Source organism: Corynebacterium sp. CCUG 69979, assembly GCF_024454095.1.
GTDB lineage: Bacteria > Actinomycetota > Actinomycetes > Mycobacteriales > Mycobacteriaceae > Corynebacterium > Corynebacterium genitalium.
The window spans coordinates 1-56,080 of the sequence record NZ_JAGPZA010000001.1; the positions used below are offsets into that span (position 1 = coordinate 1).

At 64.4% G+C, this 56,080-nt stretch carries 58 protein-coding genes (1 of these 58 cut by a window edge); 40 read left to right on the forward strand and 18 right to left on the reverse strand.

What is annotated here, in order from left to right; translation table 11 throughout:
* Positions 1 to 145: 145 nt before the first annotated feature.
* Positions 146 to 628: an SRPBCC family protein gene (locus KBX18_RS00005; protein WP_255994349.1), complete on the reverse strand. Its 483-nt coding sequence runs from the start codon at positions 626 to 628 to the stop codon at positions 146 to 148.
* Positions 629 to 1,088: 460 nt separating this feature from the next.
* Between KBX18_RS00005 and KBX18_RS00010 the strand changes: the two genes are divergently transcribed.
* From KBX18_RS00010 to KBX18_RS00045, 8 genes are all read left to right on the forward strand, one after another.
* Complete coding sequence (locus tag KBX18_RS00010) at positions 1,089 to 1,847, forward strand: succinate dehydrogenase cytochrome b subunit (protein ID WP_255994350.1); 759 nt, start codon at positions 1,089 to 1,091, stop codon at positions 1,845 to 1,847.
* Between the two features lie 21 nt (positions 1,848 to 1,868).
* Positions 1,869 to 4,046 carry a fumarate reductase/succinate dehydrogenase flavoprotein subunit gene (locus KBX18_RS00015; protein ID WP_255994351.1) on the forward strand — a complete coding sequence of 726 codons (2,178 nt, stop codon included), beginning with the start codon at positions 1,869 to 1,871 and terminating at the stop codon, positions 4,044 to 4,046.
* Entirely contained in the window at positions 4,046 to 4,795 is a 750-nt protein-coding gene (locus KBX18_RS00020; RefSeq protein WP_005287042.1) for a succinate dehydrogenase/fumarate reductase iron-sulfur subunit, read from the forward strand. Before KBX18_RS00015 ends, KBX18_RS00020 begins: the two co-directional genes overlap by 1 nt.
* A 35-nt stretch (positions 4,796 to 4,830) precedes the next feature.
* Positions 4,831 to 5,208, forward strand: a complete 378-nt coding sequence (locus KBX18_RS00025) for a hypothetical protein (RefSeq protein ID WP_255994352.1) — start codon at positions 4,831 to 4,833, stop codon at positions 5,206 to 5,208.
* A 67-nt stretch (positions 5,209 to 5,275) separates the two neighbouring features.
* Positions 5,276 to 6,589 (forward strand): DUF445 domain-containing protein, encoded by a 1,314-nt coding sequence (locus KBX18_RS00030; RefSeq protein ID WP_255994353.1) that lies wholly within the window; start codon positions 5,276 to 5,278, stop codon positions 6,587 to 6,589.
* Between the two features lie 84 nt (positions 6,590 to 6,673).
* Positions 6,674 to 7,318, forward strand: a complete 645-nt coding sequence (locus tag KBX18_RS00035; protein WP_255994354.1) for a CGLAU_01105 family protein — start codon at positions 6,674 to 6,676, stop codon at positions 7,316 to 7,318.
* 20 nt (positions 7,319 to 7,338) lie between these two features.
* A complete protein-coding gene (locus tag KBX18_RS00040; RefSeq protein WP_005287032.1) occupies positions 7,339 to 7,662 on the forward strand; it encodes a DUF2516 family protein in 324 nt (107 codons plus the stop codon).
* A complete protein-coding gene (locus tag KBX18_RS00045; protein WP_255994355.1) occupies positions 7,659 to 8,276 on the forward strand; it encodes a hypothetical protein in 618 nt (205 codons plus the stop codon). Before KBX18_RS00040 ends, KBX18_RS00045 begins: the two co-directional genes overlap by 4 nt.
* Before the next feature lie 16 nt (positions 8,277 to 8,292).
* On the opposite strand, the gene KBX18_RS00050 is transcribed toward KBX18_RS00045, so the two are convergent.
* The 3 genes from KBX18_RS00050 to KBX18_RS00060 form a co-directional block, all read right to left on the reverse strand.
* Positions 8,293 to 9,099: an LmeA family phospholipid-binding protein gene (locus KBX18_RS00050; RefSeq protein ID WP_255994356.1), complete on the reverse strand. Its 807-nt coding sequence runs from the start codon at positions 9,097 to 9,099 to the stop codon at positions 8,293 to 8,295.
* An 84-nt stretch (positions 9,100 to 9,183) separates the two neighbouring features.
* The gene (locus KBX18_RS00055) at positions 9,184 to 9,999 is read right to left on the reverse strand and encodes a class I SAM-dependent methyltransferase (RefSeq protein WP_005287023.1); all 816 of its coding nucleotides are present in this window, start codon (positions 9,997 to 9,999) and stop codon (positions 9,184 to 9,186) included.
* Positions 10,000 to 10,032: 33 nt separating this feature from the next.
* Positions 10,033 to 10,524, reverse strand: coding sequence for a DUF2505 domain-containing protein (locus tag KBX18_RS00060; protein WP_255994357.1), 492 nt, complete (start codon positions 10,522 to 10,524; stop codon positions 10,033 to 10,035).
* Here KBX18_RS00060 and KBX18_RS00065 point away from each other — a divergent pair.
* The gene (locus KBX18_RS00065; RefSeq protein WP_255994358.1) at positions 10,513 to 11,625 is read left to right on the forward strand and encodes a UDP-N-acetylmuramate dehydrogenase; all 1,113 of its coding nucleotides are present in this window, start codon (positions 10,513 to 10,515) and stop codon (positions 11,623 to 11,625) included. The two genes, KBX18_RS00060 and KBX18_RS00065, sit on opposite strands and share 12 nt — an antisense overlap.
* A gap of 234 nt (positions 11,626 to 11,859) precedes the next feature.
* Here the strand turns inward: KBX18_RS00065 and KBX18_RS00070 are convergent, their stop codons facing one another.
* The gene (locus tag KBX18_RS00070) at positions 11,860 to 13,782 is read right to left on the reverse strand and encodes a long-chain-fatty-acid--CoA ligase (RefSeq protein ID WP_255994359.1); all 1,923 of its coding nucleotides are present in this window, start codon (positions 13,780 to 13,782) and stop codon (positions 11,860 to 11,862) included.
* 258 nt (positions 13,783 to 14,040) lie between these two features.
* Here KBX18_RS00070 and KBX18_RS00075 point away from each other — a divergent pair, with 258 nt between their 5' ends.
* Together KBX18_RS00075 and mshA are read left to right on the forward strand one after the other, a co-directional pair.
* Positions 14,041 to 15,102, forward strand: coding sequence for a MinD/ParA family protein (locus KBX18_RS00075; RefSeq protein WP_005287012.1), 1,062 nt, complete (start codon positions 14,041 to 14,043; stop codon positions 15,100 to 15,102).
* Between the two features lie 10 nt (positions 15,103 to 15,112).
* Entirely contained in the window at positions 15,113 to 16,384 is a 1,272-nt protein-coding gene (mshA, locus tag KBX18_RS00080; protein ID WP_255994360.1) for a D-inositol-3-phosphate glycosyltransferase, read from the forward strand.
* Positions 16,385 to 16,388: 4 nt separating this feature from the next.
* Here mshA and KBX18_RS00085 read toward each other — a convergent pair whose 3' ends face one another.
* Entirely contained in the window at positions 16,389 to 17,648 is a 1,260-nt protein-coding gene (locus KBX18_RS00085; RefSeq protein WP_050748768.1) for a hypothetical protein, read from the reverse strand.
* A 96-nt stretch (positions 17,649 to 17,744) separates the two neighbouring features.
* Between KBX18_RS00085 and KBX18_RS00090 the strand changes: the two genes are divergently transcribed.
* The 3 genes from KBX18_RS00090 to KBX18_RS00100 are packed head-to-tail and all read left to right on the forward strand — an operon-like array spanning position 17,745 to position 20,423.
* On the forward strand, positions 17,745 to 18,491 hold the full coding sequence (locus KBX18_RS00090) for a phosphoglyceromutase (RefSeq protein ID WP_255994361.1): 747 nt from the start codon (positions 17,745 to 17,747) through the stop codon (positions 18,489 to 18,491).
* A gap of 31 nt (positions 18,492 to 18,522) precedes the next feature.
* Positions 18,523 to 19,725, forward strand: coding sequence for an ATP-binding protein (locus KBX18_RS00095; protein WP_255994362.1), 1,203 nt, complete (start codon positions 18,523 to 18,525; stop codon positions 19,723 to 19,725).
* On the forward strand, positions 19,722 to 20,423 hold the full coding sequence (locus tag KBX18_RS00100) for a response regulator (protein ID WP_005286999.1): 702 nt from the start codon (positions 19,722 to 19,724) through the stop codon (positions 20,421 to 20,423). The genes KBX18_RS00095 and KBX18_RS00100 overlap by 4 nt, the downstream gene beginning before the upstream one ends.
* Before the next feature lie 19 nt (positions 20,424 to 20,442).
* On the opposite strand, the gene KBX18_RS00105 is transcribed toward KBX18_RS00100, so the two are convergent.
* Positions 20,443 to 21,315, reverse strand: a complete 873-nt coding sequence (locus KBX18_RS00105) for a hypothetical protein (RefSeq protein WP_255994363.1) — start codon at positions 21,313 to 21,315, stop codon at positions 20,443 to 20,445.
* A 34-nt stretch (positions 21,316 to 21,349) separates the two neighbouring features.
* On the opposite strand from KBX18_RS00105, the gene KBX18_RS00110 reads away from it, so the two are divergent.
* The 5 genes from KBX18_RS00110 to KBX18_RS00130 all read left to right on the forward strand — a co-directional run bounded on the left by KBX18_RS00110 (position 21,350) and on the right by KBX18_RS00130 (position 25,096).
* Positions 21,350 to 22,291, forward strand: coding sequence for a Ppx/GppA phosphatase family protein (locus KBX18_RS00110; protein ID WP_083770225.1), 942 nt, complete (start codon positions 21,350 to 21,352; stop codon positions 22,289 to 22,291).
* Positions 22,292 to 23,518 carry a hypothetical protein gene (locus KBX18_RS00115; RefSeq protein WP_255994364.1) on the forward strand — a complete coding sequence of 409 codons (1,227 nt, stop codon included), beginning with the start codon at positions 22,292 to 22,294 and terminating at the stop codon, positions 23,516 to 23,518. It abuts the gene before it with no gap.
* Positions 23,519 to 23,637: 119 nt separating this feature from the next.
* A complete protein-coding gene (gene proC, locus KBX18_RS00120) occupies positions 23,638 to 24,450 on the forward strand; it encodes a pyrroline-5-carboxylate reductase (protein ID WP_005286988.1) in 813 nt (270 codons plus the stop codon).
* 178 nt (positions 24,451 to 24,628) lie between these two features.
* Positions 24,629 to 24,832, forward strand: coding sequence for a helix-turn-helix domain-containing protein (locus tag KBX18_RS00125; protein ID WP_005286986.1), 204 nt, complete (start codon positions 24,629 to 24,631; stop codon positions 24,830 to 24,832).
* Positions 24,833 to 24,994: 162 nt separating this feature from the next.
* A complete protein-coding gene (locus tag KBX18_RS00130) occupies positions 24,995 to 25,096 on the forward strand; it encodes a 30S ribosomal protein bS22 (RefSeq protein WP_003855542.1) in 102 nt (33 codons plus the stop codon).
* An 83-nt stretch (positions 25,097 to 25,179) separates the two neighbouring features.
* Here the strand turns inward: KBX18_RS00130 and KBX18_RS00135 are convergent, their stop codons facing one another.
* Complete coding sequence (locus KBX18_RS00135) at positions 25,180 to 26,100, reverse strand: HAD family hydrolase (protein WP_370687210.1); 921 nt, start codon at positions 26,098 to 26,100, stop codon at positions 25,180 to 25,182.
* Positions 26,101 to 26,153: 53 nt separating this feature from the next.
* Here KBX18_RS00135 and KBX18_RS00140 point away from each other — a divergent pair, with 53 nt between their 5' ends.
* The 11 genes from KBX18_RS00140 (at position 26,154) to KBX18_RS00190 (ending at position 38,618) form a co-directional block, all read left to right on the forward strand.
* The gene (locus KBX18_RS00140) at positions 26,154 to 26,420 is read left to right on the forward strand and encodes a glutaredoxin family protein (RefSeq protein WP_005286979.1); all 267 of its coding nucleotides are present in this window, start codon (positions 26,154 to 26,156) and stop codon (positions 26,418 to 26,420) included.
* A gap of 88 nt (positions 26,421 to 26,508) precedes the next feature.
* The gene (locus KBX18_RS00145; protein WP_255994366.1) at positions 26,509 to 27,882 is read left to right on the forward strand and encodes a glutamyl-tRNA reductase; all 1,374 of its coding nucleotides are present in this window, start codon (positions 26,509 to 26,511) and stop codon (positions 27,880 to 27,882) included.
* Complete coding sequence (hemC, locus tag KBX18_RS00150) at positions 27,879 to 28,766, forward strand: hydroxymethylbilane synthase (protein ID WP_255994367.1); 888 nt, start codon at positions 27,879 to 27,881, stop codon at positions 28,764 to 28,766. The genes KBX18_RS00145 and hemC overlap by 4 nt, the downstream gene beginning before the upstream one ends.
* Before the next feature lie 172 nt (positions 28,767 to 28,938).
* Positions 28,939 to 30,639 carry a uroporphyrinogen-III synthase gene (locus tag KBX18_RS00155; RefSeq protein WP_005286973.1) on the forward strand — a complete coding sequence of 567 codons (1,701 nt, stop codon included), beginning with the start codon at positions 28,939 to 28,941 and terminating at the stop codon, positions 30,637 to 30,639.
* Between the two features lie 89 nt (positions 30,640 to 30,728).
* A complete protein-coding gene (gene hemB, locus KBX18_RS00160; RefSeq protein ID WP_040423959.1) occupies positions 30,729 to 31,748 on the forward strand; it encodes a porphobilinogen synthase in 1,020 nt (339 codons plus the stop codon).
* The gene (locus KBX18_RS00165) at positions 31,745 to 32,350 is read left to right on the forward strand and encodes a hypothetical protein (protein ID WP_255994368.1); all 606 of its coding nucleotides are present in this window, start codon (positions 31,745 to 31,747) and stop codon (positions 32,348 to 32,350) included. The genes hemB and KBX18_RS00165 overlap by 4 nt, the downstream gene beginning before the upstream one ends.
* Before the next feature lie 32 nt (positions 32,351 to 32,382).
* On the forward strand, positions 32,383 to 32,865 hold the full coding sequence (locus tag KBX18_RS00170; protein ID WP_255994369.1) for a hypothetical protein: 483 nt from the start codon (positions 32,383 to 32,385) through the stop codon (positions 32,863 to 32,865).
* A 13-nt stretch (positions 32,866 to 32,878) separates the two neighbouring features.
* Positions 32,879 to 35,362 (forward strand): cation-translocating P-type ATPase, encoded by a 2,484-nt coding sequence (locus KBX18_RS00175; RefSeq protein ID WP_255994370.1) that lies wholly within the window; start codon positions 32,879 to 32,881, stop codon positions 35,360 to 35,362.
* A 10-nt stretch (positions 35,363 to 35,372) separates the two neighbouring features.
* Positions 35,373 to 36,422: a uroporphyrinogen decarboxylase gene (gene hemE, locus KBX18_RS00180; RefSeq protein WP_255994371.1), complete on the forward strand. Its 1,050-nt coding sequence runs from the start codon at positions 35,373 to 35,375 to the stop codon at positions 36,420 to 36,422.
* The gene (locus tag KBX18_RS00185) at positions 36,423 to 37,880 is read left to right on the forward strand and encodes a protoporphyrinogen oxidase (protein WP_255994372.1); all 1,458 of its coding nucleotides are present in this window, start codon (positions 36,423 to 36,425) and stop codon (positions 37,878 to 37,880) included.
* 6 nt (positions 37,881 to 37,886) lie between these two features.
* Positions 37,887 to 38,618, forward strand: coding sequence for a DedA family protein (locus KBX18_RS00190; protein ID WP_255994373.1), 732 nt, complete (start codon positions 37,887 to 37,889; stop codon positions 38,616 to 38,618).
* Here KBX18_RS00190 and KBX18_RS00195 read toward each other — a convergent pair.
* The 6 genes from KBX18_RS00195 to KBX18_RS00220 form a co-directional block, all read right to left on the reverse strand.
* Positions 38,615 to 39,427 carry a TRIC cation channel family protein gene (locus KBX18_RS00195; RefSeq protein ID WP_255994374.1) on the reverse strand — a complete coding sequence of 271 codons (813 nt, stop codon included), beginning with the start codon at positions 39,425 to 39,427 and terminating at the stop codon, positions 38,615 to 38,617. The two genes, KBX18_RS00190 and KBX18_RS00195, sit on opposite strands and share 4 nt — an antisense overlap.
* Positions 39,428 to 39,452: 25 nt before the next feature.
* Positions 39,453 to 40,655 carry a galactokinase gene (galK, locus tag KBX18_RS00200; RefSeq protein WP_255994375.1) on the reverse strand — a complete coding sequence of 401 codons (1,203 nt, stop codon included), beginning with the start codon at positions 40,653 to 40,655 and terminating at the stop codon, positions 39,453 to 39,455.
* The gene (galT, locus tag KBX18_RS00205; RefSeq protein WP_255994376.1) at positions 40,655 to 41,587 is read right to left on the reverse strand and encodes a galactose-1-phosphate uridylyltransferase; all 933 of its coding nucleotides are present in this window, start codon (positions 41,585 to 41,587) and stop codon (positions 40,655 to 40,657) included. Before galT ends, galK begins: the two co-directional genes overlap by 1 nt.
* A 148-nt stretch (positions 41,588 to 41,735) precedes the next feature.
* Positions 41,736 to 42,017: a hypothetical protein gene (locus KBX18_RS00210; protein WP_255994377.1), complete on the reverse strand. Its 282-nt coding sequence runs from the start codon at positions 42,015 to 42,017 to the stop codon at positions 41,736 to 41,738.
* An 8-nt stretch (positions 42,018 to 42,025) separates the two neighbouring features.
* The gene (locus KBX18_RS00215) at positions 42,026 to 43,669 is read right to left on the reverse strand and encodes a sodium:solute symporter family protein (protein WP_255994378.1); all 1,644 of its coding nucleotides are present in this window, start codon (positions 43,667 to 43,669) and stop codon (positions 42,026 to 42,028) included.
* A gap of 15 nt (positions 43,670 to 43,684) precedes the next feature.
* Positions 43,685 to 44,617: a hypothetical protein gene (locus tag KBX18_RS00220; RefSeq protein ID WP_255994379.1), complete on the reverse strand. Its 933-nt coding sequence runs from the start codon at positions 44,615 to 44,617 to the stop codon at positions 43,685 to 43,687.
* Between the two features lie 206 nt (positions 44,618 to 44,823).
* On the opposite strand from KBX18_RS00220, the gene KBX18_RS00225 reads away from it, so the two are divergent.
* The 8 genes from KBX18_RS00225 to KBX18_RS00260 are packed head-to-tail and all read left to right on the forward strand — an operon-like array spanning position 44,824 to position 52,282.
* Entirely contained in the window at positions 44,824 to 45,888 is a 1,065-nt protein-coding gene (locus KBX18_RS00225; RefSeq protein WP_255994380.1) for an HNH endonuclease signature motif containing protein, read from the forward strand.
* Between the two features lie 29 nt (positions 45,889 to 45,917).
* On the forward strand, positions 45,918 to 47,243 hold the full coding sequence (hemL, locus tag KBX18_RS00230) for a glutamate-1-semialdehyde 2,1-aminomutase (protein WP_255994381.1): 1,326 nt from the start codon (positions 45,918 to 45,920) through the stop codon (positions 47,241 to 47,243).
* 19 nt (positions 47,244 to 47,262) lie between these two features.
* The gene (locus KBX18_RS00235; protein ID WP_255994382.1) at positions 47,263 to 47,880 is read left to right on the forward strand and encodes a histidine phosphatase family protein; all 618 of its coding nucleotides are present in this window, start codon (positions 47,263 to 47,265) and stop codon (positions 47,878 to 47,880) included.
* A complete protein-coding gene (locus tag KBX18_RS00240) occupies positions 47,881 to 48,456 on the forward strand; it encodes a TlpA disulfide reductase family protein (protein ID WP_255994383.1) in 576 nt (191 codons plus the stop codon). It begins immediately after the preceding gene.
* Complete coding sequence (locus KBX18_RS00245) at positions 48,457 to 49,239, forward strand: cytochrome c biogenesis CcdA family protein (protein ID WP_255994384.1); 783 nt, start codon at positions 48,457 to 48,459, stop codon at positions 49,237 to 49,239.
* Positions 49,236 to 50,885, forward strand: coding sequence for a cytochrome c biogenesis protein ResB (locus KBX18_RS00250; protein ID WP_255994385.1), 1,650 nt, complete (start codon positions 49,236 to 49,238; stop codon positions 50,883 to 50,885). The genes KBX18_RS00245 and KBX18_RS00250 overlap by 4 nt, the downstream gene beginning before the upstream one ends.
* Positions 50,886 to 50,938: 53 nt before the next feature.
* A complete protein-coding gene (ccsB, locus tag KBX18_RS00255) occupies positions 50,939 to 51,967 on the forward strand; it encodes a c-type cytochrome biogenesis protein CcsB (RefSeq protein ID WP_255994564.1) in 1,029 nt (342 codons plus the stop codon).
* A 60-nt stretch (positions 51,968 to 52,027) separates the two neighbouring features.
* A complete protein-coding gene (locus KBX18_RS00260; protein WP_005286901.1) occupies positions 52,028 to 52,282 on the forward strand; it encodes a helix-turn-helix domain-containing protein in 255 nt (84 codons plus the stop codon).
* Here KBX18_RS00260 and KBX18_RS00265 read toward each other — a convergent pair.
* Complete coding sequence (locus KBX18_RS00265) at positions 52,275 to 52,556, reverse strand: hypothetical protein (RefSeq protein WP_255994386.1); 282 nt, start codon at positions 52,554 to 52,556, stop codon at positions 52,275 to 52,277. The genes KBX18_RS00260 and KBX18_RS00265 overlap by 8 nt on opposite strands.
* A 19-nt stretch (positions 52,557 to 52,575) precedes the next feature.
* Here KBX18_RS00265 and KBX18_RS00270 point away from each other — a divergent pair, with 19 nt between their 5' ends.
* Positions 52,576 to 52,881, forward strand: coding sequence for a DUF4229 domain-containing protein (locus tag KBX18_RS00270; RefSeq protein ID WP_255994387.1), 306 nt, complete (start codon positions 52,576 to 52,578; stop codon positions 52,879 to 52,881).
* Here KBX18_RS00270 and KBX18_RS00275 read toward each other — a convergent pair.
* Both KBX18_RS00275 and KBX18_RS00280 read right to left on the reverse strand, forming a co-directional pair.
* Positions 52,878 to 53,819, reverse strand: coding sequence for an AEC family transporter (locus tag KBX18_RS00275; RefSeq protein WP_255994388.1), 942 nt, complete (start codon positions 53,817 to 53,819; stop codon positions 52,878 to 52,880). The genes KBX18_RS00270 and KBX18_RS00275 overlap by 4 nt on opposite strands.
* A 2-nt stretch (positions 53,820 to 53,821) precedes the next feature.
* Entirely contained in the window at positions 53,822 to 54,766 is a 945-nt protein-coding gene (locus KBX18_RS00280) for a 1,4-dihydroxy-2-naphthoate polyprenyltransferase (RefSeq protein ID WP_370687211.1), read from the reverse strand.
* 47 nt (positions 54,767 to 54,813) lie between these two features.
* Between KBX18_RS00280 and KBX18_RS00285 the strand changes: the two genes are divergently transcribed.
* Positions 54,814 to 55,680, forward strand: coding sequence for a glycosyltransferase (locus tag KBX18_RS00285; protein WP_255994389.1), 867 nt, complete (start codon positions 54,814 to 54,816; stop codon positions 55,678 to 55,680).
* 5 nt (positions 55,681 to 55,685) lie between these two features.
* On the opposite strand, the gene menE is transcribed toward KBX18_RS00285, so the two are convergent.
* Positions 55,686 to 56,080 carry the end of an o-succinylbenzoate--CoA ligase gene (menE, locus tag KBX18_RS00290; RefSeq protein ID WP_305082859.1) on the reverse strand. The gene runs 682 nt beyond the window's last position, so the window shows 395 of its 1,077 coding nt (coding positions 683-1,077); its start codon lies beyond the right edge, outside the window; its stop codon occupies positions 55,686 to 55,688.

A 56,080-nucleotide genomic window follows, 5' to 3' on the forward strand; every position in this document is an offset into this window, starting at 1 on the left:
AAAAGGGCCCCTCAAATAACAGAAAGTGTGCCCAACCCGCGACACGCCGACCAGACACACATTTTGCTACTTAACCCTGCCCGGGTAATGCTCTACCTGGGCACTTTTGCTGCCGGTGCTAAATAGCGGTGGAGCTGGCTAGGTCCTAGGAAGACTTCTGAGTCGGGTTATCGGTGCCATCGACTGCAGCTGCAAGGGCAGAGAGGGACTCCTCCATGACGTCGTCGGTGAAGTTCTCCTCGGACATCTTGCGGACATTGTCCAGCTCGATTTCGGAGCGATCGTACGTAAGGGTAACGCGGGTGGAGTCGGAGCCCTCGGGTTCGAGCTCGTAGAGCCACTTGGCGCCCACCTTGACCTCGGCGGTGGTGTTTTCCACGTTCTGCCAGCCGATGACCTTGTTCTCCTGGAAGGCGAAGACCTCGTTACGGGTCTGGTAGTCGCCGTCCTCCTTGGTCATGTTCATGGTGAAGGTGTCGCCCACAGCCTGGATACGGTCGCCCTGGTCGAGGGAGACCACCATGCCGGAGTTATCGGTCTCTGGGTGGCGTGCGGGATTGGAGAGGATGTCGAAGATCTCGCTTGCGGAAGCGTCAATAACGCGTGTTGCGGAATTCGTCTCAGTCATGGCACCCACGGTACCGAAAACATTCGGGGGTGGGGTTGTGCTGGGATTGAGGCCCCGGCGGGGCCGGGTGACCGTGGGCTATCGCGGAATCTGCCAGCAAGGGAACAATTAGGGCCAAGCAACCAACGAAAGGATGACACCCTTCGGGGTGGACCCAGTGGGGGTAATCGCTTATCCCTGCCTTGAGTGTCACACGTCACAACTTAAGGGTGGATTGGAACGTTGGTAAAGAGGCACATGTAACGGTTGCGTGCCCGGGATGGCGAAACCACTGTGTATCGCGGTGACGTGGTGGGGTCGCCGGGCGGGGAGGGGGAGACGTCGATAAGCGAATGTGCTCAGGCCCACATGCAGCGACCGCGACTGCGATCGCGGGCGGGGGTGACTGAAGATCTAAGAAACCACTAAGTAGTGAGAAGGCTGCAGGGAACCGTAAAGTTAAATCGACACTGGAGGTGCCATGACTGTTCAAAATGCAGACCGCGACGCAATTCGTCACGGCAAAATTACCGAAGAGCCGCTGCGTGAGCGGCCAGGAGTGCCTACCTGGGCACTCAAGCTCATCATGGCCGTGACCGGCCTGATTTTCTTCTTGTTCGTCATCGGCCACATGGTCGGTAACCTCAAGATCTTCATGCCGGACCACGGCGATGTGCCGGCTATCGATGAATACGGCCACTTCTTGCGCACAATCGGAAACCCGCTCTTCCCGGGCGAGTCCTTCCTGTGGATTATTCGCATTGTGCTTCTGGCCTGCTTGTTCCTGCACATTTGGGGTGCGTTCGCGCTGAACGCCCGCTCGCGCCAATCTCGCGGTAAGTTCCGCCGCACGAATCTGATGGGCGGAATCCAGTCCACCGCTGCGCGCTGGATGCTGATCACCGGTGTGATTCTTCTGCTGTTCATCATTTTCCACCTGTTGGACATGACGTTCGGTGAGGTCGTTGCGTCGGACGCGTTCGAATACGGCGCTGTGAAGAACAACATGCTGGCCACATTCGCGCCCGCACGCTGGCCGGTCACTTTGTTCTACGTTGTGGCCATGCTCGCGCTGTTCATGCACCTCACCCACGGTGTGTACCTGGCTGTGTCTGACCTGGGCTGGCTGGGTAAGCGCGGCCACGCGATCATGATCGTCCTGGCTTACTGGATCCCGGCGATTGTGGTGCTTGCCAACATCGCTATGCCGCTGTCCATTGCATTTGGAATCGTGCACTAGGAAACGCTGGAGGAATCTGAAATGACTACTGCACACAACGCGGCGGGCGCCGACAAGCCCAAAGACCCGCAAGCGGAGCCCCACAACACGGGTAAGGGCCTTGGCGAACAGGGCGAGAAGATCGTCAAGCCCGCCAGCGCGCAGGCAACCGTCGACCGCCCGGCTGAGGCTGAGGGCGCTGACACCACCACCCCGGCTGCGGAGAAGGACGCGAACAAGGACTTCACCAACCCGCAGTCCAAGGCTGCAGGCGTGACCCCGGGCAACATTCTGGAGAACAACGAGCCCAAGGGCGTGCCGATGCGCGATATGTGGGCTTACCAGAAGGACCACATGGAGATGGTCTCTCCGCTCAACCGCCGCAAGTTCACCGTCATCGTGGTGGGCACCGGCCTGTCCGGCGGTGCAGCTGCAGCTGCACTGGGTGAGCTGGGCTACAACGTGAAGAACTTCACGTACCACGACGCACCGCGCCGCGCGCACTCCATCGCTGCACAGGGTGGTGTGAACTCTGCCCGCGGTAAGAAGATGGATAACGACGGCGCGTACCGCCACACCAAGGACACCGTCAAGGGCGGCGACTACCGCTGCCGCGAGTCCGACTGCTGGCGCCTGGCGGTTGAGTCCGTCCGCGTCATCGACCACATGAACGCCATCGGTGCTCCGTTCGCCCGCGAGTACGGCGGCGCCCTGGCGACTCGTTCCTTCGGTGGTGTCCAGGTGTCCCGCACCTACTACACCCGTGGCCAAACAGGTCAGCAGCTTCAGCTGTCCACGGCATCTGCCCTGCAGCGTCAGATCCACCTGGGCAACGTGGAAATCTTCACCCACAACGACCTGCTCGACTACATCATCACGGAGAAGGACGGAAAGAAGCGCTGCGAGGGCATTGTCACCCGCAACCTGATCACGGGTGAGATTGTCCCGTTCACCGGCCACGCCGTCATTCTGGCTACCGGTGGTTACGGCAACGTGTACCACAAGACCACGCTGGCGAAGAACTCCAACGCTTCCGCCATCATGCGTGCCTACGAGCACGGCGCTTACATGGCGTCGCCGGCGTTCGTGCAGTTCCACCCGACGGGCCTTCCGGTCAACGCGAAGTGGCAGGCGAAGACGACTCTGATGTCCGAGTCGCTGCGTAACGACGGCCGCATCTGGGTCCCGAAGGAAGAAGACGACGACCGCGACCCGAAGGACATCCCGGAGGAGGAGCGCGACTACTTCCTGGAGCGCCGCTACCCGGCCTTCGGTAACCTTGTGCCCCGCGACGTCGCATCGCGTGCCATCTCCCAGGAGATCAACGCTGGCCGCGGTGTCGGTGCGCTGAACAACGCTGCGTACCTTGACTTCACCGACGCCATCGAGCGCCTGGGTAAGGACACCATCAAGGAGCGTTACTCGAACCTGTTCGAGATGTACTACGACTCCGTCGGTGATGACCCGTACGAGTCCCCGATGCTCATCGCCCCGACCGTTCACTTCACCATGGGCGGCCTGTGGACCGACTTCAACGAAATGACCTCCATCGACGGTCTCTTCGCTGCCGGCGAGTGCTCCTGGACATACCACGGTGCTAACCGCCTGGGTGCGAACTCGCTTCTGTCCGCATCCGTGGACGGCTGGTTCACCCTCCCGTTCTGCATCCCGAACTTCCTGGCCGGCCACCTCAACGAGCCGGTTCTGGAACTCGAGGCTGAGGAGGTCACCGCAGCTGTGACCCGCGCCCAGGACCTGGTCAACCGTCTGATGACCGTCGAGGGTGAGGAGCCGCACGGCCCGGACTTCTACCACGAGCAGCTCGGCGCTATTCTCTACGAGTCTTGCGGTGTTGCCCGCAACGTGGAGAACATGGAGAAGGGCCTGGAGCGCGTGCGCGAGCTGCGTCGCGAGTTCTGGGCGAACGTGAACATCCCGGGTGACGCGATGGACATGAACCAGACGCTGGAGAACGCCATCCGTGTGGCGGACTACATCAACCTGGGTGAGCTGATGATCATCGACGCTCTCGACCGCGATGAGTCCTGTGGTGCCCACTACCGCGAGGACCACCTCTCCGAGGACGGCGAGGCAGAGCGCGACGATGAGAACTGGTGCTTCGTCTCCGCCTGGGAGCCCGCCGGCGATGAGCAGTTCATCCGCCACGCAGAACCCCTGTACTTCGACTCGATCCCGCTGATGACAAGGAACTACAAGTAATGAAACTGACACTTGAGATCTGGCGTCAGGCCGGACCCGACACCGAGGGAAACTTCGAGACCGTCCAGGTCGACGACGCTGTGGAGCAGATGTCCATCCTGGAGCTGCTGGACCACGTCAACAACGCCCGCGTCGAGGCCGGTGAAGAACCCTTCACCTTCGCCTCCGATTGCCGCGAGGGCATTTGCGGCACCTGTGGCCTGTCGGTCAATGGCCGCCCCCACGGTGCCGGCCAGAACACCACGGCTTGCCTGCAGCGCCTGTGGAACTACAAGGACGGCGACACCCTGAAGATCGAGCCGTTCCGCTCGGCTGCTTTCCCGGTGATCAAGGACCTCACCGTGGACCGCTCCGCGCTGGACCGCGTGATGGAGCAGGGCGGCTACGTGTCCATCCAGGCTGGTACTGCACCGGACGCTGACACGTTGCACGTCAACCACCAGACCGCTGAGAAGGCGCTCGACTTCGCCGCCTGCATCGGTTGCGGCGCATGTGTGGCTGCCTGCCCGAACGGTGCTGCGCACCTGTTCACCGGCGCGAAGCTGAACCACCTCAAGCTCCTGCCGCTGGGCAAGGAGGAGCGTGGCAAGCGCGCCCGCCAGATGGTGGACGAGCTGGAGACCAACTTCGGCCACTGCACCCTCTTCGGCGAGTGCGCGGACGTCTGCCCGGCAGGCATCCCGCTCGAGGCTGTCGGTGCCATCAACAAGGAGCGCGCACGCGCCGCCTTCCGCGGCAAGGACGACTAAAGTAGAAGTCACCTTCTAGAAAGAGAGACGAAACGATGAGCGGACACGCAGGTCCCGCACCCGTTGCGGACATCGCCTCCGAGAGTTTCCCGGAGTACGGCCAATCCCTTCATTCGGGCTACCTGGACGGGTATGAGCCGGTTTCCCTCGGTGCGCCGCACTCCTCCCTGATGAAGACCCGCACCTGGGTGGGCATGGGGCTGATGCTGGCTTCTCTGGCTGGCATTGGCACCCTGATCTACGGTGCTGGAACGCACCTGTGGGGCCACGGTGCAAGCCCGGACATCACCAACACGCTTTTCATCGTGGGTGGGGTGTTCACGGCTGTCACGCTGATCGGTGCGATCATCGCGATCGTTTCCGGCCGCAGCGACTACAAGGCCTACCGGAAGGAGACGGGCCGTCTTAACTAGGCGGTGATCGTCGTTAAGCAAGTGCCTCCCGCTTCGTGCGGGAGGTTTTTTGCGCTTTAATCAACTCATGACAAACCACGAACTTGCGCACACCCGCGCGCCGCTGGAGGTCCCGGGCCCATCGCCGGAAGTTGAGGCGGAGCGTCGCCGCTCGTTGCGGATGCACAAGACGTGGGTGACGGGCCTGCTGGTCCTGGCCGCAGTGATCTTCCTGGCGTGCACGTGGTGGATTGAGCACGACGTGCATCACGCGCCCGCCTGGGTGGGGTACGTTCGCGCGGCCGCGGAGGCCGGCATGGTCGGCGGCCTGGCGGACTGGTTCGCTGTCACGGCGCTGTTCCGCTACCCGATGGGCATTCCGATTCCGCACACGGCGCTGGTTCCCAAGAAAAAGGACCAGATCGGCGGGGCCCTGAGTGAATTCGTCGGCGAGAACTTTCTCAACGCGCAGCTGATCACGGAGAAAGTCTCCGAAGCCAACATTCCGGAGAAGGTCGGTGCATGGCTTGCGCAGCCGGAGAATGCCGAGAAGGCATCGGAGCAGGTCGGCCGCTTCACGGCGAGCGCGGTCGCGGCAATCGATCCGGAAGACGCGGAAGCGCTGATCAACCACCAGTTCATCGACCGGGTGGCGGAGCCTGCGTGGGGGCCGCCGCTGGGCCGGGCGCTCGATGGGCTGATCGCGGACGGCAAGGTCGAGCCGATTGTGGAGGAGATCATCTCCTGGGGCCGCAACAAGGTGAACACCATGGAGGAATCCGTGGTCACCATGATTGACGAGCGCATGCCGCGTTGGGCCCCGAAATTCGCCAAAGACCTCGTCGGTGAGCGCGTGTACCGCGAGCTGCAGGACTTCATGTGGGAGATTGACACCAACCCCCAGCATGAGGCGCGCCGCGCCGTCCGCCGCACGATTTCGCAGTTCGCGCAGGATCTGCAGTCCGACCCGAAGATGATCACGCGGGTCGAGGACATCAAAGCCGACATCATGGGGTCCAACGCCGTGCAGTCAGCGGCGAGCGGAATCTGGGCCTCAGCGTCGCAATCGCTTATCGACGCTTCCACCGACCCTTCCTCCCTCCTGCGGCGGCGCATCACCGAACTGGCGCGGGAATGGGGCACTCGCATCACCACCGACCCGCAGCTGCGTGCAGACTTGGACGCACGGATCGAGGGTGCGTCCCGGTTCATCGCGGACAATTACGCCAGCGACATCACGGCGATCATCTCCGACACCATTGAGCGCTGGGACGGCCGTGAGGCTGCCGACAAGATCGAGCTGATGGTGGGCAAAGACCTGCAGTTCATCCGCGTCAACGGCACGATCGTCGGTGCCCTGGCTGGCCTGGTCATCTACACGGTGTCGCAGTTGCTGTTCTAGCCCCCCGGTTGTTTGCCGCCGGGCTGTCTAGACTGAGAGGCACACACCTGCCGATCACGTTCTACGATTCTGGAGACCTCTGCCATGACCAACGCAACCCCGAACGGCCCTGCTAACGACGACAACTTCATGAACGCTCTGCGCGGCGTGGGCGATGCCTCGCTCAACGCGTGGTCCCGCTTGGGGGACCTTGCGGGCGAGTTCAGCAGCAACTTCCGCGCGGACCGTGATGCTGACGTGGACACCGGTGCCCACCACGCTGTGGATGAGGAGCTCACCCACGCCCACTCGGGCCTTACGGAGCAGTTCAAGGCAGCTATCGCCAACGCCCGCGAGGCTTACCAGGGCGCAGCCAACGACCGTGACTTCCGCGCCGCAACCACCTCGTTCGCCTCGGATGCAGAGTCCATTTTCCGCGACTTCGCTGGCAGCGTTACCCGCGCCGTGGACACTGCCCGCGAGTCCGATGAGGCGAATCAGACCAAGGCCGCTTTCGGCTCCGCTCTCGATGAGATCCGCGAGACCTTCAACACCGCTGTCGGGCAGGTCCGCAGCCGCGCCGAAGAGTCTGACGTGGATGTCGAAGGCACTGTGGCCGATCTGCGCAGCCGCCTGGAGGAAGTGATCGCCCGAGTGAGCAACACGTTCAACGGCGGCGACAACGCCTCCGATATTGTGGAGCACGACCCGACCGACGGTAACAACCCCGACGAAACTGACAACCGCTAGAAAGGTTCGGCCTGAACGCTATGACGCTTCTCAACCTCCAGAACATGCCGCTTGAGGGATGGATCATGCTGTCGCCAGCTTTGCTCCGCAGCGTCCTCATGCTGATTGTGGGTCTGGCGGGCATTGCGGGGGCAGTCATGGCGGGCCTGACCCGTTCGGACGCATTCCCGGCAGGCGACCGCATGCCGAAGGTCGCGTGGGTAGGCATCTTGCTGGTCAGCTCGCTTGCGTGTTTGAGCGGTAGGGCATTCATCGGCCTGATTGGCTGCGTGTTCATCGGTTTGTACTTCTTTGATGTCCGTCCGCACCTGAAGAACATTATCGGCGGGAATTACAGCTGGTGACCGACGATCTCACCTGGCTCGCCCCGCGCGTCGGCCGCAACCGCGTTCACCGCGGTGGGGTCAGCGATGAACAGTTCGCGTCGCTTATCGACGTCGCACGCGCCGGCCACATCGTCGAACCCACCGGCGTCACCGCCCAGGCTGCGAAGCACGACACCAGCACCGGCGGCGGAACGGGCGGCGTCATCGCTCTCATCGGGTGGCCGACGGGCCGCCACCACAGCCTGATCAAAGCCGCCGAGGCGCGCCTTGCCGTAGATGAAGGGGCGACCGAGGTCTGGTTGTCAGTCGACGACGCGCTGGTGAGTTCGGTAAAAGGTTTGAACGCCGTGCTTGCAGACATCATTGCCGTGCGCCAGGTCGTGGATTCCCGCGCCCGCCTCGGAGTGACGTGCCCCGCCGCAGTGGGGGTGGACGCCATCACTCAGCTAGACGCCGTGGCCCAGCATGGGGGAGTCGATCTCCTCGCGGTGGAACTGGGGGACTCAAGCGACTCAAGCGAGCCGCCTGCGCTGAATGGGCTCGCGTGCGAGTCAGCCTTTTACGGCACCATCCCCACGTTGGACGCTGCGCTGGACCTGCTGCTGGCAGGCGCTGCGCGCGTATTCGTGTAGCTGCGTTGCGCGCGGGCTACACCGCCAATTCGTTGAGGTGCACGTTGTGGCCGTAGACAACGATGCTGAACCCGTTGTCGATGACGGAGAACTCGCGGAATTCCAGCGGTCCGGCCACCTGGTCGTTGATGCCGCTTTGGAGCGCGGCACTGACTGCCTCGGAGAAGAAGTCCGGTAGGTTCCGGCCGAGAATCTGGGTGGACACGGCCGTGAAGGAGAGTTGGTTATCGACGATCTCCGGGCGGAGCTCGACCCCGAACGCGCCGTTGGAGAACGTGATGTTGAAGGTTCCGTCGGCGGGGTTGGTGTCCACGTCGGAGACGGTGAGGATCTCGTTGTACTCGGCGAACCGGCCTTCGTTGGATTCCTCCAGCGCATTACCCAGCTCTTTTTGGAGCATGTCGCGGACGAGTGCTTTGGGTACTTCGGTGGACAAGGTGAGTTCGTCCGCACTCGGATCCTCGGAGTCGAGGACGAAGCCGGTGGCGTTGATAGTCGCCGGCGGGTTGCCCACAATGGCGTTGCTATCCGGCGTGAGCGTGGACGGAACGTCGATATTTATCTGGTGGAGTTTGCCCTGCACCAGCCCGAAGACAACGGGCATGGCGCCGAAGTGGACCTCGGCGTCTTGTTGGGCGGCGACGCTTTCGGGCGCACTTTCCCGCAGGCTGGTCTTGATCTGATCGGTGATGAACCAGCGCAGCGCTAGTTCAGCGATGAAGAACAGCACCAAGATGACGGCAATGATGCCGAAGGCGATTTTCCAGCCTTTCCCGGTGGAGCCTCTGGAGCCAGCCGGGCCCGCAGGGTAATTGCGTGTCATGGAAAGCCATTCTGGTTGAGTTCTATGCCGTTTGCCAACATGCCACCGGAGGAATCCGCTGTGAAGTGGCTGTACACCCCAAGATTACTGGTTACTTGGCGCGACGATGTCCCACCCCACCGTGAGAGTGTTGTCGCGGATGCGGCGGCGGATGGGGTCGAGGGGCCAGCCGTCGGCAAGCAAAAGCGCGCGTGCCTCCCGCCAGCGGACGCGCGGGCCGTGCGGCGCCCACCCGGAGGAGCGCTCCCAGGCAGCGTCTGCGGCCGAGAGCAGCGCATGAATGGGTTCACCGGGGACATTGCGGTGGATGAGCACCTTCGGCAGGCGTTCGGCGACGTCGCTCGGCTTATCGACGTCCTCCGGGTCCCACGCCAACGTCAACGACTCCGGTCCAGTCGCGCTGAGCAGCACCCACGCCGCACGGCGACCCAACTCGTCGCACGTGCCCTCGATGAACAGCCCGCCCGGGGCAAGCCGCCCGCAGACGGATGCCCAGGCCGCCTCCACATCCGCGACGTCGTACTGGCGCAGCACGTTGAACGCCCGGACTAAGTGGGGTTGGTAACCGGCCAGTTCAAACCCGCCGAGTTCGAAGGTCACGCCGTCGCGGGGCGGAAGCACCCGATCCGGGTCGATCTCGAGCCCGATGACGCGGGCAGAAGGGTTGATCTGGCGCATCCAGCGGGCCCATTCGACGGTGGTGGTGTGGGAGGCGCCGTAGCCGACGTCGATAAGCACAGGCGCAGGCTCCGCGCGCAACAGTGACTGGACCTGCGGGTGGTAGCGCGTCCACCTGTCGGAGCGGCGCAGGCGGTTATACCCGGTGGTGCCGCGGGTGATCACGCCAAAAGGCCGACCATGCCCAGTCTGCGCGCGCAGATTATGGGCGTGGTCGGCCATTTCTAGGGGTGTCTCGTTCGCGAGCGTGCGAAACTACAGGTTCTCAGAAATCCACTTGTCGGTGAGCTCGCCTTCCTGGCTGAACAGGTCGCCGAGCGCCTCGCCGACCTTCGGCTCAATAGCCGGGCCCATGAAAGGGATGTTCACGGAGACTTCGTTGTCGTAGCTCAGGGTGGTGGTGTCACCAGAGCCGGCAAGCTTAATGGAGCCGCCGAAGTCAACCGGTGTGCCCTTCACGTCCGCGGTGTAGGAGACATCTGCGTTCTCACCCTCAAGCGCGCCGATGTTGACCACACGCTTGACCTTCAGGGCCTGAGAAACCATGGACTGCACGGCCTCCGGCAGGACGGTGGTGGGCAGAACCTCGTACAGGGTGACCGAGTTGTCAGTGAACTCGGCGACCTCGCCCGGCTCAGGGGAGAGGTGCTGCGCAATGTAATCCCAGTACTCGCGCGTTGACAGTGCCTTGTGCACCTTCTCAGCCGGCTGGTTAATGGTCACAGTGTTTTCGCTATGAGTTGCCATGGGATACAGACTACCGTTGTTCACGTGTCTGAATCATTAGCGCCCCTGAGCTTCAAGGATCTCACCACGCTGCGCGTCGGCGGCGTGCCACGCGCGGTGCACCGCGCGGAAACAGCAGATGAGCTCGCACGCACAGTCTCGCTTCTCGACGCTTCCACCACCCCCCTCATCATCGTCGGCGGTGGCTCGAACCTCGTCGTCGCCGAGGGCGATCTGAACCTTGACGTAGTGCTCGTGGCGAACGACGACGTGACTGTCAATGCAGACGGTGTGCCGGGCCTGGTCCGCGCCGGGGCCGGGGCAGTGTGGGACGACGTGGTCGCGCAAACTGTCGCGGCCGGGCTGTCCGGCATCGAGACGTTGTCGGGAATCCCCGGGTCCGCCGGTGCGACCCCGGTGCAGAATGTCGGTGCGTACGGTGCCGAGGTCTCCGACGTGCTTACCCGTGTGCGCCTGTACAACCGCGAAACCGGTGAAGACGAGTGGGTCTCCGCCAGCTCGCTCGACCTGGCGTACCGCTACTCCAACCTGAAATTCACAGGCCGTGCCGTTGTCCTGGAGATCGAGATGCAGCTCGAGCCGTCCGAACTCTCCATCCCGCTGCGCCACCTGGGTGGTGAGCGCCTCCCGCTTGCCGACGCCCGCGCAGAGATCCTCCGCGTCCGCGCCTCCAAAGGCATGGTCCTCGACCCCGCAGACCACGACACCTGGTCCGCCGGGTCCTTCTTTACCAACCCGATTGTGACCCCGGCTGTTGCGGACCGGGTTGCCGCGCTGGTCAATGACGTCGCGCCGGGTGAAGGCGACACCATGCCCCGCTACCCGGTGCCCGCGTCTGGGGAACACCCTGATGGGGCCGTGAAGCTCTCCGCCGCCTGGATTATCGAGCGCGCCGGCTTCCCCCGTGGCTTCCCCGGCGACGCCGATCCCAACGCTCCCGCCCGGCTGTCCACCAAGCACACTCTCGCGCTGACCAACCGCGGCACCGCTACCGCCGACGACATTGTCGCCCTGGCCCGCACCATCCGCGCGGGTGTGCAGGACAAGTTCGGCGTGACACTCGAGCCGGAGCCGGTCTGGATCGGCGTGTCCATCGATTAGCGCGCTAGCTCGCTCGTGGTCCGAGCTGCGCAAAAGTTGACATTTCGATTGTATTGGTAGAGCGATAGAAAACCCCTACCAGGCGCTTTGAAACCATAAGCTAAAGCGCATGTAAAGTTTTGCGCAACCGCGCGGATGCTCGCGCCAATACCCGTGCGGCCCCACGTGCGCATGCGAAAACCCGGCCACGTGCGGAACCTGAATGGTTCGACCTGGCCGGGTTTCTGTGAGCGACTAGTTCTCGGGCTCGTTGAGGCGGTGACGTCCGGCGTTGTCGTCGGCTTCCCCACCCTGGTCGCCCTGTTCGGCCTGGCCAGCCTGCTCAGCCTGAACCTCGTTGCCTTCGGGGGCCTGCTCGACGGACCAGTTGTTTTCCTTCTCGCCCTTCTGGATCTCTTCCTCGGTGGGCTGCTCTGGCTTGCCGTCGGAGTTTTTGCCGTCGGCGGCGGTGCCGGCGTTGAGGCGGTCGAGTAGTGACTGCTGGACCTCGCGGCGGCGGATCTTGCCGGTCATATCGCGGTTGAGTTCCTCGAAGTGGTAGAAGGTGCGCGGCACCTTGTACGGGGTGAGGCGCTCACGGGCGTAGTCCTGCAGGCCCTGCGGGTCGAGAGCGGCGCCTTCTGCAAGGGTGACGCAGGCGACGACGTCCTCGGAGCCGTCCTCGCGCGGGCGACCGACGACGGCGATGTCCTCGATGTCGCGGTGTTCACGCATGACGTTTTCAACCTCGTCCGGGTAGACGTTGAAGCCACCGGTGATGATCATCTCCTTGATACGGGAGACCAGGCGGATCCAGCCGTCTTCCTCCATGACACCCATGTCGCCGGTGCGGAAGTAACCGTCGGCGAAGGCCTTCTCGGTGGCTTCGGGCTTGTTCAGGTAGCCCTTCATGACCTGCGGGCCCTTGACCACGAGTTCACCGGCTTCGCCATCGGGCATGACCTCGGTCGGGTTGTCCGGGTTGACAATGCGCACGATGGTGTTCGGGAACGGCACGCCGACGTAGCCTGGGCGGCGCGAGCCGTCCATCGGGTTGGCAGTGACAATCGGAGAGGTCTCAGTCAGGCCGTAACCTTCAACCAGGTTGCCGCCGGTGACCTTCTCCCACGTCTCCACGGTGGTGACCGGCAGGGTGGAAGCCCCGGAGAAGGAGTTGCGGATCGAGGTCAGCTTCTTGCCGCCCTCCAGTGCAGACTGGCCGATGCGCTGGTACAGGGTGGGAACGCCCGGCATCCAAGTCGGAGGGTTCTTCTTCAGCGCGTCCTGGATCAGGTCCGGCTCCGGAGCGGGCAGCAGGATGATTTCACCGCCAACCATCATGCCCAGGCCGAGGTTGAGGGCGAGACCGTAGACGTGGAAGAGCGGCAGGACAGCCAGGATCTTCTCGTCTTCCTTGCCCAGGTCCTGCACCCAGGCCTTGCCGGCCTTCATCTGGTGGTTGAAGTTGCCGTGGGTGATCTGCGCACCCTTGGGTTCGCCGGTGGTGCCGGAGGTGTAGAGGATGACTGCGGTCGTGTCCTGGTCGATGTCCGGGTTTTGCAGGTCGTGGCCTTCACCGCCGATCGCGGACGACAGCAGGGTTTCGAACGGAATAGTGTCGGGGGCCGGGCCGGAGAGCTTCTTACGGGACTCGCGCAGCTTCTTCAGCGGCACGTATTTCAGGGCCAGCTCCATGTACTTCGGCATGGACTTGGTCATGTCGACGGAGACGATGGTCTCCAGTGGAGTGTCCTTGCGCAGGCCGCCCAGGTTGCCGGCAGCCTTGTCCCACATGATGGCCACGCGTGCGCCGTGGTCGTTGAACTGGACGCGCAGCTCGTGCTCGGTGTAGAGCGGGTTGTGGGCGACCACGGATGCGCCGAGCTTCAAAACAGCGATGAAGGAGATGACGAACTCGGGGCAGTTGGGCATGACCAAAGCAACGCGGTCGCCCGGACGGACACCGAAGGCCTTCAGGCCGGCGGCCGCGCTGCGGACCTGCTTGTCCAGCTCTGCGTAAGTCGTGGTCTTGCCGAAGAACCACAGCGCGTTCTTGTAGGACTTCTTTGCCAGCGTGGCGTCGTAGATGTCCAAGATGGTGTCGTTGCCCAGCTCCACCTCGTGCGGGGTCCACTCCGCGTAGCTGGATAACCAGGCTTTTTCTTCGTATGCCGACATGGCTGTCTGCCCTCCAAACGTGATCAGCGATTGATTTACTTTGCCTAAGTGTAGTTGTGATTCGACAGTTTCGACGGAATATTTATGATCTTTGTCACCTTGCTGCCAGTTGTCTGAATGTCGCTGCCCGCCAGGTGCAGTCTTGCCGGCGGCAGGGTAACCGGGCGAAACATGCCCGTCGGCGGTACACTCGCAATGAATCGGGAAACCTTTCGGGCGTTTCCGCACTTTCAGGGGATCATCGGGGGGGGAATTGAGATGACCGATCTGTACCAGAAGTACGCCAACACCGGGCTGGGGGAGTGGGTGCCGGATGGGCCCGTCCCGCAGCCGGAGGTGCGAGCTGAGGCGGGGCAGGGGTCCGTCGATAAGCATGCTGAAAGCCACAAGCGAGCGCCGCAGAGCCTCGACCAGGCAAACGTCGTGCGCGGCGTCAAAGCACCCCCGGCGAAAGGGTGGCGCAAGCTCGTCCATGGTGCCTCGGGTGGACGGATCAATCCCGGTGCCTCTCGCAAAGAATTGGCGGCCGCGACGTTAGAGGAAGCCATGCGCACGCCTTTACGCGGTGATTATCGGATCGCGGTGATGTCGCTCAAGGGCGGGGTGGGCAAAACGACAACGACGGTCGCGTTGGGGTCGGTATTGGCGGAATCGCGCGGTGACAGGGTGATCGCCATTGACGCGAACCCGGACTTCGGCACCTTGGCCCAACGCGTCGCCGCGCCGGGCCCAGCGACGATCCGCGATCTACTCGCGGCCTCAGACACGTCGCGGTACGCGCACGTCCGCGGGTTTACCACGCAAGGGGCTTCCCGCCTCGAAGTCATTGGCTCCGAACGCGACCCGGCCGTGTCGGAGGCGTTCAGCGAGTACGACTACCGCCGTGCCGTCGACATCCTGCAGCACCACTACAACCTCATCCTCACTGACTGCGGGACAGGGCTGATGCACTCTGCCATGGCGGGCGTGTTGGATTTGGCCAACACGTTGATCCTGGTCAGCTCGCCGGCTCTCGACGGCGCACAGTCCGCCTCGGCGACTTTGGACTGGCTCAACCTGCACGGTTATGACAGGCTCGCGGCCAACGCGGTCGTTGTGGTGTCGTCGGCCACGCCGAAGTCGCCGGTGAACATGGACAGTGTGGTCGCGCACTTCGGCGCGCGGACCCGGGCCGTGCACGTGATTCCTTATGACCCGCACCTTGCTGAAGGTGCCGTGGTCGACATTGCGCGCCTGCACCCGCGGACAATGCAGGCATACCGCGAGCTCGCGGCTACTGTCGCCAGCGACTTCGGGCAGTGGCATAAGCACGCGCGATAGACTTCGGGTCATGCGCGTGGCCATGATCTCTATGCACACCTCCCCGCTGGAGCAGCCGGGGTCCGGCGATGCTGGCGGGATGAACGTTTACATTCTCAACATCGCCCGCGAGCTCGCAGCAAGCGGCACCGAGGTGGACATGTTCACCCGTGCGACGAGGCCCAGCCAGGGCGAGGTGGTGCGCGTCAGCGAGAATTTGCGGGTGGTCAATGTCGTCGCCGGCCCTTACGAGGGTCTGGCCAAAGAAGAGCTGCCCACCCAGCTCGCCGCCTTCGGCGGTGGCGTGATGCAGTTTGTCCGGCAGGAAGGCCGTCCCTATGACCTGATCCATTCCCACTATTGGCTCTCCGGCCAGGTGGGGTGGCTGTTGCGTGACCTTGCCGGGGTGCCGCTGATCCACACTGGTCACACGTGGGCGGCGGTGAAGAACGCGGCGCGCGAAGCTGCGGCGGACTCGGATTCCCCAGAGACGGAGGCCCGCCGCATTTGCGAGCAGCAGCTCGTGGACAACGCCGATTGCATCGTGGTCAACACTGCCGACGAGACCCAACAGCTAGTCCGCTATTACGATGCCGAGCCTGAGCGGATCAGCGTGGTCACCCCCGGCGCTGACACGCGCCTGTTCACGCCGGGCACGAACCGCAACACGGAGCTTGCCCGCCGCCACCTGGGCATCCCGTTGGACAGCAAAGTGATCGCGTTCGTGGGCCGCATGCAGGAGTTCAAGGGGCCGCAGGTGCTTATCCGGGCGGCTGCGGAATTGTTCGACCGCGACCCGGACCGCAACGTGCGCATCATCATGTGCGGTGGCGCGTCGGGTGCGGATTCATCGGTCGACTTCTACCGTGCGATGGCCCATAAGCTGGGCATTGGCCGCAAGGTTCGCTTCTTGGGGCCGCGCCCGCCAGAAGAGCTCGTCCAGATCTACCAGGCCGCAGATATTGTCGCGGTGCCCAGCTACAACGAGTCATTCGGTCTTGTCGCCATCGAGGCGCAGGCCGCGGGCACGCCAGTCGTCGCGGCGCGGGTGGGCGGTCTGCCTCTGGCCGTCGCAGACGGGGAAACGGGAGTGCTTGTCGACGGTCACACTCCCGACGCGTGGGCGGATGCGCTCGAGCAGTTGCTTATCGACGACTCCACCCGCCTCACCATGGCCACCGCCGCCGTGAAACGCGCTGCCGCGTTCAGTTGGGCGGCGTCAGCCGAAGCACTCTCGCAGGTGTACGCCGAGGTGCTAGAGGGGTTCACCCCCATGGATCACAGGGACGCCACGGGGGAGTAGCCCTTTACTCGTAACCGAGTTCCTCCAGTGCCCACTGGAAGCCGACATTGGACAGGGCATTGCCGTAGGCCGTGGCGGCCGTTCCCACCTCGGTGGCGAACTCATTGGCGGCGGAGGCAACCTCCGGAACCGTTGCCTGTCCGGTGGCGACAGCCACGGCCGAGCCAGCGGCGAGCGTCTGCGCCTCTGCGCCGATGACAGCGGCATCCTGCTGAGCGGACTCAACCACCATGCCGAAGACCTCTTGGTTGGTGGGCGGAACCAGATCCTCCGGGGCCACATCCGGGTTGTTCTCCAGGATGTAGGAGTCGACAGCGTTGTCTTCTTCGTCCATGGAGACGAACTCTGCACGCGGCTGGTTCGGAGCAGCGGGGGTGAAGTAGTCGTTGACCTGGCCGTCCGGAACGTCGTAGGCGAGCTCGATGGCACGGTCAGCGCGCTGCGCAGTGCCCAGCGGGCCGACGCCGAGGGAGGACACGCCAATGATCTGACCGGTGGAGGGGTCAAAGTTCACCCCGCCCGAGTCGCCGTGCTTGTAATCCAGCGAGACGTGCCAGACGTTGTCTGCCGTGTAGAGCAGCTGGTAACCGCACTTGCGGGCGCCGATCATTCCGTCCTTACAGATCGGCTGGCCGAAGTTGTCGAAGGAGACCTCGCCCGGGCGCAGCGTGCGGTAGTCGCGCACACCGGTCAGCGTCACGGGGGTGGAGCCGTTGCGGTTCGCCTTGTCCTTGGAGGAGGCGGAACCGTCGACGGCAGTGTCGTCGTCAAGCACCACGATGCCCCAGTCAACCGTGGTCATCGCCGTTTCCGGGATCGCGAGGGGATTCACCGGCGCCCCGCCTTGGAAATGAACCATGCCGGTTGCGCCGATGCGTTCGTAGCCGTCGCGCGTGGGTGCGTAGACATCGCTGCCCAGCAGCAGGCCGGTCTCGGTGTCACCGACGACGCAGTGGCCAGCGGTCACCATGATGCGCTGGGTCGTGCCATCAGGCAGAAGCACATCGCCAATGGGGCCTTGGCTGCAGGCGAGAGTGAATGCCTCCGGCGGCATATCCATGCCCGTGGCTTCTTCGACGCTGACATCCGGGCCAAACGGGAATTCGGGGTCATACGGCAGCACGCGCATTGGCGCGCCGGGAGCAGCTGCAGCGCCCGTGTCAGCATGGGCCTGCGGTGCTGCCTCAGTGGCGGTGGCGAGGGTGAGAGTGCTGAACGCGAAAGCCAGCACAACGGCGGGAGAGAAAATACGACGAGTAATCACATGAAGAACATAAGCCACATCTGGCTGAATTTCTACTTAACTTCCTGTGAGAAAAATGACCAGCGAAAATAGCCAGAAAATGGCATGCTGGGGGTTATGAGCAACGGAAAGCTAATCCTTGTACGCCACGGACAGAGCACCTGGAACGAGTCCAACCAATTCACAGGCTGGGTTGATGTTGACCTGACTGAAAAGGGCGAGACTGAAGCAGTCAACGCCGGCAAGCTGATGAAGGAAAAAGGCATTCTGCCGGACATCGTGTTCACCTCCCTGCTGCGTCGCGCGATTCGCACCGCGAACATTTCCCTGAACGCGGCTGACCGTCACTGGATCCCGGTGACCCGCAACTGGCGCCTCAACGAGCGCCACTACGGCAAGCTCCAGGGCCTGAACAAGGCAGAGATCCGTGAGGAGTTCGGCGAGGAGCAGTTCATGGAGTGGCGCCGCTCTTACGACACTCCGCCTCCGGAGATCGACACGGACAACGAGTACGCGCAGACCGACGACCCGCGCTACGCGTTCCTGCCGGAGGTTCCCCGCACCGAGTGCCTCAAGGATGTCGTCGAGCGCTTCCTGCCGTACTACATCGACTCCATCCTGCCGCAGGTCCTGGACGGTAAGAACGTCATGGTTGCAGCGCACGGTAACTCCCTGCGTGCGCTGGTGAAGTACCTGGACAACATTTCCGACGAGGACATTGCCGGACTGAACATTCCCACCGGTATGCCGCTGGTGTACGAGTTCGATGACAACGGCCAAGTAACCAACCCGGGCGGTACCTACCTGGACCCGGAGGGCGCTGAGGCTGGCGCGGCCGCCGTGGCCAACCAGGGCAACAAGTAGCCTGCATGACGCAGTGGGCGATAATTAACACGTGAATTACGTTCTCGCCTTCCTTGCGGGAGGCATTGTCGTCGCCCTCGCGATCGGCGGAACCACGTGGCTCCGCCGCTGGCGGGGGCGTACCCGTACCAGCGACAACCCCGCAGACAACCAAGTCCGCACAGTCAGCCAGATCCTGCACTTGGTCATCCAGGGGTCGCCGACCGGTGTCACTGTCGTGGGCAGAAAAGGCGATGTCATCCTGTCCAACGGCCGCGCCCACGAGATGTCGATTGTGCATGACAGGACGCTGAACCCGGAGGTGTGGGGCGTCGGCAAGCAAGTGTTTGAGGACGCAGAGACCCGCGTCTTGGAATTGAACCTCAAGCACCGCTCGACCGGCTCCCGCGTGAACAACGTGCGCGCGGTGGTGCAGCCGCTGACTTTGTCGGAGAACAGCTACATCATCGTGTACTCGGTGGACGAGTCTGAAAATGTGCGCATGGAATCCGCCCGCCGAGACTTCGTGGCGAACGTCTCGCATGAGCTGAAAACCCCCGTCGGCGGCATGTCGTTGCTGGCCGAGGCTCTGCTGGAGGACCCGAACGACCCGGAGATGGTCACCTACTTCGGTGAGAAACTGGTCGGGGAAGCTCAACGCATGGGCGCAATGATCACCGACTTGATCAATCTGTCCAAGCTGCAGGGTGCTGAAGCGCTCCCGGAAATGGCCGCCGTGACCGTCGACGAGATCATCGACGAAGCGATGGAACGCAACCTTCTCACTGCCGAAAACCAAGAGATCGAGCTCAACCGCGGCGAACGCACCGACACAATGATCATGGCAGACAAGTCTCTGTTGATCACGGCTCTGTCGAACCTGATCACAAACGCGATCAATTACTCGCCGAAAGGTCAGCCAGTCAGCGTTAGCCAAAAAGTCGTCCGCGATTCGGTGGTGCTCATCCGCGTCACTGACCGCGGCATTGGTATCGCGCCGGAAGACCAGAAGCGTGTGTTCGAGCGTTTCTTCCGCGTGGACAAGGCGCGGTCGAGACAGACGGGCGGGACGGGGCTCGGTTTGGCCATCGTCAAGCACGTCGTGGCAAACCATGGCGGTAATATCAAGCTGTGGTCGCGTTTGGGAACGGGATCAACGTTCACGATCGAGTTGCCGGTGCACAAACCGGACCCGTCGAGTGCAACGGTCGTTCCCACAGAGATCGCCGAGTTGGACAATAAGGAGCAGCAATGACACCGACCATCCTGATCGTCGAGGATGAGGAATCGCTGGCAGACCCGCTTGCCTACCTTCTGCGCAAGGAAGGCTTTGAGGCGGTTGTCGCGCCGGACGGCCAGGCCGCGCTGACGCAGTTCGAGGCCAATAATGTCGACTTGGTTCTGCTCGACCTGATGCTGCCGGGCATGTCGGGGACCGACGTGTGCAAGAAGCTGCGTGCCACCTCCGATGTGCCGATCATCATGGTCACCGCGCGCGATACGGAAATCGACAAAGTCGTCGGCCTCGAGCTCGGTGCGGATGACTATGTGACCAAGCCGTACTCCACCCGCGAACTGATCGCCCGCATCCGGGCCGTGCTGCGACGCCGTTCCGATGTTGCGGACCCGCCGGGGGAGGAAGAGTCCAGCGAGAACATCCTCGAGGGCGGCCGCGTGCGTCTCGACGTCGAGCGTCACACCGTCTACGTCGACGACCAGCCTGTTCCGATGCCATTGAAGGAATTCGACCTGCTCGAGTACCTTATGCGCAACGCTGGCCGTGTGCTCACCCGCGGTCAGCTCATCGACCGCATCTGGGGTTCGGACTACGTCGGCGACACCAAGACCCTCGACGTGCACGTCAAGCGCCTGCGCACGAAGATCGAACAAGAGCCCTCCCGTCCGGAGCAGCTCATCACTGTCCGCGGGTTGGGCTACAAGTTCGAAGCGTGATGTCGCCGGCGTCGCGGCGTCACGATTGTGCGGCGCGGGTCGCCGGGTGCACGGCCTTCGATTCTGCGGGTAGTGCGGCGCGGGCTTCGCAATGCTTCGCGACGATCCCGTATGCCTCCGCACCGATCAACTGCGTCAACTCGTCTTTCATCGACTTCCACACAGGAACCGCAGTGCTCGAGCCAGAGTGGCAGGCAGGGTCGTTGGTGCACCACCAGTCGAAGTCTTCGCCCCCGTCGCCCCACTGACGGCGGTCGTACTCGCCGATGGTGGTGCGCAGGATTTCTTGGCCGTCGCCGCGCTCCTCCCACGAGTCCTCGCGGGAAAATGGCACCTGCCAGCACACTTCCGGTTTTGAACCGATGATGTTGCGGCCTTCATCCATTGCCCACTGGTGCAGTGCGCACCCGGGGCCGGTGGGGTGGCCGTGGCGGTTGGCGAAGATGCACGCTCCGTCGACAAGCTTTGTTTTGATGGAGGGTTCCTCATCGTCCTCGTCCCACTCGAGCCACGGCTCCAACTCGGTCGGGTCGGCTGCCTCTATATAGCTGTCGACATCGTCGGGGCGCAGCTGCCAGAACCGTGCGGGCATGTCGGCTACAGCGTTGTAAAGGTCGTCGCGGTCGTGCTCGTCCGACAGGTAGGCACCGTGGATGCAGCACCCAACGACTGGGAGTTCTTGTGAAATACCGCGGCACTGCGGTGTGCCGAAGCGGCACGACCATGTCGATTCCAGCCACGTGAGGTCGAGGGAGAAGTAGTGCAATGGATCGTCGGGGTGGACGAATTCGAACCATTCGTGCGGGAAATCAGGTGGCAATTCATGGCCTGCACGGATTGATTTTCCAGCGGGGGAGTCAGATGGAAAGCCCAAAAACACAGGTTGGTTCACAGTGAATCACGGTAGACGGTCTAGTGTTGAGCCTGTGCGACTAGGTGTATTGGACGTGGGCAGTAACACTGTCCACCTCGTGGCAGTAGATGCAAAAAGCGGCGGCCGCCCGACGCCAATGAGCGACTGGAAGCAGTCGCTGCGGCTCGTGGAAATGCTCGATTCTGAGGGCAACATCGACGACAAGGGCGTGAAAAAGCTCACCGAAGCGGTGCAAGAAGCCGCTGATCTGGCGGATAACCTCAAGTGCGAAGAATTCCTCGCCTTCGCCACCTCTGCGGTGCGGTCTGCCACCAACTCCCAAGAAGTGCTGGCTCACCTGGAAAAGAAGACCGGCGTGAAGCTCAAGGTGCTTTCCGGTCAGGACGAAGCACGGCTGACATTTCTGGCAGTGCGCCGCTGGTACGGTTGGTCCGCTGGGCGCATTACCAACTTGGACATCGGCGGCGGCTCGCTGGAGATGAGCACGGGTAATGACGAAGTCCCGGATATCGCCGTTTCCCTCGACTTGGGTGCTGGCCGCTTGACCCATGAATGGTTTGACTCTGACCCGCCGGAAAAGAAGACGGTGAACGCTCTTCGTGATTTCATTGACGCGGAACTGTCTTCCGCCGCTGAAGAGTTCCTCGTCCGCGGTGAAGCAGGTCTGGCCGTAGGTACCTCGAAGACGTTCCGGACCTTGGCGCGTTTGACCGGTTCCGCTCCGTCGTCCGCTGGCCCCTACGTCCAGCGCACGCTGACGGCTCCGGGTTTGCGCCAGCTCATCGCCTTCATTACCCGCATGACGGCGTCCGATCGGGCGGAGCTTGAAGGCGTGTCCTCCGACCGCTCCCACCAAATTGTGGCCGGCGCGCTGGTGGCGGAAGCAGCCATGAGGGCACTGAAACTTGATAAGTTAGATATCTGCCCGTGGGCATTGCGCGAAGGCGTGATCCTGCGTCAGATAGACATGGGACAGTCTGAAGGAGACGAGTAGATGGCCGAAAAGCAACTCACTGTTGCCGAGCTGATGGCCCGGGCGCAGCAGGAGAATCCCGAAACCGACGCTGAGGGCCAGCCCCGCCGCCGTCGTCGCCGCAGCATTGAAGAAGGCGGTGTGACCGTCGCCGAACTGACTGGCTCCTTCAAGAAGGTCAACGCCCGCCCGGCCCAGGTCAAGCACTCTTCTGTGCCGCTTGACGACGACACTGCCGAAAGCTCCGAGTCAGCCGAAGCGGTCAAGCCCGACGAGGCAGTTAAGTCTGACGCGGGTGTGAAGTCCGCCGAGTCGGAGGCGCCTGCGGACGAGCAGAAGGTCGAGCAGAAGTCCGAGGAAAAGACTGCGCAGAAGTCCGCGTCCAAGGATGCGGCCGAGGCATCTGCCACCGAGGGGCGTTCTGACGAGTCCCCGGTCGCACTGACCAAGTTCCGTCCTGTTCAGTCCACGCCGTCCCAAGCTGAGTCGTCCCAGTCTGAGGCGGATCAGACAGCTCAGCCAGCACAGGCAGCGCAGCCAGCCAAGCCCGAGCCGACGCAGCTCACGTCGGAGCAGCCTGACAACGCAGATGGCGTGACCCTGCGCAAGGTTTCCCGCGCGGATGCTGTCCAGGAGCGCGACACTGCTGAGGCCGCGGAGACGGAGCCGGCTACGCAGGTTCAGCCTGCCGTGCGTCCGGAACCTGCTGAGAAGCCCGCGCCGATGACATCTGTCCAGCACGAGACCCCGATGAAGCGCGATTCGAGCGAAACCAACGTCATCCCTGTTGTCGAGGATGAGCAGAGCACCGAGCCGAAGACGGCTGCTTTTGCCGCTCCCGTTCGCGAAGAGGCCCGCGAGGACGTGCGGGACCGCAAGGTCGAGCCGCGTCAGGAGCGGGCAGAGGATCGCCTTGATGAAGCCCGCGCCGATGGCGCTGTGGAGCCGACCTACGAGGATGTGGCCAAGTACGACGCTGAGGTAGAGGACACTAGTGTCAACCCGATCATGCTGGTGCTGCTCGTCTTCGCTGGCTTGATCCTGGGTGTGCTGGTCTTCCTTGGTTTCCAGTACCTTTGGGCCACCATGAATGCGATTGTGGTCGCAGTGTTGGCTGTGGCCGCAACGGGCCTCATTGTGCTGCTCGTTCGCGCGATGAAGACCGGCCGCGACGGCCTGACTCTCACGCTCGCCGGTGTTGCCGGCGCGGTGATGACGTTCGGCCCGGCGCTGATCTCAGCCGTCTAGTCTCAACACTGACCCCGCCCGCCCCGCACGCTCAGCGTGCGGGGTTTGCGCTTACAGGAGAAGAATCCCCGTGGTTGTTCTCGTTGAGAATTTCGGCGGGTGTGGCACGCTAGTGAGCCATGAGCAACATTGCAGTCATCGGCGCAGGCAATATCGGTGAGGCCCTGATCTCAGGGCTGGTCAACTCTGGCGTCGACCCGGAAACGATCACAGCGACAAACCGCACTCCGCAGCGCAGTGAGGAGCTGAACCGCCGGTACGGCGTGAACACGACAGACGACAACGAGGCGGCTACGACGAACGCTGACGTGTGCTTTTTGTGCGTGAAGCCGTACGCGGTCACGGATTTGATCGAGGAGCTGTCGGAGACGATCGCGAGCAACGAGACTGCAACTGTCGTCGTCTCCATGGCAGCCGGCGTCACGCTCGGTGCGATGACGGAGGCGGCGCAGAGCGCGGGCACACCCATCGTCCGCGTCATGCCGAACACCCCGATGCAGGTGGGCAAGGGCATCAGCGTCGTTGCATTTGGCAAGTATGTCGATGAGGACCAGCAAGAGCTCGTCACGGAGCTGCTGGGTGCGTGCGGCAAGGTCGCCGTCGTGCCTGAGTCGCTTATCGACGCTGCCGCAGCCCTTTCCGGTTCCGGCCCCGCCTACTACTTCCTCCTCACGGAGGCGTTGGTGGATGCCGGTGTGCAGATGGGGTTGCCGCGTGAGACTGCCATGCTGCTGGCCACGGGTACGGCAGAAGGTGCCGGGGCCATGTTGGCGCGCTCGGGTAAGCCGCCCGCAGATCTACGTGCAGACGTGTGTTCTCCGGCAGGAACGACTGTCCAAGCCGTCCGGGAACTGGAGGAATCCGGGATGCGTGGGGCCTTCTATCGGGCCGTAGAGGCTGCCACCAATCGGGCGGCTGAGCTGGGAGAATAACCAGATTGACGATAGTGACCCCGGGGTCCGCTGTGAAAAAAGTGAAAGTTTTCTTGCTTTTGAGTCGCATGTGACACTGTTTTCACGCTAGGCTGGTCCCGGCACGTGCGTGTCCAACTGTGGGAGGGGAAGCCTACAGCGCGCACCGGCTCTCTAGTGCTGGAGGTTTAACTAGAACATGGCAACTGAAGATAAAGGCAAGTTCCTGACCGTCGCTGAGGTCGCTGAGATCATGCGCGTTTCCAAGATGACGGTCTACCGTCTGGTCCACTCCGGCGAGCTGCCGGCAGTGCGCGTGGGCCGTTCGTTCCGCGTGAATGAGAACGCCGTCAACGAGTACCTGGATTCCTCGGTCTACGACGTCGACTCCGACGTGAGTTAGCCCCCCTCTTTTTGGATTCGCCCGGTCACGGCGCTAGACTTTGTACCCATTCATGTTGCGTGAGCGCCGCCTCGAGAGTGCACCTCGCGGCGTTGCCCCGGACCTGCCCTGGAACCGGAACGCGGCACGGAACTGTACGTACAAAGAGAAGCGAGGAAACCTATGGGTTCTGTGATCAAGAAGCGCCGTAAGCGCATGTCCAAGAAGAAGCACCGCAAGATGCTGCGCCGTACACGCGTTCAGCGTCGCAAACTGGGCAAGTAAAACTGCCCCGCTTCACGCCCGCCCCTGCCGTTTGGCCGGAGCGGGCGTCTTTTGGCTTTGGTTGACCCCGGCGAGCGTTCGGCCTAACGCTTCCGGCGGCGGCGCCACGCCAGCCCGCCACCAATCCCGGCTACGGCGCCTAAGGGAACAAGCACGCTGAGGAACACCCGGCGCACCGGGCGGTAGTCCCGGATGAGCCAGCCGTGTTTCGCGGCGTGCTTTCTCAATTGGCTGTCGGGGTTGATAGCTACCGGGGTTCCCACCATGGACAGCATGGGAATGTCATTGGCGGAGTCGGAGTAGGCGGTGCACTCCTCCAAGTTGAGTCCCTGGGCCTTTGCCAGAGCAGCGACGGCGTGCGCCTTACCCGGGCCGTGGAGGATATCTCCGACGAGACGGCCGGTGAACTGTCCGCCCTCTTCCTCCGCAACGGTGCCCAGGGCGCCGGTGAAACCGAGGCGCTCAGCCAGAATTTGCCCGACCTGCACTGGTGTTGCGGACACGAGCCACACTTGCTCGCCGGCGTTGATGTGCATCGAGGCGAGTTCGCGGGTGCCGGTGTAGGTGCGGGCGATCAAGTGAGCGTCGACAAGCTCTGCGCACAGGTCGCGCAGTTCGCTCACGCTCCACCCCGTGATGAAGCTCAGCGCTTTCTCACGGCCCTGCGCGATCGCGTCTGGCAGCTCCGCGCCGAACAAACGGTACCGGCCTTGAGCCACGAGATACGGGAAGATCTCGCTCAGCGTCAAAAATCCGCGCTTGAACAGCTGGTATCCCAGTGCGATGAGCGAATTTCCCTGGATCAGGGTGTTGTCTACATCGAAGAATGCAGCGGCGGTCGTGTGCTGCGGGATGTCCGGGTCGGGCTCGGTGACGCGCTCAGCGCTCTGGCCTACGGTCGAGGATGCGGCGGAGGCGGCGGCTTCGCCTGCGGTGCGCTGGTGGGCATCGTCGATAGGCGGAAGCGCAGTCTCCTCAAGGTAGCGCCGCAGATTGCCGCTCAAGCCTTCTCTCCCTTCGTGTGTAGTGTGATCCATCGTATGTTAGGAGGTTCCCAATGGGTGCAGTAGCTGAGGTTGAACTAATGGTCCGCTCCACATGCGGCTCGTGCGAGCGCGTGGCGGCGCAGATCGCGCCCGTGGTGGCGGAAGCGGGAGCGCGTCTTTCGCTTGTCGACGTCGACGCCCACCCCGGCCTAGCCATCGAATTCGGTGACCGAGTTCCCGTCGTGGTCATCGACGGTGAAGAGTTCGCCTGCTGGGAAGTCGATAACGCGGAACTGGCTGCGGAACTCGCCCGTGGCGGGCAGGTAGACTCGCGCTAGATTCGCACGCGACGATCAGGGGATTGTCTAGGAACTGGGCAGCGGGGGTATCCTTTGGGATGATCGCGAACTGGCTTGGAGGGAAAACGTGAGTGTTCTCGTGGTGGGCATGTCCCACCGCTCGGCGCCCGTCGCGCTGCTGGAGCGGCTCAGCATGGACAACGCCGTGCAGGAGCAGACTGCACGCGCTCTTCTTGAGCAACCCAGCATCAGCGAAGCCATGACCATCTCCACCTGCAACAGGATGGAGGTCTACGCCGTCACCAACGCGTTCCACACCGGTGTCAACGACGTGCTGAGTGTGCTCAGCGAGTTCTCGGGCGTGGAGTTGGCGCAGCTGCGGGGATACCTCTATGTCCGCTATGCCGACGCCGCGGCGAAGCACCTCATGCGCGTCGCCGCCGGTTTGGACTCCATGGTGGTGGGGGAGCAGCAGATCATCGGCCAGGTCCGCTCCGCCTACCAGGACGCCGCAGACCGTGGCACGATCGGCCCGGCGCTGCACGCGCTAGTCCAGTCTGCTTTGCACGCCGGTAAACGCGTCCACACCGAGACAGATATCGATGACGCTGGTTCCTCCATGGTCACCGCTGCCCTCGACGAAGCAATGCGGTTGAAGGGACTGACCCCCGACGCGTCTCTGGAAGGGCACTCGGCACTGGTTCTTGGAGCCGGCGCAATGAGCTCTCTGGCCGCCACAGACCTGGGTAAACGCGGGGTGAGCAAGCTGATCATTGCGAACCGCACTCGCTCGCGCGCCGAACGGCTTGCCGAGCACGCCCGCGCAGCCGGTGTGACCGCCGAGGTGGTGGACTTTTCTGCCCGCGCCGGAGCACTGTCACGGGTGGACATCGCGGTCTCCGCGACCGCGAGCGACGGCTTCACCATCACCCCGGAGGACATTTCCGGGCCCGCGCTGCTGGTCGATCTGTCCCTGCCGCGCGACATCGACGACGCGGTCGCCGAGCTGCCCGGTGTCAGCCTCATCAACATCGAGGCCTTGCACGAGGCTCTCAAGCACTCCGCCGATTCCCCGATGTGCCCGGAGCTCGATGCCCGCGGGCAGGCCGAGGAAATCGTCGCCACGGAGCTGGCCGCCTATGCAACCGAGCAGCGTGTGCGCGATGTCGCCCCTATGGTCACCGAACTGCGCGTCACCGCCGCTGAGACCGCCCAGACGGAGCTGGACAAATTGCGCTCCCGCCTACCCGGATTGGATGACGGGGAGTTCGGGGAAGTGGAACGGGCGGTGCGCAGGATCGTCGATAAGCTCTTGCATAATCCGACCGTGAAGATCAAAGAGCTAGCGGGCACGCAGTCGAAGGTGAGTTACGAAATCGCCATCGAGGAGCTGTTCGGCCTCACCGGCGGCAAAGATACGCGCACCGGGCTCGCAGGCGACGACGGTACTCATTATGAGAAGAGCTCGCTTGCCGGGTTTTGTGAAAGGGAAAGCCAGTGACAGAGACGTTGAGAGTAGCCACGCGCGGGTCCAAGCTCGCTACGACCCAGGCCGGACACATTCGCGATGCGTTGATCAGCGCAGGACACAGCGCTGAGTTGACCATCGTCACCACCGCGGGCGACATGTCGCAAGCCCCTGTGGAGCGCATCGGGGTCGGCGTGTTCACCACCGCTATCCGCCAGGCGCTTTTCGACGGTGAAGCTGACGTCGCCGTCCACTCCTTCAAAGACCTTCCCACCGCTCACGAACCGCGCACGCACCTGATCATTCCTGTGCGGGAGGACCGCCGTGAAGCACTGATTGCCCGCGACGGCCTGAAACTGGCCGACTTGCCCAGCGGCGCCCGCGTGGGCACCTCCGCACCCCGGCGCATCGCTCAGCTGCGTGCGAAACGCCCTGATCTGGACATTCACCCGTTGAGGGGGAACATCGAGTCGCGCATGGGGCGCGTGACCAGCGGTGAGCTCGACGCTGTGGTGCTCGCCTACGCAGGCATGTCCCGCGTCGGCCTCGGCGAGCGCGCCACCGAAGTCTTCGCACCGGAGGACTTCATGCCCGCACCTGCCCAAGGTGCGCTTGCCGTGGAGTGCCGGGCGGAGGATGCGGAGGCGGTCACAGCGATCGACACGCTTGTCGACGACTTTGCCACCCGCTGCGCCCTGACAGAACGCTTCGTTCTTGCGACCTTGGAAGCTGGCTGCACCGCGCCCGTCGCGGCGTCTGCGGTCCTCGACGGAGATGAGATCACGGTGCGCGGCGGCGTGTTCGCTCTCGACGGCTCCGCCCAACTCGTGCGCGAAGCTAGCGGCACAGATCCGCGCGAGGTGGGCCAAGCGTGCGCCCAGCAACTTTTCGACGCAGGAGCAGCCCAATTCCTCTAAGCACGGTTTTTCAAAACAGCCGTCTTACTTTAAGGTGTAACTACCATACGCCGTCTGCGCCGCTGTGCATCTGGTCCCCGTTAATGGGGTTTCCGGGCACGTCTCTTGGTGCGTAAGGCGGTTTTCTAGTGATTGACGCTTTCAAACGATCCGTTTAGAAGAGATTTCTTTGATGAATGCTGCCTCCTCCACAGCGCCCGAGAACGTTGGCAAGGTCATTTTCGTCGGCGCCGGGCCAGGCAACCCCGACCTGTTGACGATCCGCGCTCGCGAGGTGCTGGAGCGTAACTCGATCGCCGTTGTCGATCCGGACGTCTCTGGCGGTGTGCGCGGTGTCGTCGGATCCGCTCTCCCCGTGCCGGCTGACAAGCTGAAAGCGGCTGCGGAAGAGTACGAGGCCATGTGTGCCAAAGCCAAGGAGGCTGGAGCCCGCCGCAAGCCCGCGAAACCGGCAGACCCGACTGCGGCAGAGCTGAGCGAACAGGCACCCGCCGGAGATGAGATCGTCGAGCCGTTGCGTGAAGCCCTCGCCGAAGCGCAGGCGGCGATCGACCGCGGTGAAGCAGGCGATGGCGACGTCATCCGTCTGGTTGCGGGCAACCCGCTGACCCGCAACGCCATCATGGAGGAGATCTCCGCTGTCGCCGCCGCCGGCCTGGAGTTCCAGGTGGTGCCCGGCATGTCGTTGCCGTCGACGGTGCCCTCGTTCGCCGGCATCGCGCTCGGTTCCACCTACACCGAAGCTGACCTGGCCAACGAGCCGATCGACTGGGACGGCCTCGCCGCCGCCCCGCAGCCGCTCGTCCTCCAGGGCGAGGCCCGCCACTTGCCGGTCATTGCCACCGAGCTGCAGGCCCGCGGGTTCTCCGCGTCGACGCCGCTGACTGTGACCATCAACGGTACGACCCGTCTGCAGCGGACGTTTGATGCGACGCTGGGGACCGTCGGCAAGCTTGATGCGGACCTGGATGGCACGCTCGTGGTCACCATCGGCACTGCTGTCGACGACCGTTCGAAGTACTCCTGGTGGGAGAACCGTCCGCTCTACGGCTGGCGTGTACTCGTGCCGCGCGCGAAGGAGCAGGCCGGTGTGATGAACGCCCGGCTGAACTCCTATGGCGCAATTCCGCAGTCCGTGCCCACCATTTCCATGGAGGCGCCGCGCAACCCGGCGCAGATGGACCGCGCGATCAAAGGCATCGTTGAGGGACGCTACCAGTGGATCGTGTTCACCTCGGTCAACGGTGTTGACGCTGTGTGGGACAAGTTCGAGGAGCTCGGCCTGGATGCCCGCTCCTTTGCCGGGGTCCACCTGGCCGCAGTGGGGGAGAAGACCGCTGACGCGATTCGCTCCCGCGGCATGATCCCGGAGCTCATCCCGCACCGCACGAAGCAGAACGCGCACGGCCTCGTGGACATCTTCCCTGAGTATGTCGAGGAGATCGACCCGGTCGGCCGCGTGCTGCTGCCGCGCGCGGACATCGGCAGCGACGTGCTTGTTGACGGCCTTGTCGAGCGCGGCTGGGAAGTCGACGACGTCGTCGCCTACCGCACTGTCCGCGCCGCCCCGCCGGCACCGGAAGTGCGCGACATGATCAAGACCGGCGGGTTCGACGCTGTTTGCTTCACCTCCGCCTCGACTGTGAAGAACCTCGTCGGCATTGCCGGCAAGCCGCACCCGCGCACCATCATCGCGTGCATCGGTCCCATGGCGGCTGCGGAAGCGAAGGAGCAAGGCTTGCGGGTCGATGTCGTGCCCGAGGTCGCCGACGTACCGTCGCTTGTCGACGCATTGGCCGAGCATGTCGCCGGTCTCCGCGCTGCCGGCCAGCTGCCGCCGCCGCGGAAAAAGCGTCGCGCCCGACGCTCGTAGCTACGGCCGTGGACGCCATTCGTAGAATGGTCTGTGTGCCTACACCGTCGGAACCCACAGATTCGTTCAACCACTCGCCTGCACCGAGCCTGACTGGCCCGGTGCGGCGGCCGCGGAGGCTGCGCCAGAACGCTGCGATGCGCCGCATGACGGCGGAGGTCCGCCTGGACCCGGCGGACCTGATTTTGCCGCTGTTCGTTGCCGACGATCTCGGTGAATCGGGCAAACCCCGCATCATCGCCTCCATGCCGGGTGTGTACCAGCACAGCATGGACTCTCTCGTGGAGATCTGCCGGGAGGCTGTTTCTTTGGGGATTCCGTGCGTTGACTTGTTCGGTGTGCCCCGCAGCGAGGACAAGGATGCGTCCGGCTCCCAGGCCTGGGACCCGGACGGCGTGCTCAACCGTGCCATTGCTCGGCTGCGCGACGAGTTCGGCGACAAGCTGCTCATCATGACCGACACCTGCCTCGATGAGTTCACCGATCACGGCCACTGCGGCGTCTTGGTCACCGACCGGGAGGGCAATGTGGCGGTGGACAATGACGCCACCTTGGAGCTGTACGCGAAGATGGCGGTGTCGCAGGCTGAGGCCGGCGCGCATATTGTCAGCCCGTCCGGAATGATGGACGGCCAGGTGGAAGTGATCCGCCACGCGCTCGATCAAGCGGGCTACACGGATGTCGCGATCATGGCGTATTCGGCGAAGTATGCGTCTGCGTTCTTCGGCCCCTTCCGTGACGCTGTCGGTTCGTCCCTGTGGGGCGACCGCAAGACCTACCAGCAGGATCCGGCAAATATCCGCGAGTCCCTCATGGAGGTCGAACTCGACGTGGCTGAGGGCGCGGACATGGTCATGGTCAAGCCGGCCATGCCGTACCTCGACGTGCTGGCGAAGGTCGCTGAAGTCTCGCCCGTCCCCGTCGCCGCCTACCACGTCTCCGGCGAGTACGCGATGATCCAGGCCGCCGGCCGCAATGGCTGGATTGACCTAGACCGCACAATGATGGAAGCGTTGCTCTCCATCAAACGCGCCGGCGCCGACCAGATTCTCACGTACTTCGCGCTCGACGCAGCTCGCATGCTTATCGACGAAAGACCCCGCCCATGACCCACCCAACCCCGCCCGCACCGCAACAACCCGCCCAGCCCGCCCAGCCCGCGCCGCCCGCGCAGGACGCTCGGCCTGACCAGCGGCCGGAAGCCGTGCGCTACCTGTTGGTCACGTGGGTGGTCATGATCGGTGCGGAGTTGTTGCACCAGCTTTTCTCCATTGCGATGCCGCTGTTGGATCCTTCCGCGCTGTTCGAGAGTGCGCGTGAGGCCAGCAAGGGCATGCCGCAAGAGGTGTCCGAGGGGCAGGTGAAGTTGGTGGCGTATACGTCGATAAGCATCATGGCACTGCTGTCGCTGCTGATTGTCGCTCTGCTTGCGCTCGCACTGCGGGCCGTGGCGGCGCAGAAGAAGTGGGCGAACAGCGCGCGTACTTTGCTGATGGTGTTCTCTGTGTTCTTTGCGCTGCGCATGCTCACAGTGTTTCTGATCAACCCTGCCGGCATGGATGTGCCCACCGCGGTCATCGGTGCCGACGGCGTGCTGCAGATCGCTGCGGGGGTGGCGGCGATCTGTGCCCTGATCTTCGCTAACCAGGACGATGTGAAGAAGTGGACGGCCAAAGACGCCACAGACCATAATGACGTAAGCACTCAGTAAAAACCCAGAACACAGAAACGCAGGTGCACGTCATGGCCGGGATGTTCCCCACGATCGTGAGCGACCCGAACGACCCGAACCGCCGCTGCCGCGGTGCAGTTGGGGACACGTGGCCGCGCAATCTGCAGATCGCGTTCTACCTCATCTGCGGCGCTGCGGTGCTCATGCTGGTGACTGCGATGATGCTGCTATCCCAGGGTTTTCCGGGAGATCCGGCGAATGAGTCGCTGCGTGCTTCCTACATGACCAACTTGCGTGCGGTGTCCATCGGCAACATTGTGCTGGCGCTGCTGCTGGTCTCGGCGGCGAGTTACTTCCGCCACGGCAACCGCATCGCCCGCCGATGTGCGGCTGGATTCGTGGCGCTGAGCTGCTTTCTCAACGTTGCGGCGTTCATGGTGCAGCTGACGTCGTGGGCGTCCATGGTCATTGTGATTCTGCTGGCGTTTTCCATGCTGTTCGCGTTCCGTCCGGACGCGAACGCGTTCGTGGACAAGATGAGCCCCCGCTTTTAGTGAGCACGTAGAGATGACCGCATACATCGAGGAAGAGACTCAAGACCGGCCGCATGTCTCCTATTCCTTCACTCTCGAGGGGCTGCCGGGTGCGCCCGATATCGATGAGGTCGAAGCCACCCTGGAGACGATCGAAGGTGTCGAGTGCAAGATCGTGCACCCGAGCAAGTCCGCCTGGATCACGGCGACAGCTGCGACAGGGCCAGAGCAGATCATCGAGGTCTTCGCTGAACTAGGCATCACGGCGCGGCTGACCGACGCCTCGCAGCTGCGCCACGCAGCCCCCGCCGACATGACAACGGGCCGGCGCCGCTCCCAACGCCCCGTGCCCACGCGGATGCGCCGCCGGCGCCGCAGCGCGGACCGGTCGCTCGACCGCGCACGGCGCGCCGGGTACACCCCGCAGCGCAAAACGGAGCCCACGCAGGACGACGTCCTCTACACCGCCCGCGACTTGATCACCCCCGCCCGCATGTGGGTAGCGCTCGTGTTCACGCTGCCGGTCCTCGTGCTCGCCTACTTCCGCCCTACGCAGTTCGACGGTTGGCAGTGGGTCGAACTCGCCTTGGCCACGCCGGTGGTCACGTGGTGCGCGTTACCGTTCCACCGCGCATTGCTCGGCGGAGTCCGGCGCGGCAGCACAGCACTTGACGGTGCGAGCGCCGTCGCCATCATCATCGCGTACCTGTGGTCCGCCGCCGTCATTTTTGCCGCGCCGACCGGCCACCGCGGCTGGCATTCGGGCTTCACGTGGTTCGCCACCACCCGCGGCACAGCGAACGGCCCAGAGCTATTTCTCGATGTCGCGTGCGGCATCACGCTGCTTCTGCTGATCGGGCGGCGGTATTCCATCCGTGCGCGCACATTGCTTCTCGACGAAATGACCGCCCGCACCCTCGACCCCGACACCGAATACATCCGCTTCTGCAAGAAACGCGGCCAGGCCGAGGCTGCCGAGGAACGCATTCCCGTCTCGGAGATCAACCGCGGCGACGACATTGTTGTGCACGTGGGTGAGATCGTTCCCGTCGACGGTGTGATCATGGGCGGCCGTGCTCGTCTGCGTCCCGGGCTGATCGACGCCCACGAACCCATTGACGTCAAAGTCGGTTCCATCATTTACGCTGGTTCCGTCATCGCCGAGGGCGAAGTCAAGGTGCGCGCGCAGCGCACCGGCCACGCGACGCGGTGGAGCGCCGTGGAGCACTGGTTGGCAGACGTCGAAGCGCGCCAGCGCTACGCCTCTGTGCAGCATGCGCAGGCAGCGGCGGCGTTGCTGCCGGTGGCGATGGCGGTGGCGCTGACAAGCTTTGTGCTGTGGGGGCTGATCACGGGCGACTATAACGCGGCGTTGCGCACCGCATTGGCCGTGCTCTCCGGCGTGGCCCCAGTCGCGTTGGCGCTCTCGCCGGCGCTGGCGATGCGCCTGGGCATTGAATCCGCCGCACGCAACGGTGTGCTTGTCCGCGACGGTGAAACCCTGCGGACCTTAGAGACCGTGGACACGATCGTGTTCAACCGCGTGGGCACGCTCGCGCAGGACGAGATGTTCGTCGAGTCCGTCACGGCCGCCGAGGGCGACAGCAAAGAAATGGTGATGCGCATTGCCGGCGCTCTGTCGATGAACTCCCAGTTCGCCGTTCCGCGTGCGCTCGTGGCAGGTGCCCGCGATGCCCGCGCCGGGGCCGACGATGACCGTGAGCTGCCTGCGCGCTACGAGCTGGTCAGCGTCGACTATGCGCGCACCGGCGATGTCACCGGCCGCCTGGCGCTGGTGTACGTCGACGAAGACGGCCACGAGAGCACGACGCACATCGACGCTGTGCTGTGGCGCCCCTCCAACCTGTCCCATTTAAAGGGCAACCTGGCGGTGGCAGCGACCTCCGGCGGCACGCCCGTTGTGGTGCATTGGAAGGGCAAAGACCGCGGCGTGATCACATTGCATGACCCGTTCAAGGATGACGCCGACGACGCCATTGCGTTGCTGGAGGGTCAAGGCCTAGAAACGGTCATGTGTACCCGGGACACGTACGCCGTCGCCCGTCGCTTCGCCGATTACCTAGGCATCTCCACCGTGCTGGCAGGCATCACCGCCGACAAAAAGCCCGGCGCCATCCGCACCTTGCGTGCCAACGGTGCCGAGGTAGCTATGGTCGGCGACCGCACTGTGATTGATGCGCTGCGCGCCGCCGATGTGAGCATCATGTACGCCACCGCAGACGACATTGAAACGGGACGCAAGCGCAACCGCCGCGTGTCGGTGATGCTGCTGCGTCAGGATGTCACCGCCGTCCCCCAGCTCATCGCTCACGCCCGCAATGTCTGCCGCATCAAAGACCGTAATCTTTCCCTGGCGTGGATGTACAACATCGCCATGCTCTTCTTCGCCGCCATTGGTGTGATCCCGCCGATCATCGCTACGGTGCTCATGCTCGGGTCGTCGCTGCTCATTGAGTCATTGTCGATGCGGGCGCGGCGTTTCCCGCGGAGCCTGTAACAATGGAGCTATGAGCAGACGCACGCTTGACGACGCCCCTTTGATCGCCGCCGCCACCGGCCGCACCCCGTCGCGCACCCCGGTGTGGTTCATGCGCCAAGCGGGCCGCTCCCTTCCCGAGTACCGCGCTGCACGGGAAGGCATCGCCATGCTGGACTCCTGCTTCATGCCGGAGCTGCTCGCGGAGATCACCATGCAGCCAGTGCGCCGCCACGACATGGACGCGGCGATCCTATTCTCCGACATCGTCGTGCCGCTCAAGGCAGCCGGCGTGGATGTAGAGATTGTGCCCGGGCGCGGACCCGTCATGGGGTCGCCGGTGCGTTCCCGCGCCGACGTCGACGCCCTGCCTGTCCTGGAAGGCGATGTCGCCGACGTCGCGGAAGGCATTTCGATCATCCTGTCCGAGCTCACCGACACCCAAGCCCTCATCGGCTTCGTCGGTGCCCCGTTCACCCTGGCCAGCTACCTCATCGAGGGTGGCCCGTCCAAGAACCACGAGAAAACCAAAGCCATGATGCACGGCGACCCGGACACCTGGCACGCCCTGATGTCCAAGCTCGTGCCCACCATCACCGCTTTCCTGCGCATCCAGGTCGAAGCAGGCATCGACGCGATGCAGTTGTTCGACTCCTGGGCCGGTTTCCTCACTGAGGCCGACTACCGCCGCTACGTCCTGCCGTACTCCACCGAGATCCTGGCCACCGTCGCCGGGGAGATCCCGCGCATCCACTTCGGCGTGGCCACCGGTGAGTTGCTCGGGGCGATGTCGGAGGCGGGCTCGGAAGTGATGGGCGTCGATTGGCGCGTCCCGCTCGACCGCGCCGCTGAACGCTTCACCGCTCCGAAGGTGCTGCAGGGCAATCTCGACCCGGCGCTGCTCTTCGCCGGCACCGACGTCGTGCGCGAGGAAATCGCCCGCATCAAGGGCGAAGCCGAGTACGCCGTGCGTGCCGGCACAGCAACGGGCCACATCTTCAACCTCGGCCACGGGGTACTCCCGGAGACCGACCCGGACGTCATCACCGAGGCAGTCCGCATTATTCACGAGGAGGCGTAAATGAACATCGCCATCATCGGTGCCGGCCTGGCTGGCCTCACCGCCGCCTACGAGCTGCGTCACGGCCGCCACGACGGCCGCGACGACAAGGTCGACGTGTACGAGGCCACTGACCGCATCGGCGGCAAGCTCTACACAGTGGCCTTCGAAGCTGGCCCCACAGACATGGGAGCGGAGGCGTTCATGGCGCGCCGCCGCGACGCCGTCGAGTTTTTCGAGTCCCTCGGCTTAGGCGACTCCCTCGTCGAGCCTTCCGGCCTGCGCTCGCTCCTCTGGTCCGGCGGTGCCGTCCGCGAGCTGCCCACCGGCGGCGTCATGGGCATCCCCGGGCGCTCCGATACTGTCGCCCACCTCGTGTCCGCCGACACCGCCGCGCTTATCGACGCTGAATCCGACCGCCCCGGCTTCCACTGGCCCACCCCTGATTCCGACGCTGGCGACCTCAACGTCGGCACGCTGGTGCGTGAACGCTACGGTGACGAGGTCGCCGACATCATCGTCTCCCCGCTGCTCGGGGGAGTGTACTCCTGCACGGCCGACGATCTCGGCGTGCGCGCCACGATCCCGCAGCTCGCAGCCGAATTCGATCGATTGGCCGCCGAGCACCCCGAGCGCCTCGTCCACCTGTCCACGGCTGTGCGCAACTTGGAGGCGCAGCGCGCTGAGCTGCCCACAGGCCACGGCGCGGTGTTCAACGCCTTCCGCGACGGCTACCAGGAACTCTACGAAACCTTGGCCGAGCAATCCGGCGCCGATATTTACATCGATGCCTTCATTTCCGGCATTGAGCGCGCCGACTCATCCAGCGACGCTGCCGCGCCCCAGTACAAGCTGACCGGCGGCGAAGACACACACTACGACCACGTCATCCTCGCCGTGCCCGCGCCGACTGCGGCACTGCTGCTGAAGCGCGTTGCCCCCGAGGTGGCCGAAGAGCTGGCGAAGGTGAAGCTGGCGAACTCCGCCGTAGTGGGCATGCGCTTCGCCGACGGCGACGGACTGCCCGAAAACTCCGGCATCCTCATCGCCGACACTGCTGACACCGCCGACACCGCTAAACCGGATGTGCGCGCGAAGGCGTTCACACTGTCGTCGAAGAAGTGGCCGCACCTCGCCGAGCGCGGCGGGGCACTCGTGCGCGCTAGCTTCGGCCGCTACGGCGACAACCCGGACCTGGCTATCACGGCCTCCGAAGACGACCTCGTCGACTGGGCACTCGATGACCTGCAGACCATCACAGGGTTCGACGGCAGGGAAGCAGGCCTCGAAGAAATCTACGTCCAACGCTGGTTCGGCGGTCTTCCGCGTTACGACGAGGGTCATGTGGGGGTGGTGCGTGACGTCGATAAGCAATTGGCGCAAGTGCCCGGCATCTCCGCGACAGGCGCATGGGCGGGCGGCGTCGGCGTGCCCGCCGTCATCGCACACGCGCGCGACACAGCGCGTGCTGTAGGTTAATTGTCCATGCACGACGAGCAGGACCGGGTGGACGACCGCCCCGCTTCCGAAGAACCCGAATGGTGGGAAGAACCAGGGCTGCCCTGGAACTCCAAACCCACCAAAGCTGACTACTGGTGCCTGGCGTGGTTCGGTTTTGTCGGCCTATTCGGCATGGCGATGATCCCGCTGCGCGCGTGGCTGCTGGGCCTCGACCCACCGGTGATGCTGGCGCTGACCGGTTCGCGCATCGGTGCGGCCTCAACCGGCGCGTTGGCCGCCGTCGGTGAAGCGCCGGGCTGGATCTGGTACCTGCTCATCGGCTCGCTCGTGGCCATCAAATTCGACTGGGTCTATTGGTGGGCCGGCAAACTTTGGGGCCGCGGCATCCTTGATGTGCAGGCGCAGAACTCCAAACGCATGGGGCGCAACATCGAACGGGTCGAAGGCTGGTTCCACCGCGTCGGATGGGTTGGCATTTTCCTGGCGTACGTGCCGATTCCGCTGCCCATCGCGTTCGTCGTCTTCGTCATGTGCGGCGCGACCGGCATGGACGTTAAGAAGTTCATGCTGCTCGACTTCATCGCGAAAACCGCGTGGTCGTTCCTCTACTTCGGGCTCGGCTGGGCGATCGGCGAGCCGGTCGTCTTCGTCCTCGAGCAGTACGCGAAGGTGGCCAACTGGGTGGCCATCGGCCTGCTCGTGGTCATCTTCTTCGGTGTGTTCCGCGGGCAGCAGAAGAACGCGGGCACAGCCTAACCGCGTGGCTCTGCCGCAGCGGGGGAGGAGCCGGCGCGCTCCAACACTTGGTCGCGCAGGTAGATCCGGACGATGTTTATCACGTCCTCGTCCGGCGCCTTTTCGATAGCGCCAGCAATGTCCACCACCGGATCATCCTTCGACATGTTCAGCTCGGCGGCGAGGCGCTTCTCCAAAGATCTCTCGGTGTACCGGGTGCGCGGGGCGCGACGCGTGCTCACCCAGTACACGGCCATGGACAGCACTGATGCGGCGATCGACGCGATGAGCATGCCCTTCCACGGAGTGACCTGAAAGTGGGAAAATGCGAGTGTCAGGCCGGCGGCGAGCAAAGCTGGAAAGACCAACATCTTCTGGGACGTGAACAGGCTGGGAATATTGCGCAGCACGACGTCGCGCACCAACGATCCGCCGGTCGCTGTGATGACGGCGAGCAGCAGTACGGAGATCCACGGCAGATCGTTGACGAGTGCTTTAGACGCGCCCACTACCGACCACACTCCGACAGTGACCACGTCCATGTAGAAGCGCACGCGGTCCCACAGCCGTCCTTCGACGTGGAGGAAGAATGCGATGGCGCCGCCGAGTACCGCGATGATGAGATACCAGGGGGTTTGCAAGGCTGCGACGGGGCCGTTGTTGAGCAGGCAGTCCCGCAGCATGCCGCCGGCGAGCGACGAAATCAACGCGATGAAGCCGAATCCGACCACGTCGAAGTTCATGCGTTTGGCCACTTGTCCGCCGACGATCGCAGCCAGCAGCACACCGGTGTATTCGAGGATGAAGTAGAGAGGGCCGAAGTCGTTCACGCCGGCGATTCTAGCTACACCCGGCTTATACCCGGCGGGCTCCATCCTGTGCGCTTGTGGCGTAGATCGTAGGCACGGGGTAGCCGGCGGAACCGGTTGCGTCCTCGATGGCTGCGGCAACGGCGTCGGCCTCGTCGGCGCGGCACAGCGCAATGATGGAGCCGCCGAATCCGCCGCCGGTAATCCGCGCGCCGACAGCACCTGCTTCCAGCGCCGCTTGCACGGCGGTTTCGAGCTCAACGGGCACGATTTCGTAGTCGTCGCGCAGGGAGGCGTGGCTGTCGTTCATCAGCGCGCCGAACTGTTCGATGTCGCCAGCCTTGAGCGCGTCGACGGCTGCGATGGTGCGGGCTGTCTCCGTGGCGACGTGGCGCACGCGGCGGTGCACGGTCTCCGGGTCATAATCCGACGTCTCGGCCCACGCCACAGCACGCGTGACGACGTCCCCTTCCCTGAACGTGCACCCCAACGCGTCGGCCACAGCGTCGATAAGCCCCCGGCGCGAACCGTAACCGCCTGTAGCATGCGAGTGTTCGACGTGGCTGTCGGCGACGAGCAACAGGTAATCGTCCCAGTTGCAGGGCACCTGCTCGTGCGTGCCGGCGAGGAAGTCCAGAGCGAGGGCGTGGCCGGCCCTACCGCGCACGACAGCATTCTGGTCCAGCCCGCCGGTGTTCGCGCCGACGTAGTGGTTCTCAGCGCGCATGGTGGCCGTGATGATGTCCTCGTCGGTGGCGTCGAGGCCGTGCAGGTCTCGGGCCGCCACAGCCACAGCGCACTCCAGCGCAGCCGAACTGGACAACCCGGAGCCTAAAGGCACGTCGGACACAACGACGAGGTCGAGCCCGCCGGTCTGCGGGGCTCCGTGCACGCGCAGCGCGTCGACCGTGCCGGCGATGTACCCGCGCCAGTCGGGCAAGCAGCCGGGCGCCGAGTTCGCGGCGTCAAGGGCGTTGAGGTCGACGGAGGCATCGAGAATCTCGCCGGTGGGGGATTGGGAGACCATGTGCACGGTCGCGTCCTCACGCCGGCAGGCGGCGACGGCAGTGGCCATCGTCGTCGCGAACGGCAGGCACACACCATAGGCGTAGTCGACGTGGTCGCCGATGAGGTTCACGCGGCCAGGGGCGAGCCACACGCCGTCCGCTTCGCCGCCGAGGTGCGCGGCGAAGAACGCACGGGCGTCCCGATCGAGTTCCTCGGGCGTGCGGGTCGTGGGGACAATCATCAGTAGACCTCCCGCAGTGTCGCGGCAATGGTTTCAGGGGTGGTGTCGTTGATCCACACGCCCATGCCGGATTCGCTGCCGGCCAGGAACTTCATCCGGCCGGGCGAGCGCATCAGGGAGAACAACTGCAGGTGCAGCCGGCCGTCCTCCGGCGTATCCACGGGCGCCTGGTTCCACGCCGCAATGTACGGCGTGCGATCAACGCCCGCAAAGAACTTATCGACGGCAGCGAACAACCGGTGCAACACCTCGGCGAGGTCATCGCGCTCGTCGTCGGTGAGCTCGACGAAGGACGGCACGTCGCGCCGGGGCATCACCATGACCTCCATCGGCCACTTCGCGGCCATCGGGGTGAACACGACGAAGTGCTCGGTCTCGGCGATGATGCGTTCGCCGGCGTCCAGCTCAGCGGCCAGCACCTCGTCGAACAGGTTCCCACCTGCCTCGCGACGCTCGCGAGCATAGCGAGCAATCGCCGCCATGCGCGGCGGCACGAACGGGTAGGAGTAAATCTGCCCGTGCGGATGGTGCAACGTGACGCCGATTTCCTCGCCGCGGTTCTCAAAGGGGAACACGGCCTTCACGGGTTCAAAAGCGGAGAGTTCTTCGGTGCGGTGGGCCCAGACGTCGATAAGCGTGCGCTTGCGCTCGAGCGGCAGATCCTTGAAAGACCCGTCGGCGTCGGGTGTGAAGCACACGACTTCACACCGGCCGACCGCGGGGTGACCGTCGCGGCCCTCCATGCCCATGCATAACGACGGAAACCTGTTCTCAAACACCACCACCTCATAATCCGACTCCGGAATTTCACTGGGTTTCTGGCCCGGGCGGGTCGGCGCGAGCGGGTCTTCGTTCGCGGGCGGGAGGAACGTGCGGTTCTGGCGGTGGGTGGCGTAGAGGGCCCACTCGCCGGTCAAGGGGTCTTTCCGCATCCACGAGTCGGTGTGCACCTCCGGCAGGCCGCGCTCGTCTACAGCTGTTCTCGGCGGAACCTCGGCGGTTCCGCTGCCGGGGGAGTCGTAGTAGATGAGCTCGCGGCCGTCGGAAAGCGTCGTGCGTGTGATGCGGATGTCGCTCGATTTAGTCAGCTGCCTCTAGCGTGTCGGGGTCGAATTCGATCGGGTTCAGGCGCGCCCAGATGAAGAAGACCGCAGCGGCCACGGCCAAGGCGATGCCAACCCACAGGTTATCGCTTGATTCCTTAGGCAGGCCGGTGTCGACGTTCATGCCCGGGTCGAGCGCGAAGGAGCAGATCACCAGGACGATCCCGTAGAAGCCAAGCAGCGCTCCGATGACGTTGCGGATGTCGAAGGTCGTGGCAGACGTTTTCTTAGGTGCAGTGTGAGGTGCTGTGGTGGACATTTTCCCTCCTACAGGAACAACAGGTTGAGGCCGATGACAAGGACAAGCGCGATCACGCCCAGCGGAACGGTGCGCTGGTACCAGGGGAGGGCGGCTTCGGAGGCGTCGACAAGCTGCTCCTTCGGCGTGACGGAGCGGACGAAGCCGACAAGCTCGTGATCCGGTTTCGGCGCGGTGAACAGCGAGACGACCACGCTGACCACGATGTCTACCGTGAACGCGAGTGCCGCGGCAACGAACGCGGTGCCCTGGCCGGGCAGCGAGACGACCGGGTCGCTACCGAGCGACAGCGCCCAGAACCCGATGGCTGCGGCGGTACCGGCGACCAGGCCGGACCAGCCGGCGTGCGGGGTCATGCGCTTCCAGAACATACCGAGGATGAAGGTGGCAAACAGCGGCGCGTTGAAGAAGCCGAACAGCGTCTGCAGGTAGTCCATGATGTTGCCGAAGTTCGCGGCCAGCAGCGCGGTGAACACGGCGATGACGGTCGCCCCGATGGTGGCCAGGCGGCCGACACGCAGGTAGTAGTCATCCTCGCGGTCCTTGATCACGTACGTCTGCCACAGGTCGTAGGAGAACACCGTGTTGAACGAGGAAATGTTCGCGGCCATACCCGCCATGAACGCGGCGAGCAGACCCGCGATGCCCACGCCGAGCAAACCGTTCGGCAGCAAGTCGCGCATGAGGTAGAGCACCGCGTCGTTCGGGTTCGCCGCGCCCTCCATGATCGGGGAAACCAAGACGCTGGCGATCATGCCGGGCACGACCACGATGAACGGGATGAACATCTTCGGGAACGCGCCAATGATCGGGGTTTTACGCGCGGACGCGAGCGAGTCCGACGCCATCGCGCGCTGCACCTCGACGAAGTTCGTGGTCCAGTAACCGAACGACAGCACGAAGCCCAGACCGAACACGATGCCGATGACCGACCAGACCGGGTTGCTGAAGCCGGACAGGTCCTGGCCAGGCCATGCGGAGAAGTGGCTCGGGTCGCCGATCGACTCTTTCAGGCCGCTCCAGCCGCCGACGTGGCGCAGGCCGATAATCGTCAGCGGAAGCAGTGCGGCGATGATGACGAAGAACTGCAGCACCTCGTTGTAGATCGCCGCCGACAGGCCGCCGAGGGTGATGTACGCCAGAACAATGAGCGCAGCGACGACCAGCGTCGCCCACAGCGGCCAGCCCAACAGCGCCTCCACCACGGTGGCCAGCAGGAACAGGTTCACACCGGCGATGAGCAGCTGCGCCACCGCGAACGAGATCGCGTTGACCAGGTGCGCCGCCGGGCCGAAGCGCTTGAGCATGAACTCCGGCACGGAGCGCACTTTGGAGCCGTAGTAGAACGGCATCATCACGATGCCGAGGAAGATCATGGCGGGCACGGCGCCGATCCAGAAATAGTGCATCGTTTGCACGCCGTATTCCACACCGTTGGCGGACATGCCGATGATCTCCACCGCACCGAGGTTCGCGGAGATGAACGCCAGACCGGTGATCCACGCGGGCAGGCCGCGCCCGGAGAGGAAGAAGTCGATCGAAGACGACACGCCGCGTTTCGCGGCCCACCCAATGCCCAGCACGAAGGCGAAGAACACCGCCACGAGCATGAAGTCGACCCAGGTGGCGTCGAGTCTGAGAGCTGTATCCATGAAGAGGCTTTCTGTTTAGATGGCTCGAACCGTCCAGCGCACGCTGGTGCGGTCGCCGGGTTCGAGCACGATGAGGTCCTCGCCGGTCGCGAGGGCGTTTGGAGGTGCGGTCATCGGTTCAACCGCGAGGAATCGTTGCGGCGAGGTGAAAAGCTGGCACCATCGCATGCTTATCGACGCATCCAGCCCCACCCCCTTGCCAGCCCGATCCACCAGAACTGCCGTGTGGGTCCGGTACTCCGGGTCGAACCCAGGGTCATCCAGCCAGGCGCCAGCCATGTCGATCGGGTTGTCTGGCCACGGTTCACGCGGGCCGGCCGGGATGTTGCGCTCGTCGAGGGGTTGGCGCTGCGTCAGACCGTGGTGCAGCGTGCACTCGTCGAGCGGTGCGCCCTGGGGGTCGAGGTAGGTGTGCACGCCGAGCGCGCACGGTGCCGCTTCTGCGCTGATGTTCTCGGCGGTCATCGTCGCCTCGATCCCAGCACCCGCACCGGCCGCCGCGTCTTGGCCGCCGACGAGCCGGTAGTGCACACTCAGCGCGATCTCCCACGGCCAACCGGGCTCGGGTCCGAGCACAGTGCGCAGCGTCGCCTCAGTGCGGTCAGTGCGGTCAGTGCGGTCAGTGCGGCCCGCCCCGTCGTTAGTGTCGGCGTCGATGTCGAAGATCCGCCCCCACGTGAACCCGTGGAGGGCGTGGCCCAACTCTGGTTCGGTGATGTCGAGGCGGTGATCTTCTCCGTCGAAACGGAACGTCGCGTTGTTCACGCGGTTCGGCCATGGGGCCAGGACGATGTTCGCAGCCCCAGGGGGACGCTTGGCGGGTTCGAAGGAGCGCAGGAGTGGGCTGCCGTCGACACGCAGATCGCGCACGGCGGCACCTGACGCAGTGATGACTGCCCGCACGTTGCCCTGCTCGAGGACTATTTCTGGGATCGCGTCAGCATCCATAGTCCAATTATCGTTCTCCTGCCCTCGTACCGAAAAATGCCACACCCAATCATGGGTGACCGCCCAATAGTTATGTGCTCTCAGGGCGAATCGTTTCCTGGGAATTGTGGATAAATCAGCGCGGTTGGTGACGTGTCAACGCGGTTATCCACAGGGTTTTCGCCTTGCCCTTTACTGCGCGTGCATGCGGCCATACGGTTCAAGCCATGAACGCATTCGGGGAAGCGGTTGGCGCGATGTCGCAGGGCATCGACTTTTTGGCGGGGTTTGACCGCGACGTCGCCCTCGACGCTGGCTTCCCGACGCATCAGGTGCGGGCGTGGGCTAAAGCCCGCGAGGTGTATTTCGGCAAGACGCGCTGGTCGAGGAAGCAGGCGGTGGCCGTCGATAAGGCGCGCGGGGTGCCGCTTGCCCAGCTCCTGCTCATCGAGGACCGCATTCGGCATATCGGCGACGAAAGTGAGCGTTGGCGTCTGCGCCACGAGCTGCTCGGACTGCGCGGCAACTACGACTCCGTCAAACGCAAGGCCACCGCGATCGTGCCCCCGAAAGAGAAGAAGCCGCCGAAACCGGGGATCCGCTTCAGCGCCTCGGTCGATGGCGTCCGCTCGGTGAGCATCACAGGGCCCGAGCGAGAGCTTGCTGACCTGGAGAAGGCCGTCTCGGCCGGGCTTGACCCGGAGCGGCCGGAGTCGCCGCAGAAGCTGGAGAAGTTCCTGGACCTTTTGCGTGATGGCGGCACCCGCGTCCCCCGTTCCGTACCCCGCCCCATCGTCATGGTGCCCGTGGACGAAGCCGTTAAGATTCTCGGCGGCGAAGGCGATGACACTGTCCTCGGCCTGACCGACGGCACCACCATGACCGCTTCCGAGTTGGTGGCTGAGCACTTCGGCGACCAGCTGGAAGTCGCCGTTTTCCACCCGCAGGAGGGCGCGGTGAACCTGCTGCGCGGCCAGCGGTTCGCCAACGCGAAGCAGCGCACGCTGGTCAGCATGGTTCAGCCGATCTGCGCGGTCCCCGGTTGCCGCCACGCCGCCGACATGTGCGAGATGCACCACATCACTCCGTGGAAGCACGGCGGCCAGACTAACCTGGCCAACCTCGCGCCCCTGTGCCGCTACCACAACCGCACGAACGACGATGATGACCAGGCCCGCCGCGGCCGGATCGAGAACATCCGGGGTGCGCCGACGTGGGTGTCGCCGCGCGGCTACCCGATGCCGAACAACCGGCACCCGTACGGGGCGTTGAGGTTGCTCTTCGGAACCTAGCCAATGCAGCAGTCCCTAGACTGGGGGACATGACTGCATCAACCGATCGTTCTGAATCCCGTTCCGCCGCGCTTTTCCAACGCGCGAAAGCCGTCACGCCAGGCGGGGTGAACTCGCCCGTGCGCGCATTCGGGTCCGTGGGAGGTCAACCGCGCTTCGTCGCGAGCGCGAGCGGCTCGCAGCTTATCGACGCCGACGGAAACCCCTACACCGACCTCATCTGCTCATGGGGTCCCATGATCCATGGGCACTCCCACCCGCAGATCGTCGAAGCGGTGGAGAAAGCCTTGAAGGACGGGCTGTCCTTCGGTGCGCCCACCGAGGCTGAGGTGCGCCTAGCGGAGCTGATCGTGAAGCGCACGAGCGTGGAGAAGGTCCGCATGGTCAACTCCGGCACGGAGGCGACAATGAGTGCGGTGCGTCTCGCGCGCGGGTTCACCGGCCGGTCGAAGATCCTCAAGTTCGAGGGCTGCTACCACGGCCACGTCGATGCGCTCTTGGCTGCGGCCGGATCCGGCGTGGCTACCTACGGTCTGCCCGACACCCCCGGCGTGACGGGCGCACAGGCCGGAGACACCATCGTCGTCCCGTACAACGACATCGAGGCCGTCCGCGAGGCGTTCGCCGCGCACCCCGGTGAGATCGCCGCGATCATCACGGAGGCCGCCGCGGGCAACATGGGCACCGTCGCCCCTGCGACGTCCTCCACTGGAGTCGGGTTCAACCAAGCACTCAAAGACATCGCGCATGCCGACGGCGCACTACTCATCATCGACGAGGTGATGACGGGCTTCCGCACCTCCTACAGCGGCTGGTACGGCATCGACGGTGTGGCTGGCGACCTGACCACGTTCGGCAAGGTCGTCTCCGGCGGGTTGCCGGCGGCGGCGTTCGGCGGCCGTGCCGACATCATGGACTACCTCGCGCCGGGCGGGCCGGTGTACCAAGCGGGTACGTTGTCGGGGAATCCGGTGGCGATGGCGGCGGGGGAGGCGTCGTTAAGCATCGCGGAAGAGGCGATCTACCCGCAGCTGAACGCCAACGCCGACCGCCTGGCCGCGCTGCTTACCGACGCCCTGGCCAGCGCAGGCGTCGCGCACCACATCCAGCGTGCCGAGTCGATGCTCTCCATCCGCTTCGCCGAGGGCGAAGGCCGCAACTTCGCCGACATGAAGGCCGCCGACACCTTCCGCTACGCCCCGTTCTTCCACGCGCTTCTGGCCGCCGGCGTCTACGCCCCGCCCAGCGCCTTCGAAACCTGGTTTGTGTCGACCGCCCTGACCGATGCAGACTTTGAGAAGATCGAGACTGCATTGCCTGCCGCTGCCCGCGCGGCAGCAAGCGCGACTGAGTAGGACACAGTAGGAGGCAGCCATGGCAGGGTCCAACGAAACCGTCGTGCATCTCGTGCGCCACGGTGAGGTACACAACCCGAAAAAGCTCCTCTACGGCCGCCTGCCTGGTTTCCACTTGAGCTCGCGCGGGCAGTCGATGGCTGCGCGCACCGCCGTCAGCTTCAAAGGCCACGACGTCACGTACCTCGCCGCCTCGCCGCTCGAGCGGGCGCAGGAGACCGCCGCGCCAATCGCTGATGTCCTCGGCATGGGGATCCACACCGACGACGACCTCATCGAATCCGACAACGTCTTCGAGGGCTTGCGCACCAAAGGGCTGCGCTCCCAGCTGGTGCACCCTGTCCGCTGGCGCCACATGACCAACCCGTTTGAGCCGAGCTGGGGTGAGCCGTACGACGAGATTCTGCAGCGGATGGAACGGGCCGTCGATAAGGCGCGCCGGCATGCGCAGGGCCATGAGGCGGTGCTCGTGTCGCACCAGCTGCCGATCGTCATGATTCAGCGCTCCATCCAGAGCAAACGGCTGCCGCACAACCCCACGAAGCGCCAGTGCGAGCTGGCCAGCGTGACATCGCTCATGTTCGACGGCGACCGGCTCGTCTCCTGGTCTTACGACGAACCCGCGAGGGGGATCTAGGTGCGCCGTTTCACCGCAGTCGTCATCGCTGCCGCTGTCGCGCTCACCGCATGCGCAGACACGGGTTCCGGCGATACGTTCGCGTTCCACTCGCCAGGCGGCCAGGTCGAAATACTTTACGACGAAGCCGACCGCGCCCCCTTGCCCACCTTCTCCGGCGAATCCCTTATGGAGCCGGGCACGCAGATCTCTCTTGACGACTTCAAAGGGCAGATCGTCGTGCTGAACGCCTGGGGCCAATGGTGCGCGCCGTGCCGCGCGGAAGTCGACGACCTGCAGGAAGTCCAAGACGCCCTGACCGAATCTGGCCAGGGCACCGTCCTGGGCATCAACGTGCGCGACCACCAGCCGGAAATCGCCCGCGACTTCGTCACCGATAACGGCGTGACGTACCCGTCCATTTATGACCCGCCGTTCCGCACCGCCGCAGCGCTCGGCGGCATCCCGACGTCAGTGATCCCCACCACCGTGATCCTGGACAAGCAGCACCGCCCTGCCGCCGTGTTCCTCCGGGAGGTCACAGCTGCCGACATTCTGGAGGTCACCGACCGGCTCGCCACGGAAGGGGCCAGCTAGATGGGGGAGACCTTCGCGGATCTCGCTGCGTCCGGCCCGCTGCTGCTGGGTATGCTCGCCGCGGCGGTGGCTGGTCTGGTGTCGTTCGCGTCGCCGTGCGTGATCCCGCTCGTGCCGGGCTACTTGTCGTACCTGACGGGCATTGTCGGCGGCGAGCTGGACTTCCGCGACGGTGAAGTGGCGGTGGGCAAGCGTCGAAAATGGGCTGTCGTCGGCGCCGCGGGCCTGTTCATCCTCGGTTTCACGGTCGTGTTCTTGCTGGCCACGGTGACTGTGTTCGGGGCGATCAGCCTCATTGCGCTCAATGCTGACACCCTAATGCGTGTCGGCGGTGTGGTCACCATCGTGATGGGCCTGGTCTTCATGGGTGCCGTGCCCGCCCTCCAGCGCGACACCCGCATGCAGCCGAAGAAATGGGCGACGTGGCTGGGGGCGCCGCTGCTCGGCGGGGTGTTCGCGCTGGGCTGGACGCCGTGCTTGGGACCGACGCTCGCCGCCGTGGTCTCGGTTTCTGTGGGTACGGAGGGGTTCACGGCGGTGCGGGGCATTCTCCTCGTCGTCGCGTACTGCCTTGGTTTGGGCATCCCGTTCTTGCTGGTGGCGCTCGGTTCGGCGCAGGCGGTGGAGGCGGTCGGTTTCCTGCGCCGTCACTCGCGTACCATCCAGATCATTGGCGGGGCCGCGATGGTGCTGGTGGGCATCCTGCTGCTCACCGGCGCGTGGAACGTTTTCATCAGCTGGACCCGCCAGTTCGTCGACGGCTTCGGCACCACTTTGCTATGACTTTTCTGAAACGTATTTGGCACTGGCTCACGAGTATGCGCACGGCACTCGTGTTGCTGTTTCTGCTTGCGCTCGTCGCGGTGCCGGGCGCGCTTCTGCCGCAGCGCGAAGTCAGCCAGTCGCAGGTCGACGAGTACATTGCGGCTAACCCGACGATGGGTCGCATCTACGACCGCCTTTCGCTTTTCGACGTTTTCTCCTCCCCAATCTTCGCCGCCCTGCTGACCCTGCTGATCATTTCGTTGATCGGCTGCATCATTCCGCGGTCGGTTGATCATTACCGGGCGTACAAGGCGAAGCCGACGCGTGCGCCGAAGTTTCTGCACCGGATGCCGTTGCACAGTGAAGCGGATGTCGATGCACCGCTCGAGGAGGTGGAGGCCCGCGCGCGCGAGGCGCTCGGCCGGTGGCGCGTGGCGGTGTACACGCCGGAGGAGGACCGTGCCGGGGCGCAGTCGTTGTCGGCGGAACGGGGTTACGCCCGTGAGCTGGCGAACTTGATTTTCCACGTCGCCATCGTCGCTGTGATCGCGGTGTTCGCGTTGGGGCGCATGGTCTTTTATGAGGGCCAGGTCATTGTGGTGACCAATTCGGAGTCCGAGTTCGCGGTGCCGGTCGAGCAGTCGCGCGAGTTCTGCAATACTTCGCCTGCGAACTTTGATACTTTCCGCGCCGGCCCGCTTTTCGACGGCACCGGCCTCACCCCCTTCTGCTTCATCTCCCACAATTTCACCGCTGACTACTTGCCCAACGGTCAGGCGGAGTCGTTCGCGTCGGACGTCTCCTACGTGGAAGGCGAGGAAATCACAGCCGCCGGCGACGGTGATTGGGAGGACTACACCCTGCGTGTGAACCACCCGTTGCGCATCGGCGGCGACCGCGTCTACCTGCAGGGCCACGGTTTTGCCCCGCAGATCACGGTGACGTGGCCGAACGGGGAAACCCGCACCCAGATGATTCAGTACCGCCCGTCGGACTTGACGTTCTTCCTGTCCAACGGTGTGATGCGGTTCGACCCGCCCGCCGGGATGTACCCGGACCTTTCCGACCGCCGCGACAACCAGCTCGCCATCGAGGGCGTCTTCGCCCCGACTGCCGAGTGGTCGGGCCCGAACGGTGACATGCTCCAGTCCGCCTTCCCGGCGATGAATGACCCGGCGGTCTCCCTCGACGTCTATGTCGGCGATGCCGGCCTGGACACTGGCCGGCCGCAGAACCTGTTCTCGCTCGACCAGGACCTCATCGCTAACGGTCAGTTGCAGCGCGTCGAGCGCATCCAGCTCGCCGCCGGCGAGGAGCAGAAGATCACGGCGAACGGCCAAGAGCTCACCGTGCGTCTCGACGGCGCCGCCGAGTACGCCAACTACCAAATCTCCCGCGACCCCACGCAGGTGTGGGCACTGGTCACCACGTCGTTGCTGCTGGCCAGCCTCATCGGTTCGTTGACCATCAAGCGCCGCCGCATCTGGGTGCGTCTCACCCCGAATGCGAACGGCACCACCCACGTTGACATGGCCGGCCTGGCACGCACCGACCGCGCCGGCTGGGGTAACGAGTTCTATGAGGTGGTGGATGAGGTGACGGCGCAAAGGGGCGTCGATAAGCAAGCGGACGACGCGCTCGACGACGGTGAAGAGTGGCACTGACCACCCCCGATCACCTTTGAGGAAAACCCCGTGTGGAGTAGGGTTGATCTATGCTGCCCGTCAACACCACACTCGCCGGTATTTCGGACCTGACCCTGCGCACCGCCTTCGCGGTGTACATCGTTTCCCTGGTTCTCGCGTGCATCCACTACATGCGCGCGCAGACTGTGATTGACATGCGCCGCGACAAACTCGCCCAGGTCGAGGAAACGGCGAACGAGTTGGTCGCAGTCGGTGACGGCGGTTCCACCACGGTCACGCCCCGCTCCTCCGAGCTTGAGGACACCCCATTCGACCAGTCCGCCTTCGACACCGCTCGCGACCGCGCGCGTTCGATGGCGGGCATGGCGCAGTACCTGACCTGCGTCGGCATCATCTTCCACCTCGTGGCTGTGGTGACGCGCGGGATCGCCGTCAACCGTTTCCCGCTGGGCAACATGTATGAATATGTGCTCACCTTCACCGCGGTGTCCATGGTGGCCGTCGCGGTGATCATCCAACGCAAGGGTTGGCACACGATGTGGCCGTGGGTGCTCACCCCCATCATCATCCTGCTGTTCCTCGACGCCACCGTGCTCTACGCCGAGGCCGCTCCGCTGGTGCCGGCGCTGCGCAGTTTCTGGTACCCGTTCCACGTCTCCACGGTGTCTATCGGCGCGTCGATCGGTCTGATCTCCGGCATCTTCTCGATGCTCTACCTGCTGCGCATCCGCCACCCGCGCGGGGAGGAGAAGGGCTTTCTCGGTGGTATCGCGAAGCCGCTGCCGAGCGCGAAGAAGCTGGACTCCTACGCCTACCGCACGGCGATCATCACGCTGCCGGTCTTCGGCATCGGCATCATGCTCGGGGCGATCTGGGGTGAGGTCGCATGGGGCCGCTTCTGGGGTTGGGACCCGAAGGAAACCGTCGCGTTGATCACCTGGATTCTCTACGCCGCGTACCTCCACGCCCGCGCGACTGCTGGCTGGAAGAGCGTCAAGGCCGCCTGGATCAATGTGGCCGCGTTCGCGACAAGTGTGTTCAACCTGTTCTTCATCAACATGGTGGTTTCGGGGCTCCACTCCTACGCCGGGCTGAACTAGGGTAGATTGTGTTAACAATTTTGTTAGCACTCGATTGACCCAGCCTGAAGGAGCCCCCCGGTGCCCGCACCCCGCAACAAGCAAGGCAAGCCCGCCAGCGACATCCCGGTCCTGCTCGAGTTGGGCGCAGCGTTGGCGCAGCGCCGCCGTGACGCAGGGCGCCTGCAGCAGGAGGTCGCTACGGCGGCGGGAGTGTCGCGGTCAACGTTGCACACCATCGAGCACGGCGGTGCGGGTGTGCGGTGGGAGAAGGTTGTTGCGGTGGCGCAGGCGTTAGGTCTATCGCTTGATTGGACGGAGCAGGCGGCTACGTAGGGTCGCTGGGGTCGTCGTCACGCGATTGGCGTTTTTTGCGGCGTTCCTCTTCTTCGCGGGCTTTGCGCTCCGCCTCCTCGCGTGCGCGCCGCTCTTTGAAGCGGTTCTTCTCGATGTTCCACAGGAACTCCTCGTCATCGTCCGGCCCTTTGATCGCCGGCGGCTGCTGTTTTTGGCGCAGCGGGCCGTAGCGGTCGTTGCTGCCGGGGCCGAACGCGCGCCACAGCAGCCACAGGGCCAGGATGACCAACACGATTAACAGGAGGCGTCCCATACCTCTAACATAGCTGGTTGTGACACAGCAGCCAGCTCTCGACCCCAACGCACGCAAGCGCGCAAACCGTGCCGCCCTGATCTACGGCGGGTTGCGGCTTGCGCTTTTCGTGGTTCTCACGGTGGTCATCCAGGCGCTGGCGTTGCTTATCGACGCCCCCGTCCCCCTCGTCATGTCCGCCCTCCTGGCGCTTATCGTCGCGTTCCCGTTGTCGATGCTGGTTTTCCCGCGCCAACGTGTCGAGGCCACAGAGGCGATGGCGGCCTGGAACGCGCAGCGTCGGGCCCGCAAGCAGTGGGTGAATGAGGAGCTCGCCGACCGCTAGGAAACGGCGCCGAAGATCAGCGCGATCACGGCCATGGCGGGCAGCGACGCGAAGGTCGTGATGAGCACCGTGTCGCGTGCCACTGTCTCCCCGGCACGGTAGTTCGCGGTGTAGTTGTAGACGTTCTGGGCTGTGGGGAGGGAAGACAGGATGATGGCGGCGTAGAGGGCATCGCTGTGAAGCCCCATGAGTGCGCCGACACCCCACGCGATGGCCGGCATGACCGCCAGTTTGAGCGCGGATGCCGTGATGGTGGCCGGCTTGTCCGGGCCGGGCTCGAGGACGGAGCTGCCCTTCAGCGAGGCGCCGAAACTCATCAGGATCATTGGGATGGATGCCCCGCCGAGGATCTCCAGCGGCGCCATCACCGGGTCGGGGACCGTCCAGCCGCTGGTAGAGACAATCAGGCCGAGCAGCGGCGCGACCACCACAGGGGCCGTGATGCCGGCTGTGACGGCGCTACCGACGGCTCGTGCGCGGGAGCCGCCTGCGGTCGGGTCGGCGGCGAGGCCGGCGATGACGATGGGGGAGATGATCACCATCTGCATGAGCAGCACCGGCGGGACGTAGGCGGGGTCGCCAATGACGTAGATGGCGATCGGCAGGCCAATGTTGACCGAGTTGAAGTAGCTCGCGCTCGCCGCGCCGGACATGCGCGTGGCCACGTCCGCCCGGAAAAACGCTCGGGAGATGACCCAGAAGATCGCCATGGTGACCACGGTGGCGATGAACACAACCACCACGACAGGGGAGAGGAAGGTGGAGGTATCGGAGGTGGCAACCGTGGTGAACAGCAGTGACGGCGACGCTACCCAGTAGGCGACCCGGTTGAACATGAGCCGCTGGTCGCCGTCGCCGATGACGCCGCGTTGGGCCAGCACGTAGCCCGCCCCGATGACGACGAAGATGATGGCGAAGCCGGTGAGAACGTCGAGCACAACTACATCCCTGGCGCAGGCAGGTGGCGGCTGTAGCCGAAGTCGCCGTAGGGAATGGTCTCGCCCAGGTGCCACATCGGGGAGGCGGCGATGAGCGCGCCGGCGGTGATGAGCGCCCAGATGAGCATTGCGCGGCCGTTCGCGCCGAGCACGGGGATGAGCTGGGGGCCCTGCGCGCCACGCTTGACGACGAGCACCGCCCCGATCGCCCACGGCAACGCCGCCAACGCCAGCAGCGTCGGCGACCAGGCCGCGCCGAGCAGCAGGGTGATGGCGAAGGGGGTGAGGGTGAGGATGGTGAAGAGGGTGCGGGCGCGGGCGTCGCCAAGCTTGACGGCGAGGGTGATCTTGCCGGCCTCCGTGTCGGAGGGGATGTCGCGGATGTTGTTGGCCAGGTTGATCGCCGCGGAGATGGCGCCGACGGCGACTGCGCAGCCGAACCCGACCCAGGAGATGGAACCGATCTGGGTGTACTGGGTGCCCAGGACGGCGACGAGGCCGAAGAAGACGAAGACGGCGACCTCGCCAAGCCCGCGGTAGCCGTAGGGGTTTTCACCGCCGGTGTAGAACCATGCCGCGAGGATGCACAGCGCGCCGACGAGGATTAGCCACGGCGCCGTCCACGCCGCCAGAATCAGCCCGGCGACACCGGCAACGCCGAAGGCGATGAACGCGGCGAGCTTCACCTGCTCCGTCCGTGCGCGGCCCGAGGCGGTCAGCCGGGTGGGGCCGGTGCGGTCGTCGTCAGTGCCGCGGATGCCGTCGGAGTAGTCGTTGGCGTAGTTGACCCCGACGATCAGCCCCATCGACACGATCAGGGCGAGCAGGGCGGCCGGCAGCGACGGGACGAGTTCGTACGCCGCGGCACCCGTTCCGACGACGACCGGAGCGACCGCGTTGAACCAGGTGTGCGGGCGCGCCGCGTCCCACCAATCCTTGAAGCTCATGAGCTTCATCATAGGTCGGTGGCGAAGCTCGGCTAAAGTATCGCTTCATGTGGATCGACTACGCCGTCCGCCAGGTGCTGCACACCGCGGGGACGCTCGCCCGCCAGCCCGGCCTGCGCCTGGCCACGCATGCGGCGCACTTGTCGTTCCCGCAGGACGGCGACACTGTCATCTCGTTGACCACCTACGGCCGACGCTTATCGACGGCGGTGTACTGCATCTCCTCCCTCCTCACCGGCACCCACCGCCTGCCCGTGTACCTCTGGCTCGACAAGGAGGACTACTACCGCCCCTGGCCGAAGGCGCTGGCCCGGTTGAAGGAGCGTGGCCTGCAGGTGCGGTGTTCTGACGGCCATTACGGCCCGCACACGAAGTACTACGGCGCGTTCCAGGAGTTCCAGGGTACGGGCACGCGGGTGATCACGGTGGATGATGACATGATGTATCCGCGGTGGTTCGTCGATAAGCTGTTGAACTCGGCGGATGCGAGCCCGGGCTGCATTGTGGCGTACCGCGCGCACACGATCGCGCTGGACGCGGACGGCATGGCCCCGTACAAGGAGTGGAGCGCGACGTACACGACGGAACCGTCCGCGCGGCACTTCGCCACGGGGGTCTCAGGCGTGCTGTATCCAGCGTCGATGGTGGACTATGTCGCTTCGCACGGCACGGAGTTCACGGGCAAGGCCCCGCTCGCCGACGATGTCTGGCTCAACAACCTGGCCCTTCGCTCCGGCCACCTCGTCCGGCAGGTCTACCCGCACCCGCGCGAGTTCTCCATGATCCCGTTCTCGCAGAAGGGCGCGCTGGTGCGCCGCAACCACTGGCGCGGCGGCAACGACGTGCAAATCGCCGACACCTACACCCGCGAAGACGTGGAGCAGCTGCTCGCCGCTGCGCCGGTCGAGTCCTAGTGCGGCTAGCTGAACAGTTCGCGCACGGCAGTACGGTCCGGCTTGCCGGGTCCCGTCGTGGGCAGGGTGCGCACGTGGCGCACATCTTTGGGCACCTGCCAGCGGGGCAGGTCGTCGAACGCCTCCATCAGGTCGGCGACCTCCGCTGAGCCGGCGTAGGCGGCGCAGACGCGGTTGCCGAACCGCACATCCGGGACCCCCACCACGCACGCGGCGGTCACACCGTCGATGCCCAACATGAACGACTCGACCACTTCGGGGTGCAGCTTCAACCCGCCCGTGTCGATGATGGTGTCCAGGCGCCCGGTGACGGTCAGGCGGCCGTCGATAAGCTCGCCGGCGTCGGAGGTGGCAAACCAGCCCGGCTCCCCGAACGCTGGATGATCGGGGGCATTGCGGT

Coding starts and splice junctions, on each gene's coding strand:
- KBX18_RS00065 (WP_255994358.1), top strand. CDS start 10,513: ATGAGTTGCCATGGGATACAGACTACCGTTGTTCACGTGTCTGAATCA.
- KBX18_RS00010 (WP_255994350.1), top strand. CDS start 1,089: ATGACTGTTCAAAATGCAGACCGCGACGCAATTCGTCACGGCAAAATT.
- KBX18_RS00280 (WP_370687211.1), bottom strand. CDS start 54,766: ATGAGCTTCAAGGATTGGTGGGACGCGGCGCGCCCGCACACCTGGTTC.
- KBX18_RS00035 (WP_255994354.1), top strand. CDS start 6,674: ATGACCAACGCAACCCCGAACGGCCCTGCTAACGACGACAACTTCATG.
- galT (WP_255994376.1), bottom strand. CDS start 41,587: ATGCGGAAAGACCCCTTGACCGGCGAGTGGGCCCTCTACGCCACCCAC.
- KBX18_RS00060 (WP_255994357.1), bottom strand. CDS start 10,524: ATGGCAACTCATAGCGAAAACACTGTGACCATTAACCAGCCGGCTGAG.
- hemL (WP_255994381.1), top strand. CDS start 45,918: ATGACTGCATCAACCGATCGTTCTGAATCCCGTTCCGCCGCGCTTTTC.
- KBX18_RS00170 (WP_255994369.1), top strand. CDS start 32,383: ATGGCCGGGATGTTCCCCACGATCGTGAGCGACCCGAACGACCCGAAC.
- KBX18_RS00070 (WP_255994359.1), bottom strand. CDS start 13,782: ATGTCGGCATACGAAGAAAAAGCCTGGTTATCCAGCTACGCGGAGTGG.
- KBX18_RS00235 (WP_255994382.1), top strand. CDS start 47,263: ATGGCAGGGTCCAACGAAACCGTCGTGCATCTCGTGCGCCACGGTGAG.
- KBX18_RS00220 (WP_255994379.1), bottom strand. CDS start 44,617: ATGGATGCTGACGCGATCCCAGAAATAGTCCTCGAGCAGGGCAACGTG.
- KBX18_RS00030 (WP_255994353.1), top strand. CDS start 5,276: ATGACAAACCACGAACTTGCGCACACCCGCGCGCCGCTGGAGGTCCCG.
- KBX18_RS00140 (WP_005286979.1), top strand. CDS start 26,154: ATGGGTGCAGTAGCTGAGGTTGAACTAATGGTCCGCTCCACATGCGGC.
- KBX18_RS00015 (WP_255994351.1), top strand. CDS start 1,869: ATGACTACTGCACACAACGCGGCGGGCGCCGACAAGCCCAAAGACCCG.
- KBX18_RS00090 (WP_255994361.1), top strand. CDS start 17,745: ATGAGCAACGGAAAGCTAATCCTTGTACGCCACGGACAGAGCACCTGG.
- galK (WP_255994375.1), bottom strand. CDS start 40,655: ATGATTGTCCCCACGACCCGCACGCCCGAGGAACTCGATCGGGACGCC.
- KBX18_RS00125 (WP_005286986.1), top strand. CDS start 24,629: ATGGCAACTGAAGATAAAGGCAAGTTCCTGACCGTCGCTGAGGTCGCT.
- KBX18_RS00155 (WP_005286973.1), top strand. CDS start 28,939: ATGAATGCTGCCTCCTCCACAGCGCCCGAGAACGTTGGCAAGGTCATT.
- KBX18_RS00225 (WP_255994380.1), top strand. CDS start 44,824: ATGAACGCATTCGGGGAAGCGGTTGGCGCGATGTCGCAGGGCATCGAC.
- hemE (WP_255994371.1), top strand. CDS start 35,373: ATGAGCAGACGCACGCTTGACGACGCCCCTTTGATCGCCGCCGCCACC.
- KBX18_RS00005 (WP_255994349.1), bottom strand. CDS start 628: ATGACTGAGACGAATTCCGCAACACGCGTTATTGACGCTTCCGCAAGC.
- KBX18_RS00175 (WP_255994370.1), top strand. CDS start 32,879: ATGACCGCATACATCGAGGAAGAGACTCAAGACCGGCCGCATGTCTCC.
- KBX18_RS00285 (WP_255994389.1), top strand. CDS start 54,814: ATGTGGATCGACTACGCCGTCCGCCAGGTGCTGCACACCGCGGGGACG.
- KBX18_RS00050 (WP_255994356.1), bottom strand. CDS start 9,099: ATGACACGCAATTACCCTGCGGGCCCGGCTGGCTCCAGAGGCTCCACC.
- KBX18_RS00020 (WP_005287042.1), top strand. CDS start 4,046: ATGAAACTGACACTTGAGATCTGGCGTCAGGCCGGACCCGACACCGAG.
- KBX18_RS00215 (WP_255994378.1), bottom strand. CDS start 43,669: ATGGATACAGCTCTCAGACTCGACGCCACCTGGGTCGACTTCATGCTC.
- KBX18_RS00130 (WP_003855542.1), top strand. CDS start 24,995: ATGGGTTCTGTGATCAAGAAGCGCCGTAAGCGCATGTCCAAGAAGAAG.
- KBX18_RS00040 (WP_005287032.1), top strand. CDS start 7,339: ATGACGCTTCTCAACCTCCAGAACATGCCGCTTGAGGGATGGATCATG.
- KBX18_RS00100 (WP_005286999.1), top strand. CDS start 19,722: ATGACACCGACCATCCTGATCGTCGAGGATGAGGAATCGCTGGCAGAC.
- proC (WP_005286988.1), top strand. CDS start 23,638: ATGAGCAACATTGCAGTCATCGGCGCAGGCAATATCGGTGAGGCCCTG.
- KBX18_RS00185 (WP_255994372.1), top strand. CDS start 36,423: ATGAACATCGCCATCATCGGTGCCGGCCTGGCTGGCCTCACCGCCGCC.
- KBX18_RS00165 (WP_255994368.1), top strand. CDS start 31,745: ATGACCCACCCAACCCCGCCCGCACCGCAACAACCCGCCCAGCCCGCC.
- KBX18_RS00190 (WP_255994373.1), top strand. CDS start 37,887: ATGCACGACGAGCAGGACCGGGTGGACGACCGCCCCGCTTCCGAAGAA.
- KBX18_RS00210 (WP_255994377.1), bottom strand. CDS start 42,017: ATGTCCACCACAGCACCTCACACTGCACCTAAGAAAACGTCTGCCACG.
- KBX18_RS00025 (WP_255994352.1), top strand. CDS start 4,831: ATGAGCGGACACGCAGGTCCCGCACCCGTTGCGGACATCGCCTCCGAG.
- mshA (WP_255994360.1), top strand. CDS start 15,113: ATGCGCGTGGCCATGATCTCTATGCACACCTCCCCGCTGGAGCAGCCG.
- KBX18_RS00075 (WP_005287012.1), top strand. CDS start 14,041: ATGACCGATCTGTACCAGAAGTACGCCAACACCGGGCTGGGGGAGTGG.
- KBX18_RS00245 (WP_255994384.1), top strand. CDS start 48,457: ATGGGGGAGACCTTCGCGGATCTCGCTGCGTCCGGCCCGCTGCTGCTG.
- KBX18_RS00055 (WP_005287023.1), bottom strand. CDS start 9,999: ATGGCCGACCACGCCCATAATCTGCGCGCGCAGACTGGGCATGGTCGG.
- KBX18_RS00115 (WP_255994364.1), top strand. CDS start 22,292: ATGGCCGAAAAGCAACTCACTGTTGCCGAGCTGATGGCCCGGGCGCAG.
- KBX18_RS00265 (WP_255994386.1), bottom strand. CDS start 52,556: ATGGGACGCCTCCTGTTAATCGTGTTGGTCATCCTGGCCCTGTGGCTG.
- KBX18_RS00250 (WP_255994385.1), top strand. CDS start 49,236: ATGACTTTTCTGAAACGTATTTGGCACTGGCTCACGAGTATGCGCACG.